Source organism: Amycolatopsis sp. NPDC003861 (assembly GCF_053605405.1).
In genome coordinates this window covers 1-42759 of sequence record NZ_JBSGJD010000051.1, presented here as the reverse complement: position 1 = coordinate 42759, position 42759 = coordinate 1, and the positions used below count along the sequence as shown (strand labels likewise).

Annotated in this window: 37 protein-coding genes; 19 read left to right on the top strand and 18 right to left on the bottom strand. The window is 72.8% G+C overall.

Annotated elements, in window-relative coordinates:
* Window positions 1-79: 79 nt before the first annotated feature.
* Window positions 80-628, bottom strand: coding sequence for a DinB family protein (locus ACWEVN_RS15750; protein WP_452051700.1), 549 nt, complete (start codon window positions 626-628; stop codon window positions 80-82).
* A 109-nt stretch (window positions 629-737) separates the two neighbouring features.
* On the opposite strand from ACWEVN_RS15750, the gene guaA reads away from it, so the two are divergent.
* Complete coding sequence (gene guaA / locus ACWEVN_RS15745; RefSeq protein ID WP_449685131.1) at window positions 738-2294, top strand: glutamine-hydrolyzing GMP synthase; 1557 nt, start codon at window positions 738-740, stop codon at window positions 2292-2294.
* 66 nt (window positions 2295-2360) lie between these two features.
* Here the strand turns inward: guaA and ACWEVN_RS15740 are convergent, their stop codons facing one another.
* The gene (locus ACWEVN_RS15740; protein WP_310967560.1) at window positions 2361-2603 is read right to left on the bottom strand and encodes a hypothetical protein; all 243 of its coding nucleotides are present in this window, start codon (window positions 2601-2603) and stop codon (window positions 2361-2363) included.
* Window positions 2596-3864: a PspC domain-containing protein gene (locus ACWEVN_RS15735; RefSeq protein WP_452051699.1), complete on the bottom strand. Its 1269-nt coding sequence runs from the start codon at window positions 3862-3864 to the stop codon at window positions 2596-2598. Before ACWEVN_RS15735 ends, ACWEVN_RS15740 begins: the two co-directional genes overlap by 8 nt.
* A gap of 110 nt (window positions 3865-3974) precedes the next feature.
* On the opposite strand from ACWEVN_RS15735, the gene ACWEVN_RS15730 reads away from it, so the two are divergent.
* Together ACWEVN_RS15730 and ACWEVN_RS15725 are read left to right on the top strand one after the other, a co-directional pair.
* Window positions 3975-5279: a PspC domain-containing protein gene (locus ACWEVN_RS15730; protein WP_310968477.1), complete on the top strand. Its 1305-nt coding sequence runs from the start codon at window positions 3975-3977 to the stop codon at window positions 5277-5279.
* 7 nt (window positions 5280-5286) lie between these two features.
* Window positions 5287-5967 (top strand): response regulator, encoded by a 681-nt coding sequence (locus ACWEVN_RS15725; protein ID WP_086672798.1) that lies wholly within the window; start codon window positions 5287-5289, stop codon window positions 5965-5967.
* Between the two features lie 4 nt (window positions 5968-5971).
* Here the strand turns inward: ACWEVN_RS15725 and ACWEVN_RS15720 are convergent, their stop codons facing one another.
* Window positions 5972-6940: a DMT family transporter gene (locus tag ACWEVN_RS15720; RefSeq protein WP_310967556.1), complete on the bottom strand. Its 969-nt coding sequence runs from the start codon at window positions 6938-6940 to the stop codon at window positions 5972-5974.
* A gap of 103 nt (window positions 6941-7043) precedes the next feature.
* Between ACWEVN_RS15720 and ACWEVN_RS15715 the strand changes: the two genes are divergently transcribed.
* Complete coding sequence (locus ACWEVN_RS15715; RefSeq protein WP_449677473.1) at window positions 7044-7946, top strand: LysR family transcriptional regulator; 903 nt, start codon at window positions 7044-7046, stop codon at window positions 7944-7946.
* Here the strand turns inward: ACWEVN_RS15715 and ACWEVN_RS15710 are convergent.
* From ACWEVN_RS15710 to ACWEVN_RS15680, 7 genes are all read right to left on the bottom strand, one after another.
* On the bottom strand, window positions 7943-9052 hold the full coding sequence (locus ACWEVN_RS15710; RefSeq protein WP_452051698.1) for a protein kinase domain-containing protein: 1110 nt from the start codon (window positions 9050-9052) through the stop codon (window positions 7943-7945). The two genes, ACWEVN_RS15715 and ACWEVN_RS15710, sit on opposite strands and share 4 nt — an antisense overlap.
* Before the next feature lie 16 nt (window positions 9053-9068).
* A complete protein-coding gene (locus ACWEVN_RS15705) occupies window positions 9069-10697 on the bottom strand; it encodes a serine/threonine-protein kinase (protein ID WP_452051697.1) in 1629 nt (542 codons plus the stop codon).
* Between the two features lie 215 nt (window positions 10698-10912).
* A complete protein-coding gene (locus tag ACWEVN_RS15700) occupies window positions 10913-11767 on the bottom strand; it encodes a hypothetical protein (RefSeq protein WP_452051696.1) in 855 nt (284 codons plus the stop codon).
* 260 nt (window positions 11768-12027) lie between these two features.
* The gene (locus ACWEVN_RS15695; protein WP_452051695.1) at window positions 12028-13074 is read right to left on the bottom strand and encodes a hypothetical protein; all 1047 of its coding nucleotides are present in this window, start codon (window positions 13072-13074) and stop codon (window positions 12028-12030) included.
* A 907-nt stretch (window positions 13075-13981) separates the two neighbouring features.
* A complete protein-coding gene (locus ACWEVN_RS15690; protein WP_310967544.1) occupies window positions 13982-14296 on the bottom strand; it encodes a hypothetical protein in 315 nt (104 codons plus the stop codon).
* Window positions 14297-14360: 64 nt separating this feature from the next.
* Window positions 14361-14657, bottom strand: coding sequence for a chorismate mutase (locus ACWEVN_RS15685; protein WP_310967542.1), 297 nt, complete (start codon window positions 14655-14657; stop codon window positions 14361-14363).
* 161 nt (window positions 14658-14818) lie between these two features.
* On the bottom strand, window positions 14819-15244 hold the full coding sequence (locus ACWEVN_RS15680) for a DUF1707 SHOCT-like domain-containing protein (protein ID WP_449685125.1): 426 nt from the start codon (window positions 15242-15244) through the stop codon (window positions 14819-14821).
* Window positions 15245-15393: 149 nt separating this feature from the next.
* Between ACWEVN_RS15680 and pcrA the strand changes: the two genes are divergently transcribed.
* Complete coding sequence (gene pcrA / locus ACWEVN_RS15675; RefSeq protein ID WP_452051694.1) at window positions 15394-17808, top strand: DNA helicase PcrA; 2415 nt, start codon at window positions 15394-15396, stop codon at window positions 17806-17808.
* Window positions 17809-18834: 1026 nt separating this feature from the next.
* Here pcrA and ACWEVN_RS15670 read toward each other — a convergent pair.
* On the bottom strand, window positions 18835-19515 hold the full coding sequence (locus ACWEVN_RS15670; protein ID WP_449685132.1) for a M23 family metallopeptidase: 681 nt from the start codon (window positions 19513-19515) through the stop codon (window positions 18835-18837).
* 1638 nt (window positions 19516-21153) lie between these two features.
* Between ACWEVN_RS15670 and ACWEVN_RS15665 the strand changes: the two genes are divergently transcribed.
* From ACWEVN_RS15665 to ACWEVN_RS15630, 8 genes are all read left to right on the top strand, one after another.
* Window positions 21154-22662, top strand: a complete 1509-nt coding sequence (locus tag ACWEVN_RS15665) for a hypothetical protein (RefSeq protein WP_452051693.1) — start codon at window positions 21154-21156, stop codon at window positions 22660-22662.
* Between the two features lie 1015 nt (window positions 22663-23677).
* Entirely contained in the window at window positions 23678-24847 is a 1170-nt protein-coding gene (gene sucC / locus ACWEVN_RS15660; RefSeq protein WP_310967535.1) for an ADP-forming succinate--CoA ligase subunit beta, read from the top strand.
* Window position 24848: 1 nt separating this feature from the next.
* Window positions 24849-25739, top strand: coding sequence for a succinate--CoA ligase subunit alpha (gene sucD, locus ACWEVN_RS15655; protein WP_310967533.1), 891 nt, complete (start codon window positions 24849-24851; stop codon window positions 25737-25739).
* Window positions 25740-25949: 210 nt separating this feature from the next.
* Window positions 25950-26729 carry a DUF5336 domain-containing protein gene (locus tag ACWEVN_RS15650; protein ID WP_449685122.1) on the top strand — a complete coding sequence of 260 codons (780 nt, stop codon included), beginning with the start codon at window positions 25950-25952 and terminating at the stop codon, window positions 26727-26729.
* 136 nt (window positions 26730-26865) lie between these two features.
* Window positions 26866-28320, top strand: coding sequence for a cell division protein PerM (locus ACWEVN_RS15645; protein WP_452051692.1), 1455 nt, complete (start codon window positions 26866-26868; stop codon window positions 28318-28320).
* A 77-nt stretch (window positions 28321-28397) separates the two neighbouring features.
* Window positions 28398-29015: a phosphoribosylglycinamide formyltransferase gene (purN, locus tag ACWEVN_RS15640; RefSeq protein ID WP_310967530.1), complete on the top strand. Its 618-nt coding sequence runs from the start codon at window positions 28398-28400 to the stop codon at window positions 29013-29015.
* On the top strand, window positions 29005-30564 hold the full coding sequence (gene purH / locus ACWEVN_RS15635) for a bifunctional phosphoribosylaminoimidazolecarboxamide formyltransferase/IMP cyclohydrolase (RefSeq protein WP_452051691.1): 1560 nt from the start codon (window positions 29005-29007) through the stop codon (window positions 30562-30564). The genes purN and purH overlap by 11 nt, the downstream gene beginning before the upstream one ends.
* Before the next feature lie 27 nt (window positions 30565-30591).
* The gene (locus ACWEVN_RS15630; protein WP_449685119.1) at window positions 30592-31362 is read left to right on the top strand and encodes a hypothetical protein; all 771 of its coding nucleotides are present in this window, start codon (window positions 30592-30594) and stop codon (window positions 31360-31362) included.
* On the opposite strand, the gene ACWEVN_RS15625 is transcribed toward ACWEVN_RS15630, so the two are convergent.
* Together ACWEVN_RS15625 and ACWEVN_RS15620 are read right to left on the bottom strand one after the other, a co-directional pair.
* Window positions 31359-32078 (bottom strand): hypothetical protein, encoded by a 720-nt coding sequence (locus ACWEVN_RS15625; protein ID WP_452051690.1) that lies wholly within the window; start codon window positions 32076-32078, stop codon window positions 31359-31361. The two genes, ACWEVN_RS15630 and ACWEVN_RS15625, sit on opposite strands and share 4 nt — an antisense overlap.
* Window positions 32079-32124: 46 nt before the next feature.
* Entirely contained in the window at window positions 32125-32613 is a 489-nt protein-coding gene (locus tag ACWEVN_RS15620; protein WP_449685117.1) for a GNAT family N-acetyltransferase, read from the bottom strand.
* 217 nt (window positions 32614-32830) lie between these two features.
* Between ACWEVN_RS15620 and ACWEVN_RS15615 the strand changes: the two genes are divergently transcribed.
* From ACWEVN_RS15615 to ACWEVN_RS15600, 4 genes are all read left to right on the top strand, one after another.
* Window positions 32831-33523, top strand: coding sequence for a hypothetical protein (locus ACWEVN_RS15615; protein WP_452051689.1), 693 nt, complete (start codon window positions 32831-32833; stop codon window positions 33521-33523).
* Window positions 33524-33881: 358 nt separating this feature from the next.
* Window positions 33882-35489 carry a DNA polymerase Y family protein gene (locus ACWEVN_RS15610; protein WP_452051688.1) on the top strand — a complete coding sequence of 536 codons (1608 nt, stop codon included), beginning with the start codon at window positions 33882-33884 and terminating at the stop codon, window positions 35487-35489.
* 2 nt (window positions 35490-35491) lie between these two features.
* A complete protein-coding gene (locus tag ACWEVN_RS15605; RefSeq protein ID WP_452051687.1) occupies window positions 35492-36112 on the top strand; it encodes a hypothetical protein in 621 nt (206 codons plus the stop codon).
* Window positions 36113-39418, top strand: a complete 3306-nt coding sequence (locus ACWEVN_RS15600; protein WP_452051686.1) for an error-prone DNA polymerase — start codon at window positions 36113-36115, stop codon at window positions 39416-39418. It abuts the gene before it with no gap.
* Here ACWEVN_RS15600 and ACWEVN_RS15595 read toward each other — a convergent pair.
* Genes ACWEVN_RS15595 through ACWEVN_RS15585 form a run of 3 tightly spaced genes read right to left on the bottom strand, consistent with a single transcriptional unit; the run spans window position 39401 to window position 41392 of the window.
* Window positions 39401-40138 (bottom strand): class I SAM-dependent methyltransferase, encoded by a 738-nt coding sequence (locus ACWEVN_RS15595; RefSeq protein WP_452051685.1) that lies wholly within the window; start codon window positions 40136-40138, stop codon window positions 39401-39403. The genes ACWEVN_RS15600 and ACWEVN_RS15595 overlap by 18 nt on opposite strands.
* Window positions 40139-40170: 32 nt before the next feature.
* A complete protein-coding gene (locus ACWEVN_RS15590; RefSeq protein WP_449677455.1) occupies window positions 40171-40602 on the bottom strand; it encodes an acyl-CoA thioesterase in 432 nt (143 codons plus the stop codon).
* Window positions 40568-41392: a helix-turn-helix domain-containing protein gene (locus ACWEVN_RS15585; protein ID WP_452051684.1), complete on the bottom strand. Its 825-nt coding sequence runs from the start codon at window positions 41390-41392 to the stop codon at window positions 40568-40570. The genes ACWEVN_RS15590 and ACWEVN_RS15585 overlap by 35 nt, the downstream gene beginning before the upstream one ends.
* Window positions 41393-41431: 39 nt before the next feature.
* Between ACWEVN_RS15585 and ACWEVN_RS15580 the strand changes: the two genes are divergently transcribed.
* Together ACWEVN_RS15580 and ACWEVN_RS15575 are read left to right on the top strand one after the other, a co-directional pair.
* Entirely contained in the window at window positions 41432-41614 is a 183-nt protein-coding gene (locus ACWEVN_RS15580) for a hypothetical protein (RefSeq protein ID WP_452051683.1), read from the top strand.
* A gap of 24 nt (window positions 41615-41638) precedes the next feature.
* Window positions 41639-42226, top strand: coding sequence for a pentapeptide repeat-containing protein (locus ACWEVN_RS15575; protein ID WP_449685108.1), 588 nt, complete (start codon window positions 41639-41641; stop codon window positions 42224-42226).
* A gap of 41 nt (window positions 42227-42267) precedes the next feature.
* Here the strand turns inward: ACWEVN_RS15575 and ACWEVN_RS15570 are convergent.
* Window positions 42268-42759 (bottom strand): TNT domain-containing protein (locus ACWEVN_RS15570; protein ID WP_452051682.1); only part of this gene is annotated, 492 nt, incomplete at its 5' end.

The following is a 42759-nucleotide window of genomic DNA, read 5'->3' as shown; positions in this document are numbered from 1 at the left end:
TGGCGTTGCGTCGTGTGCTGTTACGCTCGACCGGTGTGGCTTTTTGTTTGGATGTGCGCCTACCACCCCGCCTTACCACTCACGACCGGCTGCGGTAGAGGTCGCGCAGCAGGAGCACCTCGGCGCAGTGGTGGATCATCTCGCGGTGGATGTGCAGCACCAGCGTGGCCATCGGGTACTTCGCGTACGGGCCTTCCGCCGGTCCGCACGGCCGGGCCAGGGCCTCCTCGTCGAGCGATCGCACCCCGGCGACCCACTGTGCGTAGAGCTTCTCGAGCTCGGCGAGTGCCTCGGCGGCCGTCCCGGGGTAGGGGTAGGTGTCGTAGCCGATCGGTTCGCCGCCGAAGTGCGCCGCGATCCGCGCGCCGAGCACGCCGACCAGGATGTGGCCGAGCCGCCAGGCGATCGTCGTGACCGGCGGCGGTGTCGGCTCGGGGTAGGCCCAGTCGATGGTGAACGGGCCGGTCCCGGGCTCGTCGTCCGACTTGCGGGGCCGCACGGTCCAGCAGCCGGCGACCGGCTCCCAGAGGTACTCGTCGTCGGTGAGGCCCTCGAGCTTCGGGCGGGTGTGCACCGTCCAGTGGAAGTCGAGCTGGTCGGTCAGTTCCTTGGTCCAGTTCACAGCCATACCGGGCACCGTAGGCCCGATCGAGGACAGGGGCGGCCCTGAATCCCGGGTGACCGGGCCCACCTGGGACGATGGTGGGGAATCCCGCTTCTCGCCAGGAGGTCGCCAGGTGCCCAACCCCACCGGTCCGGTTCTCGTCGTGGACTTCGGGGCGCAGTACGCGCAGCTGATCGCCCGGCGCGTCCGCGAGGCACAGATCTACTCGGAGGTCGTGCCGCACAGCGCGTCCACCGAAGAGATCCTCGCGAAGAACCCCGCGGCCATCATCCTTTCCGGTGGTCCTTCGAGCGTGTACGCCGAAGGCGCGCCGGGCATGGACCCGAAGCTCACCGAAGCCGGCGTCCCGATGTTCGGCATCTGCTACGGCCACCAGCTGCTGGCCAGCGCGCTCGGCGGGGTCGTCGAGCCGACCGGCGTGCGCGAGTTCGGCCGCACCGAGGTCCGCGTCACCGGCGACGGCGGTGTCCTGCACGCCGGCCTGCCCGCGCACCAGCCCGCCTGGATGAGCCACAACGACAGCGTCACCAAGGCCCCGGAGGGCGCGGTCGTCACGGCGTCCTCCGACGGCGCCGCGGTCGCCGGCTTCGAAGACGTCGAGCGCCGCTTCGCCGGCGTCCAGTACCACCCGGAGGTCGCGCACTCGCCGCACGGCCAGGAGGTGCTGCGCCGGTTCCTGCACGACATCGCGGGCATCAAGCCGCAGTGGACGACGTCGTCGATCGTCGAGGAGCAGGTCCGGCGGATCAGCGACCAGATCGGTGACGGCCGGGCCATCTGCGGCCTGTCCGGCGGCGTCGACTCCGCGGTCGCGGCCGCGCTCGTCCAGCGCGCCATCGGGGACAGGCTGACCTGCGTGTTCGTCGACCACGGCCTGCTGCGGGCGGGGGAGCGCACCCAGGTCGAGCGCGACTTCGTCGCCGCCACCGGCGTCAACCTGGTGACCGTCGACGCGCGCGAGCGGTTCCTCGACGCGCTCGCCGGCGTCACCGACCCGGAGCAGAAGCGCAAGATCATCGGCCGCGAGTTCATCCGCGTCTTCGAGCAGGCCGAGCGCGACCTCAAGGCCCAGGGCGACTACAAGTTCCTGGTCCAGGGCACGCTGTACCCGGACGTCGTCGAGTCCGGCGGCGGCGAGGGCACCGCGAACATCAAGAGCCACCACAACGTCGGCGGCCTGCCGGACGACCTCGAGTTCGAGCTGGTCGAGCCGCTGCGGCTGCTGTTCAAGGACGAGGTCCGCCGGGTCGGCTCGGAGCTGGGCCTGCCCGAGACCATCGTGCAGCGCCAGCCGTTCCCCGGCCCCGGCCTGGGCATCCGCATCATCGGCGCGGTCGACCAGGAGCGCCTGGACACCCTGCGCGCGGCCGACCTGATCGCCCGCGAGGAGCTGACGGCGGCCGGGCTGGACCGCAGCATCTGGCAGTGCCCGGTGGTGCTGCTGGCCGACGTCCGCAGCGTCGGCGTCCAGGGCGACGGCCGGACCTACGGGCACCCGGTGGTGCTGCGGCCGGTGTCGTCGGAGGACGCGATGACCGCGGACTGGACGCGCCTGCCCTACGACGTCCTGGAGCGGATCTCCACGCGCATCACCAACGAGGTCGCGGAGGTCAACCGGGTGGTGCTGGACGTGACGTCCAAGCCGCCGGGCACCATCGAGTGGGAATGAGTCCACTGTAGACAAGGCTCGAGGCCCCGGCGTGGGATCCGGGGCCTCGAGGGTTTTCGGGGTGGGTCAGCGCCGCCGTTTGCTGCCGAACGACGCGCCGAGGAGCATCAGCCCCACGAACACCGCACCGCCGGCGATGACCCAGCGGAAGTCGAACGAGGGCAGCCAGCTCGCGCCGTCCGAGAGGACGTACGCCGACACCAGCAGCGTCGCGATCCCGAAGATCAGGGTGAAGACGTCCACGCCACCGCGCTTCGCGGGCTGGGTGTCGGCCGGGTTGTCGTAGGCGTAAGGGTTCTGGTCAGTCACGCCGCACCTCCACGTTGCCCACGCTGTTCGAAACCTTCAGGGTGATCTTCTGGCCGCCGACGCCGTCGGGGCCGTTGTCCGTGCCGGTCAGCGCGCCCTGGCTGATGCCGTCGGTCGAGCGGCCGAAGCAGGTCGCCTCGCCTGCACCGGTGTGGCAGTCGAAGGTGACGTCGGCGTTCGCCGGCACGATGACCGTGGTGTCGCCCGCGCCGTTCGACACGGTCGTCGAGTACGGCGCCCCTTCGGGCAGCTCGGTCAGGTCGAGCCGGATGTCGCCGGCCGCGTGCTGGTAGAGCGGCTGCAGCTCGGCCGGCGAGTGCGGGACCGGCGTGAGGTCGCCGACGCCGCCGCGGAGGTCGAAGTTCTTGAACGGCGAGGTCGTCAGGACCAGGCCGGCGATGGCCAGCGGGATGGCGAGCCCGATCAGGCCACGGCCGCCGCGGGCGAACGCGCCGGCGACCAGGCCGATCCCGACCACGCCGAGCACCAGGCCGACGATGTGCTGCGCGTCGAACCAGCCGGCACCGTTCAGGCCGGCCAGCACCCCGGCGCCGGCGGTCACCACGGCGAGCGCGAACGTCGCCGAGCCGACCTTCGACCGCGGTCGCCGGTCCGGCGCCGGGTAGGACGGCGACGGCGTGGGCTCCTGGACGGGCGGGGTCGCCTCGGGGAGGTCCCAGCCGGCCGGGTCGGCGGCGAGGGGGTCCCAGCCGCGCGCCGGCGTGGGCGCCTCGGCGGTGTCGGTCATGGTGAAGGCTCCGTTTCCGGTGAAGGCCGGGTACGACGTCCGCGCGGCGACCGGCGCGGGGCGGTTCAGGTGGCCGCGGCTGCGGTGCAGCAGGTAGAGAGCGGCGGCGATGAGCGCGCAGCTGATCAGCCCGCCGCCGTCGAACCACGACCCGGTGATCGAGCCCCCGGCGCTGACGACGGCGAGGACCATGAGCACGACGGCGAACGCGGGCGACACCGAAGACCGGCCGCGCCCGATCAGGCTCTCGAAGCCGGAGACCTCGTCGCTCTCGCCGGGCAGGAACAGCCACCCCAGCAGGTAGAAGGGAATCCCGAAGCCGCCGAAGATCGTCGTGACGACGAGGGCGATCCGCACGACGACGGGATCGATGCCGTACCGGTAGCCGATGGCGGCGGCCACCCCGGCCACCTTCCGCCCGGCGTGCGGCCGCCGGGGCCGGCTGACCCAAAAGTCCTTGACGGTTTCCTCGAAGCCGTTCAGGACCCCCGGCTTCTCACTCGCACCACTCATACCGAGAAGCATGCGGCACCCGGGTCGGCGGGACATCCGGGATGGTCCCTGAGGTTTCCCCTGGCTCACTGGATCAGGGGTTTCCCGGATGGAACCGCCTCCCCGTGCGTGTGACCATGGACGGCGTGCAGGAGTCCCTCGACCACGTTCCCGCCGAGCAGGCGATCACCACCACCGGCCCGGTCGCGCCCAAGATGTTCCGGCGCCGGTCCGGGCGGGCCATCGCCGGGGTCGCCGGTGGGCTCGCCGATCACCTCGGGGTGCCGGTCCTCTGGGTGCGGACGGCGTTCGCCCTGCTCGCCGCGCTCAACGGCGCCGGGCTGCTCGCCTACGGGCTCCTCTGGGTGTTCGTCCAGCAGCAGTCCGAGGAAGCCGCGGACGCGCCGAAGCCGAAGGAACGCCAGCAGGCGTTCGGCCTGATCGCGCTGGGGGTCGGCCTCGCCGTCGCCAGCGGGACGCTCACCGGGTTCATCAGCGGCTGGGTCGCGGTGCCACTGGCCGTCGCCATGATCGGTCTCGCGGTCGTCTGGCGGGAGGCCGACGAGTCGCAGCGCCGCCGCTGGCGGGTCGGGGCGAAGGACGGCTTCGCGGGCGCCTTCCTCGGTGGGGGCGGCTGGTCGGCCGCCATCCGGATCGTCGCCGGGGTCGCTTTGGTGATCACCGGCATCACCGTCGTCGTGCTGCGCAGCGGCACCCTGGACCAGGTCCAGTTCGCGCTGATCGCGGTCCTCGCCACGCTGATCGGCGTCGCCGTGCTGACCGTGCCGTTCTGGCTGCGGCTGGTCCGCGACCTCTCCGACGAGCGCAAGGCCCGCATCCGCACCGACGAGCGTGCCGAGATCGCCGCCCACCTGCACGACTCCGTGCTGCAGACGCTCGCGCTGATCCAGAAGCAGAGCGAGCAGCCCCGCGAGGTCGCCCGGCTGGCCCGCAGCCAGGAGCGCGAGCTGCGCGGCTGGCTCTACGGCCCGAACGGCTACGGCAAGCCGGCCGAGAAGGTCGAGGAAGCGACCGGCCAGCTGTCCGAAGCGCTCGCGACGGCGTGCGGCGAGGTCGAGGACACCTTCGCGATCTCGGTCGGCCAGGTCGTCGTCGGCGACGCCGAACTGGACGAATCCCTGGTCGCGCTGGTCCAGGCCGCGCGCGAGGCGATCGTCAACGCGGCCAAGCACGCCGGCGTGGACGAGGTGAGCGTGTACGCCGAGGTCGAGCCGACGTCGGTGACGGTGTTCGTCCGCGACCGCGGCAAGGGCTTCGACCCCGACCTCGTCCCGGACGACCGCCACGGCCTCGCCGACTCGATCCGCGGCCGGATGACCCGCCACGGCGGCACGTGCAAGGTCCGGACGGCGCCGGGCGAGGGCACCGAGGTGCAGCTCGCCATGCCGGTGAAAGCGGGCAAGGGAGCGGCGTGAGGCGGCTATGCTCGACGACGTGACTGACACCCAGCGCGAACCGGTGAAGGTGTTCCTCGTCGACGACCACGCGCTGTTCCGCGCGGGGGTGCGCACCGAGCTCGACTCGATCACCGACGAGGTGCGCGTGGTCGGCGAGGCCGGTTCGGTGGCGGAGGCGGTGGCGGGCATCGCCCGCACGAAGCCCCAGGTGGTGCTCCTCGACGTCCACATGCCCGACGGCGGTGGCGCCGAGGTCCTGCGCCGGGTCCGCCCGGAGCTGCCGGACGTGGTGTTCCTGGCCCTGTCGGTGTCCGATGCGGCGGAGGACGTCATCGCGGTCATCCGGGCGGGCGCGCGCGGCTACGTGACGAAGACGATCTCGTCGAAGGAACTGGTCCGAGCGGTGGTCCGCGTCTCGGACGGCGACGCGGTGTTCTCGCCGCGCCTGGCCGGGTTCGTGCTGGACGCGTTCGCGGACCGCCCGGGTTCGGCGCCGATCAACGACCCAGAGCTGGACCTGCTGACGCCCCGCGAGCGCGACGTCCTGCGTCTGCTGGCGCGGGGTTACGCGTACAAGGAGATCGCGTCGGAGCTGTTCATCTCGGTGAAGACGGTGGAGACGCACGTTTCGAGCGTCCTGCGGAAGACCCAGCTTTCGAACCGCTACGAGCTTTCCCGCTGGGCCTCCGACCGCCGTCTCGTCTGAGGGGTCAGTCCGCGAGGGGAGCGAGCGGCCGCGACGCACGCCCGGTGGTGTCGTCACCAAGCTCATCCGCCTGGTCACCGGGCCCGGCCGCGACCACTCGCTCCGGCTTCTGCAGCCGCGTCAGCGCCACGCCGCCGAGCACGACCACCATCCCCGCGATCACCCGCAGGTGCAGCTGCTCGCCCAGGAACACCGCCCCGAGCAGCACCGAAACCACCGGCAGCAGATACCCGACCACCGAGGCCGCCACCGCGCCCTCGCTCGCCAGCAGCTGGTAGTTCAGCGCGAACGCGATCCCCGTCGAGCCGATGCCCAGCACCAGCACCGCCAGCAGCGGCCCGGTCGACACGTGCACCGGCGCGAACCCGCCCGCCGGCAGCGCGAGAACCAGCATCCCGCTGGCCAGGAGCATCTGCCCGGCCGAGATCGCATACGGCGAAGACGTCGAGGACGACAGGTACTTGCCCTCGTAGACGAACGCGAAGCCGTAGCTCGCCGCCGCCGCGAGGCACGCCAGGGCGCCCCAGCTCAACAGCCCCGACGCCTGCCACGGCGCGAAGATCAGCAGGATCCCGCCGAGACCCACGACCAGCCCCGCCAGCCGGGTCCCCGTCATCCGCGACGACGTCCCCATCAGCGGTGCCGCGAGCAGCACCCACAGCGGCGTCGTCGAGTTCAGGACGCCGGTGATGCCCGAATCGACCGTCGTCTCGCCGATCGCGAACAGCAGGAACGGCAGCGCGTTGTGGAAGAACGCCGCGACCGCCAGGTGGCCCCACGTCCGGCGGTCGCGCGGCAGCCGCGCCCGCTGCAGGCGGCACAGCACCAGCAGCATCGCGGCGCCGAGCACCAGCCGCGCCAGCACCAGCTGCACCGGCGAAAACATCCCCAGCCCCAGCTTGATCCAGAAGAAGCTCGAGCCCCACATCAGCGCCAGCGCACCGATCCTGAGCAGGGTCTTCGTCTCGCCCACCCCAGTCCTCCTTCGACAGCCGAGGCCAGCTTCGCCCGGGCCAGACGTAAGAACAAGCGAAATTAACTGCAGGAACACTTAAGCTGAGCTGTACGATCGGGGCATGCTCGACGTCCGCCGCATGCAGGTCCTCCGCGCCGTCATCACCAGCGGGTCGATCACGGCCGCGGCCCGCAACCTCGGCTACACGCCGTCCGCGATCAGCCAGCAGCTGTCCGCGCTGGAACGCGAAGCCGGCACCGAACTGCTCGAACGCGTCGGCCGCGGCGTCCGCCCGACGGCCGCGGGCGCGCTGCTGTCCGAGCACGCCGAGACGCTCAGCGCCGAGCTCGCCAAGGCCGAAGCCGCGCTCACCGAGCTCAAGGAGGGCCGCACCGGGCGCGTGGCCATCCGCTACTTCGCCACCGCCGGCGCGTCGCTCGTCCCGCCCGCCATCGCCGCCGTCCGCCGCGAGCACCCCGGGGTGCGCCTCGACCTCAAGCTGGTCGAGCTCGACGACCCGATCCTCGACGTCGAATCCGGCGACGCGGACGTGGCGATCACCGTCTTCCCCCGCAAGACCCCGCCCGCCAAGGGCATCGAGCTGGTGCACCTGCTCGACGACCCGTACCGGGCCGTGCTCCCGAAGGCCCACCCGCTCGCCCGCAAGCGCGTGCTGGACCTCACGGAGTTCGCCGAGGAGCCCTGGGTCGGCGTCGACGGCCTGCCCGGCATCTGCCGCGACATCCTGCAGGGCGCCTGCGCGTCCGCGGGTTTCGCCCCGAACATCGTGGTCGAGTCCGAGGACTACCAGACGGCGCAGGGGTTCGTCGCCGCCGGCATCGGCGTCGGCCTGATCCCCGAACTCGGGCTAGGCGCGCAGCATCCGGGCGTGGTCGTGCGCCGGATCCGCAACCCCGAGCCGGTCCGCGCGATCCACGCCGCGGTCGCTTCGCGCGCCTCGGGCCACCCGGCCGTCCGCACGCTGCTGGCCGCCATGCGCGCGGCGACCGCCAAGGTGGCCTAGACGAAGAACAGCTCGGTGACGAGGATGCCGACCAGCACCGCGGCGAGGATCGCGGCCACGGTGACCAGCGTCTTCTTCGACACCGGCAGGTTCCACGCCGGGGCCTGGGCCTGCTGGGGGCCACCCGGCACCGGCCGCGGCGCGTACTGCGTCGGCGGGGGCGCCACCGGCTGCATCCGCTGGGTCTCCTCCGCCCCGGCGTAGTGCGGCGCGGGGACCGGCATCTGCTGCTGGTACTGCGGCCCCGACGGCGGCATCGGCGGCCCCGCGGCCGCCAGGCCCGGGTTGAAGGGCGGCGGCGCGGGCGGAGGCGGCTGCATCCCGGGCGCGGTCGGCGGAATGAACGCCGTTTCGCGGCCTTCGGTGATCGCCTTCAGCGAGTGGACGGTGTCGGCCATCGTCGGCCGCGTGTCCGGGTCCGGGCGCAGCATCTTGCGCAGCGCTTCGGTCAGGACACCCGAGTTCTGCGGCGGGCGTTCGGACGACTGGCCGTCGTCCCCGAACGGTGGCACACCCTCCACGGCGGTGTAGAGCGTCGCGCCGAGGGAGAAGACGTCCGCCGCCGGCGTGCCCGGCAGCCCGCGCGCGACCTCGGGCGCCACGTACGCCGCGTGCGGCCCGCCGCCGCTGATGCCGATGTCGGTGAGCTTGACGCCGCCGTCGTCGGCCAGCAGCACGGTGCCCGGTTCGAGGGTGCGGTGCACGAACCCGGCGCCGTGGATGGCGGCGAGGGCGTTGCCGAGCTGGATGCCCAGCTGCGCCGCCTGGTCGGGGGTGAGCCGGCCGTGCTCGGCGAGGAACGTCGCCATGCTGCGCGACGGGATGTACTCCATCACCAGCCAGACGTCCTGGCCGTCCGGCAGCACGTCGAACACCTTGATCGCGCACGGGTGCTCGATCCGGGCGGCGTCCTTGCCTTCCTGCATGGCGGCGGCGCGCGCCTGCTCGGCGCGTTCGCCCGCGCCGACCGGCAGGTACATCCGCTTCATCGCGACGGTGCGGAACAGCCGCGTGTCGAACGCCAGCCACACGATGCCGGCGCGGCCGCGGCCGATCGGCTGGTCCAGCCGGAACCGGCCGCCGACGATGGTGCCTTCGGAACTCAACACATACCTCGGGCTGTCAGTTGTTACCGGTCGCGGGAGTCGATTCCGGCGGAGACGACGGTGGCGAGCTACTGGCAGACGACTCCGTCGGCGTCGTCGTCCTCGGCGTCGTCGACTTCGGGGTGGTGGTCGCCGGCTCGGTGTTCCGCGACGTCGTCGCCTTCTTCGACGACGAGGTCGACTCGGTCACCGGAGGCGGCACGTCGGCCGTGCTGACCTCGTCGGTCGAGGTCGGGGTCGGCGTCTCCGACGTCGCCACCGGCGACGGCTTGCTGCTGGACACCGGCGCGGCCGGCGCCTCCGGGTTGTTCGGGCTCAGCAGCCAGACGACGAGCGCGACCAGGCCCACGACCACGACTCCGCCGATGATCGCCGGGCGCTTCCAGGCGCCGGGCTTGCCCTCGTCGTCGTCGACCGGGCTCATCTGCGGACGGGACCGGACCGGGGGCGGCGGGGGCTCGTCGTCGTAATCGTCGTAGTCGTCCTCGTACCCGCCCTGCTCGTGCGGCGGCACCGGGACGGCGCGGGTGGCGGCCAGGCCGGGCGGGACGCCCCCGGCCGCGCGGTGGTCGTCCTCGTAGTGGTCGTACCCGTCGTAGTCGTCCTCCGGGTAACCGGTGGCCTCCGGGTAGTCGTCCTCGTCGTAGAACGGGACGGCCTGCGTCGGTGCCCCACCGCCGCCGCCGAGCAGCGTGCCCGAGTGCCCCGCGGGAATCTCGTCGAACATCTGCGTCGCGTTCGGGTCGGCGGCGGCTGCGGCCCCGAGGACGCCGGCGGACGGCGCCATCATGGTCTCGTCGGCCGGGCCGCCGAGCGGCGTCTCGCCGCGGGCGACGGCCGCGAGCAGCTCCTCGCACTCCTCGGCGGTCGGCCGGTGCTCGATCTCCGGGTGCAGCAGCACGGCCAGCACGCTGGCCAGCGGCCCGGACTGGCGGGGCGGGTTGATCTGTCCGGCCGCGACGGCGTGCAGCAGGCTCAGCGTGTTCTCGGACAGCCCGAACGGCGGCTGGCCCTCGCAGGCCGCGTAGAGCGTCGAGCCGAGGGAGAAGACGTCGGACTCCGGCCCCGGCTCGCCGCCGATGGCGACCTCGGGGGCCAGGTAGGCGGGGGTGCCGGCGATCATCCCGGTCTTGGTGACCGTGACGTCGTCCTTGGCGCGGGAGATGCCGAAGTCGGTGATCTTCACGACGCCGTTGCCGCCGAGCAGGATGTTGCCCGGCTTGATGTCGCGGTGCACGATGCCGACCGCGTGCGCCTCGCGCAGCGCCGCGGCGACCTGGGCGCCGATGCGCGCCACCTCGGTCGGCGGCAGCGTGCGGCGCTCCTGCAGCACGGCGGCCAGGCTGGTGGAGTTGAGGTACTCCATGATCAGGCACGGCTGCCCGTTGTCGTCGGTGACGACGTCGAACACGGAGATCGCGTTGGGGTGGTGCAGCCGGGCCGCGATCCGGCCCTCGCGCATCGTCCGCTGGCGGGCGTCCTCGGCGTCGTGCTGGTCCAGGTGCGGCTGGAGCAGGAGCTGCTTGATGGCCACGGTGCGGCCCAGGACCTCGTCGTGCGCCTGCCAGACGGCCCCCATCGCGCCCGTGCCGATCCGGCCGACGATGCGGTATCGATCGGCGACCAGACGACCCTCGTCGCTCACGCGACCTCCCTTTGGGCTCCGGCTTCACCAGGGCGTGCGGATCGGTGCCTGGTGACGCGGCCACGAGCACGCCGCTTCGCTGGAGCGTATGCACATGTCGTGGGCTCTGAGCCGGTTTTTCCGAGACCGGCCCGTGACAAGGCTAGGCGCTCACTCTGCGCACACGAATCCGGCACGGGCACTTGAACCAGGGGTGAAGGGGTGATCGCCGTGGGCTACATGTACTGGGCCGAGACCAGCTCGGCTTCGGTGATCAGCCCACCGGTGTCGGCCACCCGGAACAGCTGGGTGACGCGCACCAGCGCGCCGTCCGGCCGGTGCAGCGTCGCGACCGCGAGGATCGAGCCGTCCGGCTGCATCTGCGTGTCGGCTTCCTGGACGTCGATGGCGTCCATCGCGCTCCAGGTGCGGACCAGCTCGCCGGCCGTGCCGTCGACCAGCGCCGGGCTCAGCAGCGCCAGCGCGCCGGCCGAGTCACGGGCGATCGCGGCGTAGAAGTCCTTGACGGCCTGGATCTTGCGGCTGGCGCTGCGCGCGTCGGCGGCCTTGTCCGGGACCGGGTCGGCCGCGGCCGGCGTGGGCTGGCTGCGCGGGGTGCCGTTCGCCGGCCGGGCGGACGGGGTGTCCTCGGCCTGCGACGTCGCGGGGCTGTGCCGTTCCGGCGCGCTGCCGCCGGCCTGGTGCTGCGGGACGGCGAGGCCGCCGAGCTCCGCGGCGCCGGTGAACCCGGCGGGCGTGGACTGGCCGCCGGACGGGGCGGCGGCGCGGTGCGAACTGGTCAGCATCGGCGCGGCGACCACGGCGCCGGCGACGAGCGCGCCCGCGGCGACCAGCCCGGTCAGCTTCGCGCGGCGCGCGAACCGGCTTTCCGGCTCGCCGGCCTCTTCGGCCTGCTCCGGCTCGCGGACCGGCTCGGTCCGGGCGGGCAGGAACCGCTGCGGGTCGCGGAAGACCTGCTCCAGGTGGTCGCGGTCGGCGTCGGCGACACCGTCCAGGATGTCGGCCGGGATGACGTCCTCGACGCGGACGGCGTGGGGTGACTCACGCCGTGTGCGCTGCCGATCAAGCACGAAAGTCCTCGCTCTGGGTTCCGGTGACGGGCACTCGGCCGTTCGGCCGGGCTCCCGTTGGTCCGGTCGGCCGACTCGTGGCCGGTTTCCGGATTCGTTGTCGTCAGGTAACCCTGTGCGGACGGCGACCACCAGGCTCTGTCGCCGGAATGCCGTCGCGATACGACGAGCGGCAGCTTATGTCACCCACCCGGACCAGGCATAACCGCTCGGCGCACCGCACGTGCATCAGAACGGGCGAACCGCACGTGCAGGTTCGGCTACTGGCCGTCAGCGGTGATCTTGTCGCCGTCGCCGAAGGTCAGCGTGCGTTCCTCGACCGTCTTGGTCCCGTCGGTGTGGGTGACCTCGACGGTGTTCACGGTGACGCCGCGCTGCTGGTCGATGCTGACCTTCTTGACTTCGAAGTAGGCGATGCCGGCGTACCGGTCGGCGAGCGCCTGCGGCCCCTGGTCGTGCAGCCGGCCGGTGGTCACCGACGACGCCGCGGCCGGGTCGGTGGTGACGGTGTTGAAGAACTTCTCCGAGTTGTCCCCCATGGTCTGGGCGTCCGGCGGGAAGGAGTACCACCACGGCGGCTTGACCGGCGTCTCGCGCTGGGCGGGCGTGACCGGCGGCTTCCGCGGCGTCGCGCTGGGGAGGGCGGGACCGGTGGTCGAGGTGCCGGGGGAGGCGGTGCCGGCGTCGGCCGGGGCAGTGGCGTCGTCGACCGGCCCGCCACCCCCGCCGCTCTGGGTCTTCCCGCTTTCCGGCGGCGCGGCGCTCTCCGGCCCGGCCCCGGATCCGCCCTCCGTGGGCGGCCGGTGTTCCCCGGTGGGGTCGGCGATCGTCGGAACGCCCTGGTAGCCCGGCCAGGCCCCCTGCACGGCCTGGTCCACCGGCGGCTTCCCGACGAGGAAGGACCCGGCGCACAGCAGCCCGACGACCACGGCACCGGACGCGCCGGTGGCGAACCAGGCCGCCTTCCGCCAGGTCTTCGGCGGGGTCACGGAGGCGGGCACGGACCCGATGGTGAAGCCGCCGAGGCCGTCGATGGGAGGAGCGGAGTAGACCCGGACGTCGTCTTCATCGAGGTCGACGCACCGGGGAGCGGGAGCGGCCAGCGAGACGCGCGTCCGCCGCGCGACCTGCTCGGCATGGGTCTCGGCGACCGGCGTTTCGTCCGGCTCGCTGTCATCGAGGTCGTCGGGCTCGTCGATCGGGAGACTCCCGTGCGCGGCCGGGAAGAGCGAAGCGGCGGGCCGCCGGTCACGCGGCTGCGGAAGGGGCAGCAGCCCGGAAACGGGCGCATCGGGCTCGTCGGTCACGCCCCGAAAAGGGCGGCTGTCCACCTCCGGCCCGGCCAGCCTTCCGGAGAAGCCGGAGACAGAGGTCTCGCCGGGGTATTGGTGGCAGCGCCCACCCGGAGCTTGGTGCGGCAGGGAATAGGCCTCGCCGGACCCGGATGAGAAGCCGGGCTGCGGCAACTGGTAGGCCCCGCTCTCGGGCACCTCGCCGGGACGGCACCGCAAGCCGGGCTGTGGCAATCGGTAGGCCCCGCTCTCGGGCACCTCGCCGGGCCGGCACCGCAAGCCGTTTTCAGGTGGCCGCAACGCATAGGCGCCACCCTCGGAAGCCTCGCCGGGCCTGTACCGAAGGCTTGGCTGCGGCAATCCGTAGGCCCTGCTCTCGGGCGCCATGCCGGGCTCGGGCGGCCGCAACCCGTAGGCCCCGCCCGCCGGCGCGTGCCGCAACCCCGGCTCCGGCGCACCGGCCGCGTGGTGCCGCACGGGGCGGTGCTGCGGCAGCGGCGGCGTCCAGCTCTCCGCGCCGCCGCTCCGGTGCCGCCCGGGATGAGCGGGCGCCGCACCGCGTCCGTGGAACTCCGTGCCTTGGCTCATGTGGGCTCGACCACCCGGCGGTGCGGTCCTGACGCCATCCGGCGGCACGACGACCCGATCGGAGCACCCTCACGCGCGGAATCCCGTTCGGAATACTGCGCAAATGCACGCGCACGCGACGGCAGGCGCGCGGGGCCGATGCCCCCGCGCGTCCCCCGGGCATCGCCCGACCCAGACGCAAGGGTCCTCACGACGTCAACCCTAGGAGCATCCGGTGGAGAAAGTCGCCCCCAAACCTGCAAGTTGCAGAGGTTTCACTCGGTCGGGCGCGACCGAACGGGCGATGGTGACGCTGCGAAGTTTCACGCAGCGCCATCGCCCCTGATCAGGGGTTTCAGCCTCCCGTGCGGTAACGGTCCCGCGTGGATTGCAGCGCCTTCGTCGCCACCACACCGCTACCCGCGGCGACGATGATCGCGAAGACGTCCAGCGTCGGTCCCCCGGCCGTGAGCAACCAGGCGAACAGCGAGGCCGCGGTGGTACCGCCGGCAACGGCCCACCTGCTCTTGACGTACTGCGCGACCGGAGTGCCCCCGGCCCGCTTACCCGCCGCGTTGTTGAGCAACGCCAAATACCCCACATGGCCCAGCGCGGCCAGCACGCTCGCGAGCGCGACGATGACGGCGATGAGGTTCACGAGCCAGTCCATGGCTCCAGTCTGCCCGCACGGGGGCCGCCGGTGCCTCGGGGAAGTCCCCGAATTCGGGCAACCGTTACCGGCCGAGCCGCCCGCGGCCCAGGTTCAGCAGCGCCATGGCCAGCTGCCGGCCGTCCGGGCCGAGCTCGCGGTAGCGCGCGAGCACGTCCATCTCGCGGTTGTAGACGATGCGCGTGCCCCCCGCGGCCATCCGCGCGGCCCCGATCGTCTTGGACACCTCGACCCGGCGTTTGACCAGCCGCAGGATCTCCTTGTCCAGGTGGTCGATCTCCTGCCGGAGCGCCGCGATGTCGTCGCCGGCGGGGGTGTGTTCGGCGGGCTGGCCGTCGGCGTTCGTCGCGTGTGCGTTCATCGGGACCTCTTCCTCGAGACCCGGACCCGGCCCCGAGACGGCGACAGCCCCGGGGTCCGTGGACTCCGGGGCTGGCGTGATGGCGGTTCGGGCACTACGCGATCACGGGAGCCGGAGTCCGGGTCCCGTAAAAAAATCGCTCCGCGTGGTGCCGCATGAGATCAGTATGGCACAGCGGTGTGCGGCCGCTCCCGCACCGAGCGCACCCGGGCGTGCACCAGGAGGCTCACCCCGAGCCAGAAGAGCGGGAAGGCCGGCCAGAAGAACCCGGCGCCCAGCAGGACCCAGCGGATGATCACGAGCGCGGCGATCAGGGCGACGACGGCGACGTGGACGCGCAGCGCGGGGTGCCGCCGCAGCGCGGCCCGGCTCAACGGGAAACCGGGCGGGGGCGGCGCCGGCCGCGGCAGGTCGGCGGTCAGCGCGGCGAGTTCGTCGGTGAACCGCGCGGCGTAGACGCGGCTGAGGCGCTCTTCGACCTCGTCGAGGGTGAGCCGGCCTTCGGAACCGGCGGTCTGGACGGTGGTGGCGACGCGTTCGCGATCGGCGTCGGCGGCCCGGATCCGGGCGGAGCTGGTGTCTTCCATGTCCACCGATGCTCCGCGCGCGGGGGCCGCGGCGCGTCGGACGCCGGGCGACACCCGGCGGTACGCCCGCCGCCGTACGGGAACCGCGCCCGGACACACCCGACGACTTTGCCGGACCGGCACCCACCCGGGGTAGCGTGGACGCCACGATGGACACCCTCTTCGATCTCCCCGCCGCGACCCCTGTGCGCAAGCCCGCCGCCGGCGGGCAGGCCGAGCTGCTCGACGACCTCAACCCCGCCCAGCGCGAAGCCGTCACCCACGCCGGTGGCCCGCTGCTGGTGGTGGCGGGTGCGGGATCGGGCAAGACCCGGGTGCTGACCCGCCGGATCGCCTACCTGCTCGGGCAGCGCCGCGTGCACCCCGGCGAAATCATGGCGATCACGTTCACCAACAAGGCCGCCGCCGAGATGCGCGAGCGCGTCGCCGCCCTCGTCGGGCGCCGCGCGAACGCCATGTGGGTGTCGACGTTCCACTCGATGTGCGTGCGGATCCTGCGCCGTGAAGCCAAAACGCTGGACATGTCGTCGAGCTTCTCCATCTACGACTCCGACGACACCAAGCGGCTGATCACCCTGGTGGCCCGGGACCTCGACATCGACCCGAAGCGCTACGCCGCCCGCACGCTCGCCGTGCACATCTCGAACCTGAAGAACGAGCTGACCGACCCGGAGACCGCGGCGGCGAACGCGGGCAACGACCTCGAGCGCCGCGTCGCCGAGGTCTACGGCGAGTACCAGCGGCGGCTCAACCAGGCCAACGCCTTCGACTTCGACGACCTCATCATGCGCACGGTGTCGCTGCTGCAGGCCTTCCCGGACGTCGCCGAGTACTACCGGCGGCGCTTCCGCCACGTGCTGGTCGACGAGTACCAGGACACGAACCACGCGCAGTACACGCTGGTCCGCGAGCTGGCCGGGACGGCGCCGAACGAAGCCGGTGTCGAGCCGGCCGAGCTGGTCGTCGTCGGTGACGCGGACCAGTCGATCTACGCCTTCCGCGGCGCGACGATCCGGAACATCGAGGAGTTCGAGCGGGACTTCCCGAACGCGCACACCATCCTGCTGGAGCAGAACTACCGCTCCACGCAGACGATCCTGTCCGCGGCCAACGCCGTCATCGAGCGGAACCCGAACCGCCGCGCCAAGCGGCTGTGGACGGATTCGGGCGACGGCGAGAAGATCGTCGGCTACGTCGCGGACAACGACCACGACGAGGCCGCGTTCGTCGCGGGCGAAATCGACGCGCTGGCGGAGAAGGGCGAAGCCGACTACTCCGACGTCGCCGTCTTCTACCGCACCAACAACCAGTCCCGCGTCTTCGAAGAGATCTTCATCCGGCTCGGCCTGCCGTACAAGGTCGTCGGCGGCGTGCGGTTCTACGAGCGGCGCGAAGTCCGCGACATGATCGCTTACCTGCGCGTGCTGGCGAACCCGGAGGACACGGTCAGCCTGCGGCGCGTGCTGAACGTGCCCAAGCGCGGCATCGGCGACCGCGCCGAAGCCGTCGTGGCGACGCACGCCGAGCGCGAGCGGATCTCGTTCGCGCAGGCGCTGCGGGACGCCGTCGAAGGCAAGGTGCCGCTGCTGAACCCGCGCTCGGTGAAGGCGATCGGCGGGTTCGTCGCCATGCTCGACGAGCTGGGGACGCTGGTTTCGGACGGCGCCGAGGTGCACGACGTCCTGGAAGCCGTGCTGGACAAGACCGGCTACCGCGTCGAGCTCGAGGAGTCGGAAGACCCGCAGGACCACACGCGGGTGGAGAACCTGGACGAGCTCGTCACCGTGGCCCGGGAGTTCACCGAGATCACCGCCGAGGTGGTCGCGGACGAGAACGCCGAGCTGGTCGTCGAAGAAGGCGTTCCGGCGCCGGGCTCGCTGCCGGCGTTCCTCGAGCGCGTGTCGCTGGTCGCGGACGCGGATTCGGTGCCTTCGCCCGACGGCGGCGAGGAAGGCGACGGCGGCGCGGGCGTGGTCACGCTGATGACTGTGCACACCGCGAAGGGCCTGGAGTACCCGGTGGTGTTCTGCACCGGCTGGGAGGACGGCGTCTTCCCGCACATGCGCGCGCTGGGCGACCCGACGGAGCTGGCCGAGGAACGGCGGCTCGCGTACGTCGCGATCACGCGGGCCAGGAAGCGGCTGTACGTCTCGCGCGCGATCACGCGCTCGGCGTGGGGCCAGCCGTCGATGAACCCGGCGTCGCGGTTCCTCGACGAGCTGCCGCCGGACCTGGTCGACTGGCGGCGGCTGGAGCCGTCGAGCAGCGGCTTCGGCTCGTTCGGTTCCGGTTCCCGCGGCACCCCGCGGGCGGCGACCACCTGGGGCGGCCGGCGGACTTCGTCGCCGTCTTCGTCGGGAACGCCGTCGTTCGGCAAGGGCTGGAAGGACACGGTGGCGCTGAAGCTGGACGTCGGCGACCGCGTCAGCCACGACAAGTACGGCCTCGGCACGGTGATCTCCTGCGACGGCGTGGGCCCCCGCGCGACGGCCACGATCGACTTCGGCCAGGCGGGCAAGGTCCGTCTGATGCTCATCGGCAGCGTCCCGATGGTGAAGCTCTAGCCCGGCCGCCACTCGTCCGAGTGATTCCGGCGGCGATCTCCTCGATCGCCGCCGGAATCGTCGTACCCGCCCGGTACAACTGACCCCGTCATCGAACAAAGGTTCGACGGAGGGAGTAGCGTGGTGTGGACGCGGTGCTGTTTGGTCTTCTGGCCGAAGGGGTACAGAAATACCTGCGAGGAGTCCTGGGGTCGACGGTTCCGGATCGGGGTCGGGAGCCTTCGGGGGCTTCAGGAAATCCTTCGCCTGCGGGAGCGGAGGCGTGCCGGCTGGCCGCCGCCTGGCGAGCGTTGCTCAGGCAGCACGAGCTCGGCGCGGACGGGCGTTGTGTCACCTGCGGCCGGGGACGCCGCTGGACGACCAGGGCCCGGAGTGCCGCGCGTGTCCGCTCCGCGGGGGGCGCAGGGGGAGTTGTGCCCTGGGGCTGGCTGCCGGTCCGCCGCCCGGCGGAGCTGTGCACGGTGTGGCAGATCGCGGTGGCGTACTTCATCCGCCGTTCACCGGGTGGACAGCGGTAGGTCGTTTCGGGCGCTGAGACGCCTGTGGACGGCGTTTGACGGCCCGGGAGTGGTTCGGGTCGTCTCGCGGCTCTCGGCTCGATCTGGCGCGCTTCTGGCGATGCGTGTGATCGGCAGCGGCCTCGACGGCTTCCGCGCGGCTTGTGCCCGCGGGGATGCGGTCTCGCCGGAATCGCTTGGCGCGGCCCGCACCCGTGGAGATGTGCCCTCGCCGGAACCGCTTGGTGCGGCCCGTGTTCGCGACGAAGCGCCCTCGCCGAACCAGCGCGTTGCCATCCGGCTTTCACCCGCTGGCCAAGACTTACCCGATCCGGGCGTTTGTGTTTGGCCCTTAGCGGTGAACCCTGATCTCGTGACCGGTTCCAGCACCCGAGCGGCTCGGCGGAGCGCGTGCCTTGAGCGCCCTTCGCCGGGTGCGCCCGCCTGCGCTGTCCCGGCCGGAGCGAACGCTCGCTCTACGGCCGGGGTCCCGCTGCTGGTGCCTGCTCCCGCGAAGGGAGCGAACGGATCAGAGAACGATGCCGCGCGCGGCCAGCCAGGGCCGGGGGTCGATCTTCTTGGTGCCGTTCTGCCACACCTCGAAGTGCAGGTGCGGGCCGGTGCTCTGGCCGCGGTTGCCGATCTCGGCGATCTGCTGGCCGCACTTGACCTTCTGCCCCTCCTTGACGGAGAAGCTGTTCATGTGGCCGTAGACCTGGATCGTGCCGTCGTCGAGCTGGACCCGCACCCAGAGGCCGAAACCACTGGCCGGCCCGGCCTCGATCACGGTGCCGTCCGAGGCGGCGTAGATCGGGGTGCCGATCGAGTTGGCGATGTCGATGCCGAGGTGGCTCGTGCCCCACCGGGCACCGAAGCCCGAGGTGAAGGTGCCGTGCGCGGGCAGGCAGGTCTTCGGGCGAGCGGCTTCTTCGGCGGCCTTCTTGGCGGCGTCGGCTTCGCGCTGCTCGCGGGCCTGCGTGACAGAAGCGCTGTCAGCGAGCTTCGCGGCTTCGGCGGAGGCATCGACGGCGTGGCCGGTCGGCAGGAGTTCCGGGGCACCCCCGGAGCCCGCACCCCCCGCGGTCAGCGAAGCGCTGGCGTCCTGGCTGTTGGCCAGGGGGGTGACGGCGGTGTTCGAGTCGGTGACTGTCTTGAGGGTCGAGCCCGCAGCAGCGGCGGCGAACGCACCAGCCGCAACAGCGGCAACCACGACACGGCCGCGCAGGGCCGAAGAGGGCGGGGCGATGCGGTGCGCACCCCGGACACGGACGACCGCGCCTTCGAGCGCGTCCTTCAGTGCCGGGGAAGGAGCTTGGCCGCCGGGGGAGCGGTGTGAAGCCAAGACAGGGCCTTCCATCGTCGGGGAGCCGGGTCGAGGACTGCGGGCGGGGGAACCCGGTGAGCCAACCTCGGGGGTGGTTTGCTCGGCGTCCTACTTCGTGACCTGACTGTAATGGGGACCCCGGGACAGTAACGAAGGGGTACCGCTGTCGGCAAGACGTGCCCCCTCGGTCGGCCGATCGGGTGGAGTCGACACCCCGCTCACCTGTGGAGATCACCCAAAGTTAGAGGGGGTTTACGGCGTTCGGTGTGACTTGCCTTACAGGCTGAGAGGGTGGTGAAGACCCGCCAGAGGGCCCAACGGAGGTCTCGGAGGCCCCGAAGCCCGGAATAACGAATTGCAACGCGGGGTTGAAGCACCTTCGACGACTCGCGCCCGCCAACGGGTCCGCCGCGGTCCGAACTTGCTAGCGTCGCGGGCAATATGCCCCCACGCGCAGAGCCCCCCACCGGAAGCACCCCCGACCCCCGCCGAGAACCCCCGGCGCGAGGCAAGGGCGAAGCGGCCCAGAGCCCGCCCGACACCGGTCCAGCCGAGCCGAACCCGCATGCGGAAGGCCAGAGCGCCCCGCAGCCAGACGCCCCCACGCGCCCGGTTCCGGCCGCCGGCGAGCTGTCCAGCGCGCGAGAAAAATCTCCCGAATCCGACGCCCCGACGAGCCCCGTCCCCGCCGCGGCACGTATACCCGTCGTGCCCGAAAAATCCCCAAAGCCTCCGCGCGCCTCCGCCAAGCCCGCCTCACCCCCCGCCGGGGCCGGAAGTCCGGCGCGTCCCACCACCGGCAGAGCCGCAGCCGCCGAGTCCCCCACCGGCGCCGGCCGAGCCGGAAGCCCGGCGCACCCAACCCCCGGCGACCCCGCCACCCGGGTCGCCCGGGCCGGAAGCCCCACGCGCTCAGCCACCGGCGAAGCCGCATCCGGCGAGCCTGCCGCTGGGGCCGGAAGCCCCGCGCGCCCCACCTCCGGCAAAGCCGCATCCGGCGAGCCCGCCGCCCAGGCCGGCCGAGCCGGAAGTTCCGCGCGCCCCACCTCCGGCGAAGCCGCATCCGGCGAGTCTCCCGCCCGGGCCAGCCGAGCCGAAAACCCAGCGCGCCGCACCTCCGGCGAAGCCGCATCCGGCGAGCCCGCCGCCCAAGCCGGAAGCCCCGCGCGCCCCACCTCCGGCAAGGCCGCATCCGGCGAGCCCGCCGCCCAGGCCGGCCGAGCCGGAAACCCAGCGCACCCAGCCCCCGGCGAGCCCGCCGCCCAGGCCGGCCGAGCCGGAAGCCCCGCGCACCCGACCCCCGGCGAGCCCGCCGACCCCTGGGCCGACGAAACCCACCCCTCCACCGCCCTGAAAACCGCCCTCACCCTGGCCGCCCTCGGGGCCGTCGCCCTCACTGCCGCCGCGTTCGTCCCCGTCTCGCCCGCCGCCGCGCCCGGGTTCACCAGCTGGCCGTGGCTTGCCCTCCTCGCCATCGCTCCCGCGGCCGCCGCCGTCTGGTTCGCCGTCAAGAACAAGCCCGGCGTGGGCGGCGGCCTCGTCCTCGGCTTGGCCGCCCTCGCTCCCGGCCGGCTCGTCCTCGACCTCCAGTTCGCCGTCAACGGCCCCCTCACCATCCGGCCCGAGCTCTACCTGCCCGACCGGTTCCTCGGCAGCTCCGCCGTCGGCGCCGGCTTCTGGCTGCTCGTCGCCGGGCACCTCCTGACCGCGGCCGCCGGTGTCGGCGCCTGGCAGGCCCTCCGGAACCACGACGAACCCGAACGACGGCGCTGGCGGCTGCTCGTCCCGCTGCTCGCCGTCGTCGCCGGGGCCGGGCTGCTCACCGCGCCCGTCCACTCCGACAACGGTTTCCTCCTCGCCCGAGCCGCCTTCGAAGGCCCATGGCCCGCCCTCGGCGGCTACCTCCTCCTCGCCGCCGCCCTGCCGCTGGCCGCCGCGCTCGCCCTCGCCGCTCCGGCCGAGCAGGTCGCCCGGGGTGCGCTCGGCGGGCTCGCCGCCGGGGCCTTCGCCGTCGCCGCGCCGCCGGTTCTCGCCGGGCTCTTCCGCGCCGACCTGCACGTCACCTGGGGCCCCGCCCTCGCCCTCGTCGCGACGGCGATCATCGCCGGCCTCGCGGGCACGCGGCTCACCGAAAGCACCAAGAAGGCCGAGACCGGCGACGCCAAGCTCCCCGGCCTCTTCTGGTGGCGGCTCACCACCGGCGTCCTCGGCCTCGCCACCGCGGCCGCCGCGCTGATCGGCGCCTTCGCCCCGCAGGTCGCCGTCACGGCGCTGACCCCGGGCGCGGTCACGCCGGTCAGCGCCGCCGCGGACAGTCCCGCACGCTGGTTCTTGCTCGTCGCCGCCCTCGTGCTCGCCGTTCCCGCGGCGGGCGTGCTCGTCCCGAGAACCGCCGCGGTCGCGCGGCCGGTGCTCGGGGTCGCCTGGGCCGGAATCGTCCTGGCCGGCACGGCTGTCCTCAACACGGCCCTGACCGCCACCCAGGCCGGCAACCTCGCCGGCTTCGGGGGCACCGCCGCGCCCGTCTTTACCTACGACCTCGGCGCCGGCGCAGCCTGGACGTTCGCCGCGCTCGTGCTCGCAGCCCTGGCCGCACTAGCCGCCGCGGGAACCGGAGTCGTCGAACGCGAAGACGCGGGGCAAGGAACAACCCAGAGCAACGTCCTGACCCCGGTGGCGGCCGGCGCGATCCTGGCGGTCGCGGCGTTCGGACTGCCGGTCTTCGCCGTCCCCGGCTACGTCGCCGCGGGCTTGTGGTCCAACCTCGACACGCCATCGTGGGGCCTGCTGACGGCGGCCGCGGTGGTAGTCGGCGCCGCCGCACTCGCGACGCGATCCCGCCCAAAGCCCGCGGCCGCTTTGCTCGCGGGAGCGGCCGTGCTCACCGCGCTGCACGCCGCAGAGTTGCCGCTAGTCGGCGGCGCACTGGGCGGCGCCAGCCCGGCCACCGGCTTCTGGGTCGCGCTGGCCGCAACGGCCGCGCTCCTGCTCGCCGCCGGAATGGCCGCAGCCGGGGACCGCCGTGCACGCTGACGGGCCGAAGGCATCCAGCCCCCGGCCCCCAGCCGACGCCGCCCACCCGAACCCGCGGCCGCGCGACTCCATCCGCCCCGACCGCCCGCCAGGTAACGCCGCGCACCCAGACCGGTCGCGAGACGCCGCGCGCCCCGACGAGCCGCCGGGCGACTCCGCGCACCCCGACCGGCCCCGGGATGCCACCCACCCCGACCAGCCGCCGCCAGACGCGATGCATCCCGACCGGCCGCGGAGCGAAACCGCCCACCCGAACCCGCGGCCGCGCAACTCCAACCACCCGAACCCGCCGCCGGACTACGCCGCGCACCCCGGCCAGCCGCCTGGCGACGCTGCCCACCCCAACCGACCGCCGCGCGACTCCATCCACCCGAACCCGCCGCCGGGCTACGCCGCGCACCCCGGCCAGCCGTCTGGCGACGCTGCCCACCCCAACCGACCGCCGGGCGACGCTGCCCACCCCAACCGACCGCCGCGCGACTCCATCCACCCGAACCCGCCGCCGAGCGACGCCCCCCACCCCAACCACCCGCCGAGCGGCGCCACACCCCCCAACCAGCCGCCGACCGACACCGCACCCCGCGCACGCCTCCGCGTCCTGCTGGTCGAGTTCAAAAGACCCGACCCATCCGCCATCACGCTCGCCCGCACCCTCCGCGACGAAGGCATGGAAGTCATCCACGCCGGCCCCCTGGACACCCTCGACCAACTCCGCGCCACCGCCGACCAAGAGGACCCCGACGCCGTCGGCGTGCTCGGCGCAGGACCCCCGCCCGGGCTGGCCGAGGCCTTGAACGGCGTTCGGATCCTCCCCACCCAAGACCCCGAAAATGCCCTGGAATGGTTGCGCGGTGGGCGGTCTCACACCTCGGGAATACCGTCTGACCGCGGACGGTGACCGACTTCACCAGGTGCGGAGTCCCCTGCGTCTGCGCAGGTCGCTAACCTCGACTGGTCCGACAGCGCGGTCCGGCAACGGACCACCACAGTGGCGTGTCGTCAGGAGACTGGAGTAGTGGACCTCTACGAGTACCAGGCGAGGGATCTCTTCGCCGCCCACGGAGTACCGGTTCTGCCGGGCTCGGTGGCTAGCACCCCCGAAGAAGCCAAGACCGCCGCGGAGCAGATCGGCAACCAGGTCGTCGTCAAGGCGCAGGTGAAGGTCGGCGGCCGCGGGAAGGCGGGCGGCGTCAAGCTGGCCCAGACGCCGGACGAGGCGAAGGAGAAGGCGGAAGCGATCCTCGGCCTCGACATCAAGGGCCACATCACGCGTCGCGTGCTGGTGGCCGAAGCCTCGGACATCGCGTCCGAGTACTACTTCTCCTTCCTGCTGGACCGCGCGAACCGCACGTTCCTGGCGATGGCGTCCTCCGAGGGCGGCATGGAGATCGAGCAGCTCGCGGTCGAGCGCCCCGAAGCGCTCGCGAAGATCCCGGTCGACGCGATCGCCGGTGTCGACAAGGCGAAGGCGCTCGAGATCCTGAAGGCCGGCAACTTCCCGGCCGACATCATCGACGAGGCCGCCGACGTCGTGGTGAAGCTCTGGGAGACCTTCGTCTCCGAGGACGCCACCCTGGTCGAGGTCAACCCGCTGGTCCGCGACCCGCAGGACAAGATCATCGCCCTCGACGGCAAGGTCACCCTCGACGAGAACGCCGACTTCCGCCAGCCGGGCCACGAGGCCCTGGTGGACAAGGACGCCGAGAACCCGCTCGAGGCGAAGGCCAAGGCCAAGAACCTCAACTACGTCAAGCTCGACGGCCAGGTCGGCATCATCGGCAACGGCGCGGGCCTGGTCATGTCCACTTTGGACGTCGTGGCCTACGCGGGTGAGAAGCACGGCGGCGTGAAGCCGGCGAACTTCCTCGACATCGGCGGCGGCGCGTCGGCCGAGGTCATGGCGGCCGGGCTGGACGTCATCCTCAACGACACCGACGTCAAGAGCGTCTTCGTCAACGTCTTCGGCGGCATCACCGCCTGCGACGCGGTGGCGAACGGCATCGTCGAGGCCCTGAAGATCCTGGGCGACGAGGCCACCAAGCCGCTGGTCGTCCGCCTGGACGGCAACAACGTCGTCGAGGGTCGCCAGATCCTGGCCGACGCGAACCACCCGCTGGTCACCGTGGTGGACACAATGGACAACGCGGCCGACAAGGCTGCCGAGCTCGCCGCGGCAGGTGCGTGAGATGTCGATCTTCCTGAACGAGAACAGCAAGGTCATCGTCCAGGGGCTCACCGGCTCCGAGGGCATGAAGCACGCCACCAAGATGCTGAAGTCCGGCACGAACATCGTGGGCGGCGTCAACGCCCGCAAGGCCGGCCAGACCGTCACCATCGAGGGCAAGGACCTCAAGGTCTTCGGCACCGTCGAAGAGGCCATCAAGGAGACCGGCGCCGACGTGTCGGTCATCTTCGTGCCGCCGAAGTTCGCCAAGGACGCGGTCATCGAGGCGATCGACGCCGAGATCCCGCTCGCCGTGGTGATCACCGAGGGCATCCCGGTGCACGACTCGGCCTACTTCTGGGCCCACGCCGTCGCCAAGGGCGGCACCACCCGGATCATCGGCCCGAACTGCCCCGGCGTGATCAGCCCGGGCAAGTCGAACGCCGGCATCATCCCGGCCGACATCACCGGCCCCGGCTCCATCGGCCTCGTGTCGAAGTCCGGCACGCTGACCTACCAGATGATGTACGAGCTGCGGGACATCGGCTTCTCGACCGCGGTCGGCATCGGCGGTGACCCGATCATCGGCACCACGCACATCGACGCCCTCGAGGCGTTCGAGGCCGACCCCGAGACCAAGGTCATCGTGATGATCGGCGAGATCGGCGGCGACGCCGAAGAGCGCGCCGCGGCCTACATCAAGGAGAACGTGACGAAGCCGGTCGTCGGCTACGTCGCGGGCTTCACCGCGCCCGAGGGCAAGACCATGGGCCACGCCGGCGCCATCGTCTCCGGCTCCTCCGGCACGGCTGCCGCGAAGAAGGAGGCCCTGGAGGCCGCCGGCGTCAAGGTCGGCAAGACCCCGAGCGAGACCGCCGTCCTCGCACGTGAGCTGTACAACAACCTGGGCTGAGCCCGGGAAAGTAACTCCTGGTAGGACCGGCCACCCGTGTGGGTGGCCGGTCCTCCTTCGTTCCGGTAGGAAACCGGGCGAGGTATTCACACGTCTGGTGGGCTGGCGGCCGCGGAGTGCGCTAGCGTTCTGCGCACACCAGCCGCCTCGTCTTTCCCCGGGCGCCCGTGCGCGCCCGGGGTGCCGGTCGAACCGACAGGAGTGCATCCGATGACCTTCCCCAGCGGTGGGCCCGGCTACCCCCAGCAGGGTGGCGGCCAGCAGCCCCCCGGACCGCCGTCCAGTGGCTTCCCGGCGCAGCAGCAGCCGCCGCACTCGCACCAGGCGTCCGCCGGTGGCGCGGGCCTGCCGCAGAACCTGCCGCTGCTGCTCGCCCTGGTCGTCGCCGGCCTCGGCCTCGTGCAGTACTTCCTCGGCTTCTCCGACAACGGCGAAGTCGGCCTCGGCGGGACGTTCCTGCTCGGCGGCGGCCTGCTCGCCGGGATGACCGCGCTGCCCAAGGGCCCGAAGACGCTGCCGTTCGCGGCGCTGTTCAGCGTCCTCGGCGCGCTCGAGGTCCTGGACACCCTGGTCGGGATGCAGACCTCGCCCGGCATCGTCACCGTCATCCTGATCCTGGGCATCCTGCAGATGCTCGCCGCGGTCGCCGCGCTGCTGATCGCGCACGACGTCATCAAGCCGCCGGCGCCGAAGCCCGCCGCGCCCTCCTACGGCGGCCAGTACGGCCAGCCGGGCCAGCAGCAGTACGGCCAGCAGGGCCAGCCCGGCCAGCAGTTCGGCCAGCAGGGCCACGGCCCGGTCGCCCCGACCGGGGAGCCGTCGGCGCCGTTCTCGCAGCCGGGCCAGTACGGCTCGCCCAACCCGCCGTCGACCACCCCGCCGCCGGGCCAGCAGGCCACCACTTACGCCCCGCAGCAGGGCTCGTTCTTCCAGCAGCCGCCGCCGGAGAACCCGGGCACGCCGCCCGGCGGCTTCGGCAAGTCGAACTGACGCAGCCCCACCCCGGACACCCGCTGTGACGCTCCGTGTCACAGCGGGTGTTTCGCGTCCGGGGCTACCCGACCGGGTGAGCTCCCGCGCCCGGCGGCGGCGTGGCTCTCCCGAACGGAGCAGCCCGGATGTCAGGGTGCGGATCATGGACCTGCTCACCGAAGAACCCCACCCGCCGGGTGACGAGGTGGGCGCACCCGAACCCGTCCGCGTGTCCCGGGTGCGGGTGCTGCTGGCCGCCGCCCTCGGCCCGCTGGTCACCGGCTACGCCGCCGTCGCGACCGTGCTGACCCTCGTCGCCCTCACCGCCGGCCGCGCCGCCTTTTCCGACACCGGTGTGCTGCTCGCCGCCGGCCCCGGCTGGCTCGCCGCGCACCAGGTGCGCCTCGGCATCGCCGGCCACCCGCTCGGGATGCTCCCGCTACTGCCGACGCTGGGCGCGGTCGCGCTGGCCGCGCGGACGGCGTCCGGCGCCGCCCGCCGCCTCGGCTGCCGGTCGTTCCGGGAAGCCCAGCCGGTGCTGCTCACGATCACCGGCGCGCACGCGGTGTTCGGGCTCGTCATCGCCTTCTGCGCGCAAGGCTCGTCGGTGACGGCGAACCCCTTCGCCGCCTTCGTGGTCCCCGGCCTGCTCGCCGGAGCGGCCTCGGCCGCCGGCATCACCCGTTCGTGCGGGCTGCCGGACGCCGTCGCGGACCGCCTCGACCCGCTCGCGCTGCGCGGGCTGCGCGTCGGCGCGATGAGCCTGGCCGTCCTGGTGGCCTGCGGTGCCGCCGTCTTCACCGTCGCGACCGCGCTGTCGTGGGCGACGGTGTCCGACACGTACGAACCCGGGCTCGGCACCAGTTCCGGGCTCTTCCTGCTCTCGCTGCTGTATCTGCCCAACGCCGTGACGGCCGCGCTGTCCTTCGTCACCGGGCCCGGGTTCTCGATCGGGCCGCTCACCGTCGGCATGTTCGGCTACCGCGGCGGCGCCGTACCCGCCGTCCCGCTGCTCGGCGGGCTGCCCGAGCACCACGCGGCCTGGTGGCCGGCGCTGCTGGTGCTGCCCGCCGCGGCCGGCGCGCTGGCCGGCTGGTCGCTCCGCAAGGTGGACGCCGATCCGGCGCAGCGCATCCGCGCGGTCGCGGTCGCCGGAGCCGTCGTCGCGCTCGGCTGCGTCGTGCTGGGCACGCTCGCCGGCGGACGGCTCGGCGACGGCCCGTTCGACCCGGTGAGCGTCCCCGTCGGCGTCGCCTCGGTCGTCGCGTTCTGCTGGATCGTCATCCCGGGATCGTTCGTCGCGTTTTTCGCCGGCGAGCACGAGCCGCCCGCTCCGCCGCCCGAAGCGCTCGAAGACAACGAAGCCTTCCAGGACGCCGACGACATCGACCCCGAGGAAGCGTCCGAAGCCGTCGAGGAACTCGAAGCAGCCGGAGAGCCGTCCGAAGAGGACGACGAGTTTTCCGCCGAGGACGCCGAATTCGAAGCCGAGGCCGACGCCGAACTCGGCCTCGACGAACCCGCCGAAACCGCTCCCGGCCCGGACGAGGCTGTGACCGGAGGCACCGAGACCTGCGGCGACGTCGAGCCGGACGAGGGCGACCGTTAGGGTTTACGTGACCTGGTGAAGCGCCGTGCGCCCGGCTGCGCACCGCCCGCGGCAAGGAGCCCGCTCTGTCTCAACGGTTGGAGCTGCCCACCCCGGTGAAGCTCGTCGTGCTCGCGTCGGGCTCCGGCACCCTCCTGCAGGCGGTGCTGGACGCCACCGGCCGGTCCGGCTTCCCGGCCAAGGTCGTCGCCGTCGGCGCCGACCGCACCGGCATCGAAGCCCTCACCCGCGCCGAGCGCCTGAGCATCCCGTCCTTCACCGTCCGCGTCGCCGACCACCCCGACCGCGCCGCGTGGGACAAGGCGCTGACCGAGGCCGTCGCGGCGTACCGGCCCGACCTCGTGGTCTCGGCCGGGTTCATGAAGATCCTCGGCGAGCAGTTTCTCGGCCGCTTCACGGTGATCAACACGCACCCCGCGCTGCTCCCGTCCTTCCCCGGGATGCACGCGGTCCGCGACGCCCTCGAAGCCGGCGTCAAGGTCACCGGCTCGACCGTGCACTTCGCGGACGCCGGGGTCGACACCGGGCCGATCATCGCCCAGGAAGCGGTCGTCGTGGAGCACGACGACGACGAAGACGTCCTGCACGAACGGATCAAGGCCGTCGAACGCAGGCTGCTGGTGGAAACGATCGAGCGACTCGGCCGCGGTGGCTGCACCGTGGACGGACGAAAGGTGACATTTCGTGAGCACTGACCTGGGACGGCGCCCGGTCCGCCGGGCGCTGATCGGCGTCTCGGACAAGGCGGGCCTCCTGGACCTCGCGACCGGCCTGCACGCGGCCGGCGTCGAGATCGTCTCCACCGGCGGGACGGCGAAGGCCATCGCCGACGCCGGTGTCCCGGTCACGCCGGTCGAGCAGGTCACCGGCTTCCCGGAGTCGCTGGACGGCCGCGTCAAGACGCTGCACCCGAACGTGCACGCCGGGCTCCTGGCCGACCAGGGCAACCCCGACCACGTCGAGCAGCTGCGGAAGCTGGACATCGCGGCGTTCGACCTGCTGGTGGTGAACCTGTACCCGTTCGCGCAGACGGTCGCGTCCGGCGCGAGCCCCGAGGACTGCGTCGAGAACATCGACATCGGCGGCCCGGCGATGGTCCGCGCGGCGGCGAAGAACCACGGCAGCGTCGCGGTCGTCGTCGACCCGGCGAGCTACAGCTGGGTGCTCGAGCGCGTCGCCGACGGCGGCTTCGAGTTCGAAGACCGCAAGCGCCTCGCGGCCCGGGCGTACGCGCACACGGCGGCGTACGACACGGCTGTCGCTTCGTGGTTCGCCAGCGCGTACGCGCCCGCGGACGACGCCGGCTTCCCGGACTTCCTCGGCGCCACCTGGGAACGCGCCGACGTCCTGCGCTACGGCGAGAACCCGCACCAGAAGGCCGCGCTCTACAAGAGCCAGAACCCGGGCCTGGCGCACGCCGAGCAGCTGCACGGCAAGGCCATGTCCTACAACAACTACGTCGACACCGACGCCGCCCGCCGCGCCGCGTACGACTTCGCCGAGCCCGCCGTCGCGATCATCAAGCACGCCAACCCGTGCGGCATCGCGATCGGCGCGGACATCGCCGAGGCGCACCGCAAGGCCCACGCCTGCGACCCGGTCTCGGCCTACGGCGGCGTCATCGCGACGAACCGGCCGGTCAGCCGCGAGGCCGCCGAGCAGATCGCCGAGGTCTTCACCGAGGTCGTGCTGGCCCCCGACTTCGACGCCGAAGCCCTGGAAATCCTGCAGCGCAAGAAGAACATCCGCCTGCTGAAGCTGCCGGCGGCCCCGGCGTTCCCGGTCGAGTTCCGCCCGATCTCCGGCGGCGTCCTGCTGCAGACGGCCGACGCGATCGACGCCGACGGCGACGACCCGGCGAACTGGACGCTCGCCACCGGCACCGCGGCCGACGAGCAGACCCTGCGCGACCTCGAGTTCGCGTGGCGTTCGCTGCGCGCGGTCAAGTCCAACGCGATCCTGCTGGCCGCCGACGGCGCGACCGTCGGCGTCGGCATGGGCCAGGTCAACCGGGTCGACTCGTCGCGGCTGGCGGTCTCGCGGGCCGGCGATCGGGCCAAGGGCTCGGTCGGCGCGTCGGACGCGTTCTTCCCGTTCCCGGACGGCCTGGAGGTGCTGGTCGAGGCGGGTGTCCGCGCGATCGTGCAGCCCGGCGGCTCGGTCCGCGACGCCGAAGTCATCGCGGCCGCGGAAAAGGCGGGCGTCACGATGTACCTGACGGGGACGCGCCACTTCGCGCACTGACCCCCGCGCTTCGAGAGGGAGGGCTCGATGCAGCAACCGCCGTACGGCCACGGTCAGCAGGGGTACCCGGGCTATCCGCAGCAGCAGCCCGGGTACCCGCAGCAGCCCGGGTACCCGCCCCCGCAGGGCTATCCACCGCAGGGCTACCCGCCTGGCTACCCGCTCGCGGGGTACGGGGCGCCGGTGCCGCCGCCGAAGAAGAAGCGGACGGGGCTGGTCTTCGGCATCATCGGCGGCGTCGTCGTGCTGCTCGGCGCGGGCATCCCGCTGAGCATCGTGGCGAGCGACTACTACGCGAGCACCGGCGCGGCGCCGTCGTCGTCGCCGGTGCCCGCCGAGTGCCAGGTCCCGGCGCCGGTGCTGGAGAAGGCGGGCTTCCCGAGCTTCGTCCTGGCCGGTCAGGGCACCGAGGACCTGCCGGGCATCAAGCAGCAGGGCTGCAGCTGGAAGCCGGGGCCGGACGAGAACGTCCGCGACGCCACCATGCACGTCCAGATCACCCGGTACTCCGGGGAGAGCGCGCGCGAGCAGGCGAACGACCTGTTCACGCCGAAGGCGCCGCCGATCCCGCCGACGGAGGTGCGCGGCCTCGGCGACAAGGCCCTGCTGGTCCGGCTGGCCACCGACAGCGCGTTCAGCGGCTCCGAGCTGCACGTCCTGAAGGGCACGACCGTCGTCGTCCTCGAGGTGTCCGGCTGGGACAAGGGGTTCTTCTCGAACTCGCCGATGCCGCAGCAGGAAACCGACGCCGCCGTGCAGGCGGTCGGCGCGGAGATCGTCAAGAAGCTGGCGCGCTAGGCGGGCGCGGGCAGCGCCTTGCAGAGCGCGACCGGGAACTTCGGTGCGGCCGCCAGGAGCTCCGCGCAGCCGGCGGAGTGCGCCTGCGCGAACGACGTCCACCCCGCGTCGCTCCAGCGGAAAGCGCTGCGGGCGCCCGCGAGGTCGACGATCAGCCACGACGGGTCGCAGGCGCGGGTGGTGCCCGGGCCCGCGGCGCCGGCGGCGGACACCGCGGCGCCGATCCACGCGGGGTCGCAGTGGTCGGCGGGCGGGGCGCAGGCGCCCTGGCGGTCGCAGTGGCCCCAGCCCGCGCCGAGCTTGTGCCAGGCGTTGCCGGTGTCGGCGTTGAGGATGACCGTCCGGTCCGCGATCGGGTCCGCCGTCGTCAGCGGGACCTCCGCGGGCACCTTGTCCTGGCAGCCGCCCGCCGCGGGGCGCGTCGAGTAGACGACGTCGGCGCGGATGTCGGTCTTCGCCTCCACGACCTGTTCGATCCGCGGCTCGCGGACGCAGCCGGGGTCCTTGCCGGGCAGCGCGACCTGCACGAACAGGCTGTGGTCGTCCGAGCCGGGGCGGATCCCGGTGACGTCGGCGCGGAACGAGCGCCACTCCGCGCCGATGGTCGTCGGCGCCGGGGCCGCGGCCGTGGCGCCGGGCACCCCGCAGGCCGCCGTTCCCACCGCCACCAGCACGCCGACGACCGCCAGGATCGGCCGTCTCAGCGGTCCTGTCATCGCCACCCCCCGAAGTCCACCGGGGAATCTAGCCGACGCCGCAGCGTCAGGCGGCCGGACCGGGTTTTTCGCTGAGGGTGACGTCCTTTTCCAGGTAGACCGCGTCGCGGATGTGGCCATCGGCGGCGGGCGCGTCGGTGAGCCGGTAGCCGGCCCGCTGGTACATGGCGATGTTGCGAGCGCTGCGCGCCCCGGTGAAGAGGACGAACCGGCGGGCTTCGGCGGGCGCGTGCGCTTCGGCGTGGGCGAGCAGCCGGCGGCCCAGCCCGCGCCCGGCGAGGTCCGGGGCGACCATCAGCCTGCCGAGTTCCCAGCGGTCGCCCTCGAGCCGGGCGCGCACGGCGCCGATCAGCCGGTGGTCCTGCCGGAGCACCCACACCGACCAGGTCTTGGTCCAGTCGCGCACGTCTTCGAGGGTTTCGTGCAGCGCGGGGATGTCGAGGGTGTCGTTGAGGACGGCCTCCTGGACCCAGCAACAGCGTTGCAGGACCAGCAGTTCCGGGACGTCTTCGGGGCGGGCGTCGGTGAGCTCCACGCCGCCTGTCTAGCGATCGGCGGGTGGGCGGGCAACTGCATTAGGTCCCCACTAGTGGGTGACTTGACACCTCGGGTGGTTCGCGGTTGACTGAAGTACGTCGAACAGATGTTCGACACGAAACCGCCGCCTTCCCCGCGGCGAACCAGTGCCGTCGGTCGCGTTTTTGGGAGAGGCTCGGCCGCCGGCACCAGTCCGTGGTGGGGAGGTGCGTGCGGTGACCGCTGTGGTGGAGCCGCCGGTGGCCCGGCTGGCGGCCCTGCCCGGGGTCAGCACGGCGAGCCGGGTGGCGGCCCAGGCCGAGCGGGCCAGGGCGACGGGAAGGGTGCTCCCGGTCGTCCCGGCGCTGGCCGGGCTGCTGCCCGACACCGGGCTCCGGCGCGGGAGCACGGTGGCGGTCCACGGGGGCACATCGCTGCTGCTCGCCCTCCTCGCCGCGGCCACGGAAGCGGGTTCGTGGGCCGCGGTGGTCGGCATGCCCTCCCTGGGTGTGGCGGCGGCCGCCGAGTACGGCGTGGACGTGCGCCGGCTGGCGCTGGTCCCGCGTCCGGGCGCGGAGCTCCCGGCGGTGGTCGCGGCCTTGCTGGACGGCGTGGACCTGGTGGCGGTCCAGCCGGAGACGGTCCTGCCGGCGGTGGCCCGGAGGCTGTCGGCCCGAGCCCGCCACCGCGGCGCGGTCCTGCTGGCCGCGGGAGCGTGGCCCGCGGCGGACGTGGAGCTCTCGTGCCGCCGCGCGGCCTGGTCCGGCCCCTCGGTCGGGTACGGACACCTCGAGTCGCGCCGGGTGCAGGTCCGGTCCCACGGCCGCGGCGCGGCCGCCCGCCCCCTGACGGCCACCTTCGACCTCCCACCCGCCACCGCCCACCCCGCCCCCTCGTCTTGCCCTGCACTCGACGAGGCCACGGCATGAACCCCACCCGCCCACCCACCCACCTGTGTCGGCTCCCCAGCCACGTGTGTCGGCTCCTGAGTCACGAGCGTTGCCCCCTCAATCACGCGAGATGCCTCGCCGATCACGCGTGTGGCCCCTCCGGTCACACGAGATCCGCACCCAATCACGCGAGTCCCGGCCCCAATCACGCGAGCTACGACCCCCATCACGCGAGTCCCGGCCCCAATCACGCGAGATCGGCTCACGCGAGCCGCCCACTCGCCCACGAGAGCCGACCGGCCGGGCGCCCGCGCCCACGCGCGATCCGGCCCCTTGCCCACGCGCGCTCGCCACACCGCCACCAGCGTCGGGGCGGCGGCCGGATCCGGGAGGCCGCATGACCGTCCCGGCCCAGCGCACCACCCCCGACATCCCCACCCGGATGCTCGTCCTGTGGTGCCCGGACTGGCCCGCCGTCGCGGCCGCCGCCGTTGGTGGGGTGGCCGCCGACCTGCCCGTCGGCGTCTTCACCGCCAACCGGGTCGTCGCCTGCAACGCCGTCGCGCGGCGCAGCGGCGTCCGGCGGGGGATGCGGCGGCGGGATGCCCAGTCGAACTGTCCGGAGCTCGCCGTCTTCGCCGCCGACGACGGCCGGGACGCCCGCCTGTTCGAAGCCGTCGCGCAGGCGGTCGAGGGGCTCGTCGTCGGGGTCGAGGTCGTGCGGCCCGGCCTGGTGGCCGTCCCCGTCGACGGTGCCGCCGGCTACTTCGGCGGGGAACACGCGCTCGTCGAACGGCTTCTCGACGAGGTCGCCGCCGCGGCCGGGGTCGAGTGCCAGGTCGGCGTCGCCGATGGGCTCTTCGCCGCGACGCTCGCCGCGCGGTGCGGTGAGTTCGTCGAACGCGGGCACGCTGCCGACTTCCTCGCGACGCTGCCGGTCACCGAACTCGACCAACCCGGAGCCGACCGTGGGGAGCTCGTCGACCTGCTGCGCCGCCTCGGGCTGAAGACGCTCGGCGCGTTCGCCGCTCTGCCGGAACGTGACGTCGCCAACCGCTTCGGTGCGGGTGGCCTGCTCGCGCACCGGCTGGCGCGCGGCCGGTCCGAGCGGCCGCCGCTGCGTCGGCGGCCCCCGCCTGAACTGAGCCTCGCCGAGGAGTTCGACCCCGTGGTCGAGCGAGTCGACGTCGCGGCGTTCCTCGCCAAGGGGCTCGCGGCGCGGTTCTGCGCGGGCCTCGCCGCACACGGTCTCGCCTGCACCCGGCTCGGCATCTACGCGGTCACCGAAGAAGGCGAACACCTCGGCCGGGCGTGGCGGTGCGCCGAACCGCTGACCCCCGCCGGCGTCGCCGATCGCGTGCGCTGGCAGTTCGAAGGCTGGCTGCGCGCCGCGCCCGGGCAGCGTCCGACGTCCGGCGTCGTGCGGCTGCGGCTGGAACCCGAGGAGGTCGTCGAAGGGCGGTCGCTGCAGCTCGACCTGTGGCGCAACGGCGGTACCGACGAGGCGGACGAGCGAGCGGCCCGCGCGTTCGTGCGGGTCCAGGGCCTGCTCGGCCCCGAAGGCGTCCTCACCCCGGTGCTCGACGGCGGCCGCGACCCGGCGGGCCGAGTGCGGCTGGTGCCGTGGGGCGACCCCCGCGAGCGGACGACGCCACCGGACGCGACCTGGCCGGGACGCCTGCCGTCCCCATCCCCGGCGACGGTCCTCGCCCGGCCGGTCCCGGCGCAGGTCTTCGACGACGGCGGCCGCGCCGTCGGGATCACCGCGCGCGACCAGGTGACGTCCCCGCCGCGGCGGCTCAGCATCGCGGGCGGCGCGGGCCGGGAGGTCGTGGGCTGGGCGGGCCCTTGGCCCTTGACGGGTGACAGACGGCGGCCGGGTCCGCCCAGGGCGCGGCTGCAGCTGGTGCTGGCCGGCGAGGGGGAGGAGCCACCCGAAGCGGTGCTGGTGCACTGCGCAGGCACAGAAAATCCACTGTGGACGGTCGAGGGAGTGTACGACTGAGCATGGACGAGGACTACGCACGAAAGCTGCGCGACTGGCTGCGAGCCGAGCCCGGGCCCACACCCCGAGGGGCCTCGGAGGAGCGCGAGTGGCTGCGCGAGATTCCCGAGCCGGCAACGGAAGAGCAGGCCGAAAGGTGGACGGTCCGCGGAGAACTCCCGCAGACCCCCGCCGACGACGACTGGGTCTGCCCGGTGATCGCCCTCCCGGTCCCGCGCCCGTCGCGGGAGAACGGCTGTCGCATCAGCGGGATCGAGCTCCACTGGACCCCGCCACGCCGCATCGGCGACGCCGAGGCTCGCTCCCGCTGGAGCCACTCGACGAACGCCGACCGCCGCGCCAGCGATGCCGACGCCCGCTCCCGGTGGAGCCACCCGAGCAACGCCGACCGCCGCGCCGACGCGAACCGCAGCGACGCCGAGGCCCGCTCCCGCTGGAACCACCCGACCAACGCCGACCATCGCGCCGAAGCGCCCGAAGCGACTCCCAACGCCGCCCCAGACAACGGCCGGCGCGCCCCCATGAGCGACGCCGAAGCCCGGTCCCGCTGGAACCACCCCAGCAGTTGGCACCGTCGCCGCCGGGCCGCCGAAGACCGGCGTGACCAGCCCGGGGGTCACTGAATGGGCTGGAACAACCCGCCCGTCCGCTGGAAGGATCTCGCCCGCACCCTCGCCGGCGGGCTGCCTGCCGGCGATCACGGCGACAGCCCCGCCTGGGGCCGGCGCCGGGAGGGCTACCGCCGTCCCGGCGACCTCCCCACCCGCCGGAACGACGATGGCGCCGAGGCCGTCCGCGTGCCCTACGCCGAGCTGCACTGCCACTCGAACTTCAGCTTCCTCGACGGCGCCAGCCACCCCGAAGAGCTCGTCGAAGAGGCCGCGCGGCTGGAGCTCGACGCCATCGCCCTCACCGATCACGACGGCATGTACGGCGTCGTGCGGTTTGCCGAGGCCGCTCGGGAGCTCGGGGTCGACACCGTCTTCGGCACCGAACTCAGCTTTGGCCTGCCCGGCCCGCAGAACGGCGTGCCCGACCCCGAAGGCGAGCACCTCCTGCTGCTCGCCCGCGGCGACCAGGGCTACCGCGCCCTCTGCCGCGCCATCACCGCCGGCCAGATCCACCACCGGGCCGAAAAGGGACGGCCCGTCTACGACCTCGGCGCGGTCGCCGAGGAGGTCGCCGGGCAGTGCGTGGTGCTGACGGGCTGCCGCAAAGGCGCGGTGCGCTCGGCCCTCGTCACGCACGGCCCGGCGGCCGCCGCCGAAAAGCTCGAGGAACTCGTCGACCGCTTCGGGCGCGACAACGTCTACGTCGAGCTCACCGACCACCGCCAGCCCCTGGACAGCACCCACAATGACCTCCTGACCCAGCTCGCCGACGAGCTGCACCTGCCCACCGTCGCCACCACCGCCGCCCACTACGCGCGGCCCGAACGCGCTCCGCTCGCCGACGCCCTCGCCGCCATCCGGGCCCGGCGGGGCATCGACGAACTCGAAGGCTGGCTGCCCGCCGCCGGGACGGCCTTCCTGCGCAGCGGCGCCGAAATGGACGTCCTGTTCCGGCGGTACCCCGGCGCGGTCCGGCGCAGCGCCCTGCTCGGCATGGAATGCGCGTTCCCGCTGAAGCTGATCGCCCCCGAACTGCCGCCCTTCGACGTCCCCGAGGGCCACACCGAAACGACCTATCTCCGGAAACTCACCCGAGAAGGCGCCGAGGAGCGCTTCAAGGGCAAGCCCCACAAGGAAAAGGCCAATCAGCAGATCGAGCACGAGCTGGCCATCATCGAAGAGCTCGGCTTCCCCGGCTACTTCCTGATCGTCTGGGACATCGTCCGGTTCTGCAACGACCACGACATCCTCTGCCAGGGCCGCGGCTCGGCCGCGAACTCGGCCGTCTGCTACGCGCTCGGCATCACCAAGGTCGACTCCGTCGCCTACGAACTCCTCTTCGAGCGCTTCCTCGCCCCGGACCGGGACGGCTACCCCGACATCGACCTCGACATCGAGTCCGACCGCCGCGAGGAGGCCATCCAGTACGTCTTCCGCAAGCACGGCCGGCTCCGAACCGCCCAGGTCGCGAACGTGATCACCTACCGCGCCCGGTCCGCCGTCCGCGACGCCGCCCGGGCCCTGGGCTACTCACCCGGGCAGCAGGACGCCTGGAGCAAGCAGATCGACCGCTGGGGTTCGCTGCAGAGCACCGAAAAGGACCACGACCACGACATCCCGGACGAGGTCGTGCAGCTCGCCTTCGCCCTGGAGGACTTCCCGCGGCACCTGGGCATCCACTCCGGCGGCATGGTCATGTGCGCCGAGCCGGTGAGCCAGGTCGTCCCGGTCGAATGGGCGCGGATGGAGAACCGCAGCGTCATCCAATGGGAGAAGGAAGACTGCGCGGCCGCGGGGCTGGTCAAGTTCGACCTGCTCGGCCTCGGCATGCTGTCCGCGCTGCACTACATGATCGACCTCGTCGAGGAGCACAAGGGCGAGAAGGTCGACCTCGCCGAGCTGGACCTCGCCGACGAGAAGGTCTACGACATGCTCTGCCGCGCCGACGCGATCGGCGTCTTCCAGGTGGAGAGCCGCGCCCAGCTGGCGACGCTGCCGCGGTTGCAGCCCCGCGAGTTCTACGACCTCGCCGTCGAAGTCGCGCTGATCCGGCCCGGGCCGATCCAGGGCGGCTCGGTGCACCCGTACATCCGCCGCAAGCAGGGCCGCGAGAAGTGGACGTACGACCACCACCTGCTGGAAAAGGCCCTGCACAAGACCAAAGGCGTGCCGCTGTTCCAGGAACAGATGATGCAGATCGCGCTGGACGTCGCGAACTTCACCGCGGCGGAGGCCGACCAGTTGCGGCACGCGATGGGGTCGAAGCGCTCGGACCGGAAGATGGACAGGCTGCGGCAGCGGTTCCTCGCGGGCGCGGCCGCGAACGGCGTCGAAGACGAGCTCGCCGAGAAGATCTTCTCGAAGCTCAAGGCGTTCGCGAACTTCGGCTTTCCGGAGAGCCACGCGCTGAGCTTCGCGCACCTCGTCTTTTCCAGCGCCTACTTCAAGCTCTACCACCCGGACGCGTTCCTGGCCGGCCTGCTGCGCGCCCAGCCGATGGGCTTCTACTCGCCGCAGTCGCTGGTCGCCGACGCGCGGCGCCACGACGTCACCGTGCACGGCCCGGACATCAACCGCAGCCTGCCGCACGCCACCCTGGAGGCGGGCACCGGGAAGTTCCACGACGTGCGCACCGGGCTGAGCACCGTCCGCAAGATCGGCGAGGACCTGGCGAAGCGGATCGTCGCCGAGCGCGCGGAAAACGGCGAGTACCGCGACATGGCCGACGTCGCCCGCCGCGTGCGGCTGACCACGCCGCAGATCGAGGCGCTGGCCACCGCGGGCGCGTTCGCCGGCTTCGGCGGGGATCGCCGCCAGGCGCTGTGGACCGCGGGCGCCGTCGCCGGCGAACGCCCGGACCGGCTGCCCGGCCTGCTCGGCGCCGCGGCCCCGGTGCTGCCGGGGATGGACGGGCTCGACGTCGCGGCGGCGGACGTCTGGGCCACCGGGGTGTCGCCGGACAGCTACCCGACCGAGTTCATCCGCGATCGCCTCGACGAGCTCGGCGTTGTCCCGGCGAGCGGCCTGGCGGACCTCGAAGACGGCGCCCGGGTGCTGATCGGCGGCGCGGTCACGCATCGGCAGCGCCCCGCGACGGCGGGCGGCGTCACCTTCCTCAACATCGAGGACGAAACGGGGATGGTCAACGTGATCTGCACGCTCGGCCTCTGGCAGCGCTACCACCGCGTCGCGCGCGGCAGCCCGGCGCTGCTGATCCGCGGGGTGGTGGAGAAGGCCGACGGCGTGGTCAGCGTCCTCGCCCACCGCGTCGAGCCGCTGCCGATGCGCATCAAGGCGAAGTCACGGGACTTCCGGTGAGGGGCGCCGGACGACCGTGATGATCTCCGGGCTCGGGCCGGTCACCGGTGTGCGGTCCCAGTCGCCGTACTGCTCGTCGACGACCAGCCCGGCCTCCTCGACGAACGCGTTCAGCGAAGGGACGTCGAGGAAGCGCAGCGTGCTCTCGCTGTACTTCGGCGCGTCCCAGTTCGGGCTCTCGTAGGTGGTCTTGAAGCTGACGTACCCGTTCTCGAACGGCCCGGCGTCGTTCCACGAGCGGACGTCCCCGGCCTTCCAGACGTGCGAAGGCGTCCAGCGCTCCCAGCCGCGGGCGGCCGGGTTGCGCGTCTCGAAGCCGAACCGGCCGCCCGGCTTCAGCGCGCGGTGGATCGCCGAGAACGCCGTCCGCAGCTCGTCCTCGGTCAGCAGCACCTGGAACGCGTGTCCGCTCATCACGGCGAAGTCGAACTCCCCGTCCCAGGACGCGGTCGACAAATCGCCGTGCACCCACTCGATGTCGGCCCGGCGGCGGGCCTGGATGAGCATGCCTTCGGCGGGGTCGAGGCCGACGAGCCGTCCGGTGTGGCCGGACTCGCGCGCCCAGTGCAGCAGCGAACCGGTGCCGCAGCCGACGTCCAGCACGGACTCCGCGGCCATGATCATCGGCAGGTAGAACGCGAAGTCACCGCTTGTCTCGCGCGGGTTCAGCGCGTCGTAGAGCGAGGCGAGGAAGGGATCGACGTAGTCGTGGTCCGGCATCCCCGCCACGGTAGTGGCCGGGCCGGGCAAGATCATCCGGTTTTCGGTGCCAGCCCCAGCAGTTCCGGGTGCACGGCCAGTTCCCGCCAGTACGAGCCGGGGTCGGCCAGCAGACGCCGGCGATCGAGGTCGAGCAGGCCGGACACGCTCGCGACTTCCGCGACGAGCGTGCCGTCCGGCGCGTGGAACTCCTGGGCCACCCGGGAGGTTTTCCCGTTGCCCCACCGGAATTCGCAGCTGACGTCGACTTCGCCGTACGGCGGCAGCTCGCGGTGGAACCGCACGGTCGTCTCCAGGTTGACCGGCCCGATCCGGCGCGCGGTCAGCCCGGCCGGGTCGATGCCGGCGGCCTGGAGGCACGCCCAGCGCGCGTGGTCGGCGTAGGCGAGGTAGGCCGGGCCGCGGACGTGGCCGTTGACGTCGATGTCGTCACAGCGCACCGGGATCGTGACGTGGAAGGTCATGCCCGCGATCGTGGCCCGGCGCCGCGGCCACCGTCTGGAACTTTTCGGCCACCCGCACCAGAGCGGCGGGCGAAGAGCCGGAGAGCCGCCGGCACTCGCGGCCGAGGTGGGACTGGTCGGCGTACCCGAGGTCGGCGGCGACCCGGGCCAGCGACGTCCGGTGCGCGGCGAGAGCGTCGAGCCGCCGCAGGAACCCCTGGAACCGCCGGACGCGCTGCAGGTGCTTCGGCCCGGCCCCGACGGAATGGACGAAGTGCCGCCGCAGCGCGCGCTCGCTGACGCCGAGCGCGTCGGCGACCTCCGCGGTCCGGGATGTCACGCCCAGCGCGCGGACCGCGGCGAGCACCCGCCGGTCCGGTGCCGCCCTCCGCCGGGCGACGAGCCGTTCGAGAACACCCCGCTGAATCCGCGGATCTCGTGACGCAGCAAGGATTTCTTCGGCTCGGCGGACATCCGGGCCCCAGAGGTCGCGCAAGGATGTCGAGCCCGCGGGCAGCTCCGGCATGGCCGTGCCGAGCACAGCGGCCGCGGCCCCGCACCGCAGCCGCACGCCGACCCGCGACGACGACGCCGGGACCCACAGCCGCAGCGGCGCCCCGACGGTGACGACGACCGTGAGCGCGGCGCCGTCCCAGACGAGGTCCGCGCACCCGTCGGGCAGCACGCGCAACGGCCGCGCCCAGCCGGTGCGCCCGTGCCAGCCGCAGGCGAGGACGTCCGCGAGCGCGGGTGGCGGCGCCACTTCGCGGTACACCGACCGCGCCGCCACCGGCCGCAGCGGAACTCCCATGGGACCAGTATGCAGCGGTCACAAGCACGACACGCCGGCTTGCTCGACTTCCTGAAGGCCGCCTTCGACGCCGAAGAACTCGGGCGGGTCGTCGGCGAGGACGGGAAGATCGGGCACGCCGAGGTGCGCATCGGCGACGCCGCGGTGATGGCGTTCGACTCGCCCGACGGCCTGCCCGAGTACGTCGAGGCGATGAACTACGTCCAGGGTGCGAAGCCCTGACCGCCGGTGTGGCACCCTGGGGCCGTGCTGGAGACGGGGGAGGACTACCGCGAAGCGGTGCTGTCCGGGCAGTGGTGGGAAAAGCGGCGGTTCACCGGCTGCGACTTCACCGGCGCGGACCTGAGCGGGCTGCGGACGCGCGGCTGCACGTTCGACGACTGCGTGTTCACCCGGGCCGACCTGTCACGGTCCCGGCACGACGCGTCCGCGTTCCGCTCCTGCACCTTCGACCGGACGGTGCTCGCCGAGAGCCGCTGGACGGCGTGCTCGCTGCTGGGCTCGTCGTTCACCGAGAGCGGGCTCTCCGGGATCGCGCTCACCGAGTGCGATCTCTCCCTCGCGTCGCTGGCGAAGGCGCGGCTGCGCAAGCTCGGGCTGTCGGGCCTGCGGCTGCGGGAGGCCAACCTGATGGAGGCCGATCTCTCCGGCGCCGACCTGCGCGGCAGCGACCTGACCGGCGCTCGCCTCCACGGCGCGAAGTTCGAGGGCGCCGACCTGCGTGGCGCGCGGCTCGACGCGAACGCCCTGGTCCAGGCCGACCTGAGGGGCGCGGAGGTCGACGTCGAAACGGCGATCGCCTTCGCCGCCGCGCACGGGCTCGTCGTCCGCTGAACCGGCGAAGGCCCCGGCAGCGCCGGGGCCTTCGCGGAAATTCAGTCGATCGGGGGTTCACCCGGGTCGAGCTCGATCAGATCGCCCTCGGCCACCAGCTCCTCGATCGACGCCGGCAACAGGTACGCCGACCCGCCGCCCGGCTGGTTGAACCACGGGATCGCGACGCCGGCCAGCGTCTCCAGCGGCCGCTGCACCCGGTAGACGTGGTACGGGCGGTTGACCCACTCCGGCACCAGCGACCGCTCGGCGAACGGCGTGCCCGCCGCGTACGTCAGGTTGCCGTTCGGGCCGCCGAAGCGGTCCAGCTCGCTTCCCGCGGGCAGCTCGCGCAGCTCCTTGCCGCGGAACAGCGTCAGCGGCGGCTCCCCGGCCATCGGGCCGATCGGCCACTGCTGCTGGCCACCGCCACCACCGCCGTTGACGGCCGGGCGGGCCGGTTCCTCCCGGCGCGGCGGCGCGGGCGGAGCGGCCGGGGCGGGCGGCGGCACCGGCAGGACCCCCTGCGGCACCGGGGCCAGGACGGTCGGCGC

What these genes read in the sequence shown, in the direction of transcription:
- ACWEVN_RS15610 (WP_452051688.1), top strand. Translation starts at nt 33,882, where the DNA reads ATGACCGTCCCGGCCCAGCGCACCACCCCCGACATCCCCACCCGGATG.
- ACWEVN_RS15750 (WP_452051700.1), bottom strand. Translation starts at nt 628, where the DNA reads ATGGCTGTGAACTGGACCAAGGAACTGACCGACCAGCTCGACTTCCAC.
- ACWEVN_RS15725 (WP_086672798.1), top strand. Translation starts at nt 5,287, where the DNA reads ATGCTCGACGACGTGACTGACACCCAGCGCGAACCGGTGAAGGTGTTC.
- ACWEVN_RS15690 (WP_310967544.1), bottom strand. Translation starts at nt 14,296, where the DNA reads ATGGACTGGCTCGTGAACCTCATCGCCGTCATCGTCGCGCTCGCGAGC.
- ACWEVN_RS15590 (WP_449677455.1), bottom strand. Translation starts at nt 40,602, where the DNA reads ATGACCTTCCACGTCACGATCCCGGTGCGCTGTGACGACATCGACGTC.
- ACWEVN_RS15605 (WP_452051687.1), top strand. Translation starts at nt 35,492, where the DNA reads ATGGACGAGGACTACGCACGAAAGCTGCGCGACTGGCTGCGAGCCGAG.
- ACWEVN_RS15680 (WP_449685125.1), bottom strand. Translation starts at nt 15,244, where the DNA reads ATGGAAGACACCAGCTCCGCCCGGATCCGGGCCGCCGACGCCGATCGC.
- ACWEVN_RS15600 (WP_452051686.1), top strand. Translation starts at nt 36,113, where the DNA reads ATGGGCTGGAACAACCCGCCCGTCCGCTGGAAGGATCTCGCCCGCACC.
- pcrA (WP_452051694.1), top strand. Translation starts at nt 15,394, where the DNA reads ATGGACACCCTCTTCGATCTCCCCGCCGCGACCCCTGTGCGCAAGCCC.
- ACWEVN_RS15630 (WP_449685119.1), top strand. Translation starts at nt 30,592, where the DNA reads ATGCAGCAACCGCCGTACGGCCACGGTCAGCAGGGGTACCCGGGCTAT.
- ACWEVN_RS15685 (WP_310967542.1), bottom strand. Translation starts at nt 14,657, where the DNA reads ATGAACGCACACGCGACGAACGCCGACGGCCAGCCCGCCGAACACACC.
- ACWEVN_RS15735 (WP_452051699.1), bottom strand. Translation starts at nt 3,864, where the DNA reads ATGAGTGGTGCGAGTGAGAAGCCGGGGGTCCTGAACGGCTTCGAGGAA.
- sucD (WP_310967533.1), top strand. Translation starts at nt 24,849, where the DNA reads ATGTCGATCTTCCTGAACGAGAACAGCAAGGTCATCGTCCAGGGGCTC.
- ACWEVN_RS15595 (WP_452051685.1), bottom strand. Translation starts at nt 40,138, where the DNA reads ATGCCGGACCACGACTACGTCGATCCCTTCCTCGCCTCGCTCTACGAC.
- ACWEVN_RS15585 (WP_452051684.1), bottom strand. Translation starts at nt 41,392, where the DNA reads ATGGGAGTTCCGCTGCGGCCGGTGGCGGCGCGGTCGGTGTACCGCGAA.
- ACWEVN_RS15625 (WP_452051690.1), bottom strand. Translation starts at nt 32,078, where the DNA reads ATGACAGGACCGCTGAGACGGCCGATCCTGGCGGTCGTCGGCGTGCTG.
- ACWEVN_RS15715 (WP_449677473.1), top strand. Translation starts at nt 7,044, where the DNA reads ATGCTCGACGTCCGCCGCATGCAGGTCCTCCGCGCCGTCATCACCAGC.
- ACWEVN_RS15650 (WP_449685122.1), top strand. Translation starts at nt 25,950, where the DNA reads ATGACCTTCCCCAGCGGTGGGCCCGGCTACCCCCAGCAGGGTGGCGGC.